This window comes from Pseudomonas sp. M1 (assembly GCF_022760135.1).
GTDB classification, from domain to species: Bacteria; Pseudomonadota; Gammaproteobacteria; order Pseudomonadales; family Pseudomonadaceae; genus Pseudomonas; species Pseudomonas citronellolis.
Map to the genome: position 1 here is coordinate 908,141 of NZ_CP094343.1, position 54,512 is coordinate 962,652.

The following is a 54,512-nucleotide window of genomic DNA, read 5'->3' on the forward strand; positions in this document are numbered from 1 at the left end:
GTGCTACCTGGTGCTGACCGGCGAGGTCGCCGACGTGGAGGCGGCGGTGCGGGTGGCCTGCGCCAGCGCCGGGGAAAAGGGGCTGCTGGTCCACGGCATGACCGTGCCCAGGCCGCACCTTGACCTGTGGCAACACCTGCTCTGAGCAATTCTCCACAGTGTGAGGTAGCCATAGAGCACCCACTTGACCGTGCCTTGCATGACGAAACCCGACCCGCTCGCGCGGGTCCCTGAAGTTATCGGGCAAGACGTCATGTCGGACAAGAAAAGCGCAATCGATCTGCATCACCTCTGGGCGTGCGACGACACGTCGGGCAGGCTGGACGAACCCCTGGGCCACTGCGACGGCGTGCGTCGGCGGCAGACCCGCGACGTCTACGCCCACGCCTGCAACATCACCGCCTGGCAGCAGCTCTACGACCAGCTCGACCCCGGGCCCTTCCGCGGCGAGCTGACCGAGGTCTGGCTCGACGGCCTGCAGTTCTTCCGCGAATACACCAGCCACGCGCTGCACCAGTCCTGCATGGTCTGGCCCGGCGCCTTCTGGTTCGGCATCCCCTACGGCGACAAGGACGTCGGCTACATCGGCCGCGACTGCATCGACGCCCAGGCCATCGCCGTGCGCCCGGGCGGCCGCGAGTTCGAGCTGAGCACCCCGGACGACTACAACATCCTCGGCCTGGTGGTGGAGCGCGAGGCGTTGCTGGAGCACCTGGAGCTGGAGGAACTGCGCCACCTCGGCCTGCTGCTGGATGAGTCGCGCCTGCTGCAGGTCGAGCCCGGCGCCCGGCGGCGCCTGTGCGACTTCATGCGCGCCGCGCTGGCGCTGGCCCAGGTCGAGCCGCTGAGCCTGCGCGAGCCCGCGGTGGCGCGGCAGCTGAACCACGACCTGCTGCTCTGCCTGCTGGACCTGTTGCAGGGCGCAGAACCTGCGCGCCACGCCTGCTCCCGCACCCTGCTGCGCAAGCACTGGGTGGTCGCCCGGGCGCGCGAATACGTGCTGGACAACCCCAGCCGGCCAGTGAGCGCGCTGGAGCTCTGCCGGCTCCTGCACGTCAGCCAGCGCACGCTGCGCAACTGCTTCCTGGACGTGCTCGGGCGCAGCCCCATCCACTACCTCAAGGCCGTGCGCCTGAACGCCGTGCACCGCGAGCTGGGCAGCCCCCACTCGCCCTACGCGACCGTGCAGGACGCCGCCATGGCCTGGGGCTTCTGGCACATGGGGCAGTTCGGGCGCGACTACCAGCGACTCTTCGGCGAGCGGCCCTCGGCCACCCTGGCCAACCGCGAACGCCTGAGCGCGGCCTGGTAGGCCGCACCTCTTCTCCCCGGCGCGCCCGCGCCCGGCCCTTCGCGGTCCGGGGCGGCGTGGCGCGCCGGGCTCTCCCTTGTTTTGCAGGAAACCCTTCCATGTCCGACCGAAGCATCCTCGTCATCAACTGCGGCAGTTCGTCGATCAAGTTCGCCCTGGTCGACGAAAGCGCCCCCGAGTTCCGCGCCAGCGGCATCGTCGAATGCCTGGGCACGCCCCAGGCCAGCTTGCGCATCGTCGACGCCGGCGGCCGCGTCGACCTCGCCCTGCCGAACGCCGACCACCGCCAGGCCCTGGCGCGCCTGCTGCCGCTGGTGCAGGTAGCCGCCGAAGGGCGCCTGCAAGGCATCGGCCACCGCGTGGTGCATGGCGGCGAGCACTTCAGCCAGGCCTGCCGCATCGACCCGCAGGTCATGCAGAACATCCGCGACACCGTCGCCCTGGCGCCGCTGCACAACCCCGGCGCCCTGGCCGGCATCGAGGCGGCCCTGGCGCTGTACCCGCAGCTGCCGCAGGTGGCGGTGTTCGACACCGCCTTCCACCAGAGCCTGCCCGAGCACGCCTACCGCTACGCCCTGCCGGAAAGGCTGTACCGGCATTTCGGCGTGCGCCGCTACGGCTTCCACGGCACCAGCCACCGCTACGTCAGCCAGTGCGCCGCCACCCTGTGCGGCCTGCCGCCGGAGGACAGCTGCTGGCTGTCGGCGCACCTGGGCAACGGCTGCTCCACCTGCGCCATCGTCAACGGCCGCAGCCGCGACACCAGCATGGGCATGACGCCGCTGGAGGGTCTGGTGATGGGCACGCGCAGCGGCGACGTCGACCCCAACCTGCACGGCCACCTGATCCGCAGCCTGGGCTGGACCATCGAGGAAGTCGACAGGATGCTCAACGAAGACAGCGGCCTGCTCGGCCTGTCGGGCCTGTCCAACGACATGCGCACCCTGGAACAGGCGCGCGCCCGGGGCCACGCGGGCGCGGCCCTGGCCATCGAGGTGTTCTGCTACCGCCTGGCCAAGTCCCTGGCGGCGATGGGCTGCGCCATGCCGCGCATCGACGGCCTGGTGTTCACCGGCGGGATCGGCGAGAACTCGGTGCTGGTGCGCGCCAGGACCCTGGCCCACCTGGGGTTCCTCGGCTTCGCCGTCGACGAGGCGGCCAACGCGGCCTGCGTGGGCGGCCGCTGCCGGGAAATCCACCGGCCCGGCTCGCCGCGGGTGCTGGTGGTGCCCACCGCCGAGGAACGCATGATCGCCCTGGACACGCTGGCGCTGCTGGGCTGACGCCGCGCGCCGGGGCTCAGGCCTCGGGCGCGGGGGTGGCCAGCAGGGCCAGGCGCTCGGCGATGGCGCGCTCGATGCCGGCGGCGTCCAGGCCGCATTCGGCGAGCATCTGCGCCGGCTTGGCGTGCTCCACGTAGTAGTCCGGCAGGCCCAGGTGCAGCAGCGGCTGCTGGCGGTTCTCGCGGGCGAGGAACTCGCCGACCGCGGCGCCGGCGCCGCCCATCACGGCGTTTTCTTCGATTGTCACCAGCAGCTCGTGGCTGTCGGCCAGCTCACGCACCAGGGCTTCGTCCAGCGGTTTGACGAAGCGCATGTCGGCGACGGTCGCGTCGAAGCGCTCGGCCACCTGCAGGGCCTCGGCCAGTTGCACGCCGAAGGCCAGGATGGCGACCTTGCCGGCCTTGCCCTGGCGGCGCAGCACGCCCTTGCCGATCTCCACCGGCGCAAGCGTCGGGTCGATCGGGGTGTTCGGCCCGCTGCCGCGCGGATAGCGCACCGCCGCCGGGCCCTGGAACAGGTAGCCGGTGGTCAGCAGCTTGCGCAGTTCGTCCTCGTCGCTGGGGGTCATCACCAGCATGCCGGGGATGCAACGCAGGTAGGAAAGGTCGAAGCTGCCGGCGTGGGTCGGGCCGTCCTCGCCGACCAGGCCGGCGCGGTCGATGGCGAAGAGCACGTCGAGGTTCTGCACCGCGACGTCGTGGATCAGCTGGTCGTAGCCGCGCTGCAGGAAGGTGGAGTAGATCGCCACCACCGGCTTGATGCCGTCGCAGGCCATGCCGGCGGCGAGGGTCACGGCGTGCTGCTCGGCGATGGCGACGTCGAAGTAGCGCTCCGGGAAGCGCTCGGCGAAGGCCACCAGATCGGAGCCTTCCTTCATCGCCGGGGTGATGCCGACCAGGCGCGGGTCCTGCGACGCCATGTCGCACAGCCACTGGCCGAAGACGTTGGAGTATTTCGGCCCGCCGGCCTTCTTCGGCGCGGCGCCGGCCGGCTCCAGCTTGGTGATGGCGTGGTAGCCGATGGGGTCGGCCTCGGCCGGGGCGAAGCCCTTGCCCTTCTTGGTCACCACGTGGAGGAACTGCGGGCCCTTGAGGTCGCGCATGTTGCGCAGGGTGGCGATCAGCGTGGGCAGGTCGTGGCCGTCGATCGGGCCGATGTAGTTCCAGCCCAGCTCCTCGAAGAGGGTGCCGGGGACCAGCATGCCCTTGGCGTATTCCTCGGTGCGGCGGGCGATCTCCCAGGCGCCGGGCAGGCGCGAGAGCACCTTCTTGCTGCCTTCGCGCATGCTGCTGTAGGTGCGGCTGGAGAGGATCTTGGCCAGGTAGTTGGACAGGCCGCCGACGTTGTGCGAGATCGACATGTCGTTGTCGTTGAGGATCACCAGCATGTCGGCCTGCACGTCGGAGGCGTGGTTCAGCGCCTCGAAGGCCATGCCGGCGGTCAGTGCGCCGTCGCCGATCACCGCCACCGACTTGCGCCCCGAGCCCTGCATGCGCGCGGCGATGGCCATGCCCAGCGCGGCGCTGATGGAGGTGCTGGAATGGCCGACGCCGAAGGTGTCGTACTCGCTCTCCGAGCGCCGCGGGAAGGCGGCCAGGCCGTCCTTCTGGCGCAGGGTGCCCATGCGCTCGCGGCGGCCGGTGAGGATCTTGTGCGGGTAGGCCTGGTGGCCGACGTCCCACACCAGGCGGTCGTCCGGGGTGTCGAAGACGTAGTGCAGGGCGATGGTCAGCTCGATCACCCCCAGGCCGGCGCCGAAGTGGCCGCCGGTCTGGCCGACGCTGTAGAGCAGGTACTGGCGCAGTTCGTCGGCGAGGCTGACGAGCTCCGCCTCGCCCAGCCGGCGCAGCTCGACCGGCGTGTTGGCGCGGTCGAGCAGGGGGGTGGCGGGGCGCTCGCGGGGGATCTCGTGGAACGTCGTGGGCATCAGGCTGATCGTTATGAGAGGCAAAGATGCGGCAGTTTACCTGATGCTTCTGACAGGCCCAAGCAAGGTGGGGGTGCTGTTTGGTTGGGGGAGGGGGTGGTTTTCTTGCGGTCGTTCCTGTGGGGCGGGGCTGGTTTTGCCTGTGGGCCTTGGGCCAGAGCGCTTGGCCTTCTATGCACGCGGATGTTTCTCTGGAAATCCGTGCGGCGTTATGCGCCGAATCGCGGACGGAGTCCGCTCCTACGTTCGTGCTTCCCTGAACCGTAGGAGCAACTGTCTTGCGCCGAGGTGCTCTTCGTAGGATGGGTTGAGCTTGCGAAACCCATGCGGTTGCGCTGATGGGTATCGCTTCGCTCAACGCCATCCTACGAAAAGCCGTGCTTCCTGGAACCATAGGAGCGGACTCACCGGCCACACCGGGCGTCCCGGTACAATTGGCCTACGGCGCATAACCGCGGAACCTGCCGGCTGACGCTGTGTTATCCACCCACGCCGAACGGCCCCTTCTCCCTCTGGGAGAGGGCTGGGGTGAGGGTTGCGGACTTCGCCGACACCTCGCCGCCTGGCCCGTACCGCCGACTCCTCAGCTACGCCGCTCGACGATATAGCGAGCCAGCTCCCGCAGCGGCTCGGCGCCCTCGCCAAAGCCTTCCAGGGCCGCCAGGGCCTGGTCGCGCAGGGCCAGGGCGTAGGTCTTGGCGGCTTCCAGGCCAAGCAGGGCGGGGTAGGTGGGTTTGTCGTGGGCCTGGTCCTTGCCCTGGGTCTTGCCCAGGGTGGCCGTGTCGCTTTCCACGTCGAGGATGTCGTCCTGCACCTGGAACGCCAGGCCGATGGCCCCGGCGTAGCGGGCCAGGGCTTCCAGGCGCTCGGCGTCGGCTTGGCCGCTGGCCAGGGCGCCGAGGCGCACGCTGGCTTCGATCAGCGCGCCGGTCTTGTGCCGGTGCATGGTTTCCAGGGCCGCCTGGTCGATCCTGCGGCCCACCGCCTCGAGGTCGATGGCCTGGCCGCCGACCATGCCGGCGGAACCGGCGGCGCGGGCCAGGGCGGTGACCATGGCCAGGCGCGTCTCGGCGTCCTGCGGGTTCAGCCGAGCCTCGGCCAGCACTTCGAAGGCCAGCGCCTGCAGGCCGTCGCCGGCGAGGATGGCGCAGGCCTCGTCGAAGGCGATGTGGGTGGTCGGCTGGCCGCGGCGCAGGTCGTCGTCGTCCATCGCCGGCAGGTCGTCGTGGACCAGTGAGTAGGCGTGGATCAGCTCCACCGCGCAGGCCGCACCGTCGGCCCGGGCGGGGTCGCCGCCGAGGGCTTCGCAGGCGGCGTAGGCCAGCAGCGGGCGCACGCGCTTGCCGCCGTTGACCACGCTGTAGCGCATGGCCCGGTAGAGGCGCTGGAGGTCTTCGCGGGGCGGGGTGAACAGGGTTTCCAGGGCGGCGTCTACGCGCGCCTGGCAGCGCGCCTGGTAGGCGGCGATCATGCGTCTTCGCCTTCGCTGTCGAACGGCGCCTCGCTCAGCTCGCCGTCGCGCTCCAGCAGCACCTGCACCTTCTGCTCGGCTTGGCTCAGCGCCGCCTGGCATTCGCGGGTCAGGCGGATGCCCTGCTCGAAGGCGCCGAGCGAGTCCTCCAGGGACAGTTCACCGCTCTCCAGGCGTTCCACCAGGGTTTGCAGTTCGGCGAGGGACTGTTCGAAATCGACGGCTTTCTTGCGGGCCATGGGGACATCTCGGCGGGGTATTCGGAACCCGGCGACACTAGCAGAGACGGGCCTTGCGGGCAAATCCGCGGGCCTTGCCCGGCATCCCGGCGGCCGAGGTTTCGCGCTAAGCTTGGGCCATGAACTACCTCGCCCATCTCCACCTCGGCGGTTCGCAGCCGGCGCAGTTGCTCGGCAGCCTCTACGGCGATTTCGTCAAGGGGCCGCTGGCCGGACGCTGGCCGGCGGACATCGAGGCGGCCATCCGCCTGCACCGGCGCATCGATGCCTTCACCGACAGCCATCCGCTGGTGCATGCGGCGAAGTTGCGCTTTCCCGCCGAGCGGCGGCGCCTGGCGGGAGTACTGCTGGACGTGTTCTTCGACCATTGCCTGGCGCGGGACTGGGACACATTCAGCAACGAGCCGCTCAGCGAATTCACCCGCCGCGTCTATGGTGTACTGAACACCACCCCGCAGTTGCCCGAGCGCCTGGCGCGCATCGCCCCGCGCATGGCGGCGCAGGACTGGCTGGGCAGCTACCGCGAGTTCACGGTGCTGCAGGACGTGCTCGCCGGCATGGCCCGCCGGCTGTCGCGCCCGGGCCTGCTGGACGGCGCCTGGGAGGAACTGGCCGAGCGCTACCAGCCGCTGAGCGACGACTTCCGCGCGTTCTACCCGCAACTGCTGGCGCTGGCCGGGCGGCGCGACAATCTGCCTGGGGATCGCCCCCGGCTTGATATGCATCAAACGTAGGAAAGCCATGAAAGGATGCAATAGAACCCACGACGGAGAGGGAGGTGCAGCATGCTCAAATCATTGATGATCGCCACGGATTTGTCTTCGCGCTCGGAGAAGGCCCTGCAACGCGCCGGTGCCCTGGCCAAGCGCTTCGGCTGCCCGTGGACGGTGCTCTGCGTGGTGGACGAGGACCAGCCGGTGGCGCTGGTCGAACAGGAGGCGACGCAGGTCCGGCTGCTGCTGGAGGCGCGCCTGGTCGAACTCACCGCCCTGGGCGGCGGTTGCCCGCGCATCCGCGTCGAGGTCGGCGACCCGAACCAGAAGATCGTCAGTTGCGCGCTGGAGGAGGACGTCGACCTGCTGGTGATGGGCTCGCACCGCAAGAGCGTGCTGCGCGACATCTTCGTCGGCACCACGGTGGAACGCGTGGTGCGCGCCGGCAAGCTGCCGGTGCTGATGGTCAACCAGCCGGCGGTCGGCGAATACCGCGACCTGCTGCTGGCGCTGGACACCTCGCCGGCCTCGGCCAACGCGGTGCGCGTCGCCGAGCGCCTGGGCCTGCTGCAGGGCGCGGTGCGCCGCGCCATCTATGCCTTCAGCCCGCTGGCCAAGGGCATGATGCAGTACTCCGGGGTCAGCGAGGAGCGCATCGACGAGTTCGTCGGCACCGAGACGCGCCAGGCGGTGGACGAGTTCAAGGCGTTCCTGCGCGACCAGCAACTGGAACCCTGGATCGACGAACAGCTGGTCGCCGTCGGCCTGCCGGGCAACGTGCTGGAGCGCATGTCCGAAAAGCACCGGCCGGACCTGCTGGTGATGGGTACCCGGGGCATGGGAGGGATCAAGCGTGCCCTGATCGGCAGTGTCGCCGACTACGCCCTGCGCGAACTGGATTGCGACATCCTGGTCGTGCCGCCGGAAACCGGCGTGTAGGACGGCGCGGCGCAGGCCCGCGCGCCAAGGGAACGACGGCGCCCGCCAATGGCGGGCGCCGGTCTTTCCGGTTGGAGTTCAAGCCTGCGCCGCCGTCCGGGACGGAACCTGCCAGCCGTGGCGCCCGGCAGGTTCGACTTTCTCTTTCAGGCTCTTTCAGGCGGCCAGCGCCTGCTCCCGAGCGACTTCCCCGTAGATCACCGTGCCGATGGCGGCATGGGCCTGCTGCGCCAGCTGGGCGCGGTCGCGGCCCTGGCTGGGCAGCGGCGCGAGCAGGTGGATTTCCACGCAGCCGCGCTCGTTGCGCAGCAGCCGCAGCAGGTGGCTGAGCAGATCGTCGTCGCCGATGAAGGGCGCCAGGTGGTCCGGCTCGCCGTCGCGCAGGTAGCGCAGGGCCACCGGCTGCAGCGGCACCCCGGCCTGGATGGCGCCGGCCAGCAGGCGCCCGTGGAAGTTGCGCAGGCCGCGGCCGTCGGTGGTGGTGCCTTCCGGGAAGATCAGCGTCGAGCGGCCCAGCTGCAGGGCCCCGGCGATCTGCTCGCCGAGGCGGCTGCCGTCGCCCGAGCCGCGGCGGATGAACAGGGTGCCGGCCTTTTCCGCCAGCCAGCCGGCCAGCGGCCACTGGCGCACCTCGGCCTTGGACAGGAAGGTCAGCGGGGCCAGGGCGCCGAGCAGCGGGATGTCGAGCCAGGACACGTGGTTGCTGACCCACAGCGCCGGCTGCCGGGGCAGCTCGCCATAGACCTTCACCCGCAGCGGCAGGGCGCGGCTCAGGCGCGCCAGCCACCAGCGCGTCAGGCTCTGGCGCAGCGCGGTCCAGTCGTAGCCGGGCAGGCGTTCGAGCAGCGCCACCCCGGCGGCCAGCGCCAGGCCCAGGCCGATCACCGCCAGCAGGCGGGCGATGCGCCAGGCGCCGCGCATCACACGGCCGCCTTGAAGTGGCGGGCGTAGCGCGGGCACAGCTCGTCGCGCTTGAGCAGGATGAACACGTCGGCGACCTGGAAGTCCGGGTCCCAGCAGGGCTCGCCGCAGATCTTCGCGCCCAGGCGCATGTAGGCCTTGAGCAGCGGCGGCAGCTCGGCGGTGAGGTTGTCCGGCAGTTCCTGCGCCGGCAGCGGCGTCTTCGGCTCGGCACGCAGGTTCTCGCGGCACAGGTAGCGCTCGCGCAGGCGCTGCATCACCGCCAGGGCCTGGATGCCGCCGTCGCGCATGGGGATGCTGGCGCAGCCCATCAGGTAGCGGTAGCCGCCCTCGTTGAGCACCTCGGCCAGCTCGCCCCAGAGCACGGCGATGGTGGCGCCGTTGCGGTAGTCCGGGTCGACGCAGGTGCGGCCGATCTCCAGCACCGGGCCCTGCAGCTCGGCCAGGCCGTCGAGGTGGAATTCCTCTTCGCTGTAGAAGCGTCCCAGGCGCTCGGCGGCGCGGTGGTCGAGCAGGCGGGTGGTGGCCACCAGGGCGCCGCTGGCCAGGTCGCGCACGCCGATGTGCAGGCAGTGGCTGTCGTAGTCGTCCAGGTCCAGGCCGAGCTCGGCGCCTTTGAGGCGTGCCTCGAATTCGCTGCTGAACACGCTGAAGCGCAGGGCCTGGGCTTCGCGCAGGGCGCGGGCGCCGCGCAGGCGCACGGCCTTCAGGCGGCGTTCTTCGCGCGGGGTGTCGCAGGCGTGGGCGGTCTGACTCATGCGGAGGCCTCCATGGGCCGGCCAGGCGGGTTGCGGCCGGTCGCCTTTGTTGTGCAAGCTCAGGCTAGGAAGCGGCGGTGTCACGCTTGTGACCCTGGCGTGATGCTTGTATGACAACACCACCCCCCGATGAGGATCGCCCCATGCCCTGGAACCGCCTGCTCGGCCCGCTGGAGCCACTGCCCGCCGGCCTGGCCCTGGAGGACTGGTACGCCGAACTGCTGGCCTGCGCCGCAGGCGCCGGGCCGCTGGAGCTGGCGGTGCTCGCCGGGCGCCTGGCGGCCACCCCCGGCCTGGCCTTCCTCGGCGGCTACCAGGCGGCCCTGCGCGCCCTGTGGCCGGCGGCTCCGGCCGGGCTGGGCGCGCTCTGCGTCAGCGAGGGCAAGAGCCTGCGCCCGGCGGACCTGGCCACCCGCCTGGACGGCCTGACCCTGCATGGCCGCAAGGACTTCGCCACCGCCGCCGACAGCGCCGCCTGGTACCTGGTGGCCGCGCGCGACGAGCCGGACGGCGAGGCCCCGCGCCTGGCCATGACCGTGGTGCTGGCCGGCGCCCCCGGCGCGCGCCTGGAGCCGATGCCGGCCATGCCGCTGATCCCCGACATCCCCCACGCCCGGCTGATCCTCGAGGGCGCCCACTGCGAGCGCCTGCCGGGCGACGGCTGGGACGCCTACAGCAAGCCGTTCCGCGGCCTGGAAGACCTGCACGTGATGGCCGCGCTGCTGGCCTGGCTGTACGGCGTGGGCCTGGCCAGCCGCTGGCCGCGCGAGTTGCCCCTGCGCCTAGCCGGGCTGCTGGCCGGCTGCGCCGAAGTGGCGCGGCACCCGGTGGGCGACACGGCGACGCACCTGCTGCTGGGCGGCCTGTTCGCCCAGTTCGACGCCCTGACCCCGGCGCTGGACGCCGCCATCGGCCAGGGCCCGGAGCATTGGGCGCAGCTGTGGAAGCGCGACCGCGCGGTGCTCGCCCTTGGCGGCAGCGCCCGCGCCAGGCGCCTGGACAAGGCCTGGGCGGCGCTGGGGCTTGACCCAGGTCAGTGAGGCCGGCGCGCGCGCCTGGGTACCCTGCGCGACATTCCGCCGCCCCACCGGCATGACCCGCAGGAAGCTCCATGCGTCGCGAACCCATAGTGCTGTTCGACAACGGCACCCACCAATGCCTGTGCTTCGACGACCTCGTCAGTGGCGACGGGGTGCAGTCCAACCAGTTCCTCATCGTCGACCACGGCCAGTACCTGCTGCTCGACCCGGGCGGCGACCTGACCTACACGCCGCTGTCGCTGGAACTGTCGAAGCTGATGCCGTTGCAGGAGCTGGACTACATCTTCGCCTCGCACCAGGACCCGGACATCATCGCCGCGCTGGACAAGTGGCTGCTGCACACCCGCGCCAAGGTCGTCTGCTCCAAGCTCTGGGCGCGCTTCCTGCCGCACCTGACGGCCAGCTACCTGGCGGTCAGCCACGGCATCTCCACCTACGACCGCGTCATCGCCGTGCCCGACCGCGGCCAGTCGCTGAACCTCGGGCGCTGCCAGCTGAAGGTGCTGCCGGCGCACTTCCTGCACTCGGTGGGCAACTTCCAGATCTACGACCCGGTCAGCCGCATCCTCTTCTCCGGCGACATGGGCGCCTCCCTGGTGGACGACGCCAGCCCGGTGCAGGACTTCGCCGAGCACCTGCCGCACATGCTCGGCTTCCACCGCCGCTACATGGCCAGCAACAAGGTGTGCCGGCTGTGGGCGGACATGGTGCGCGGCCTGGACGTGCAGATGATGGTGCCGCAGCACGGCCGGCCCTTCGTCGGGCGGCCGATGATCGACGCCTTCCTGGACTGGATCAGCGGCCTGGAATGCGGCATGGACCTGCTCGGCCCGGCCGACTACCAGGTGCCGCGCTGAATCCGTCCGCCATTCCGGCGTGATCGGCGCTTATAGCCGTCATGGCAGCGTGCTAGGGTTCCGCCGGAGCTGACGACAAGAGGCCCGCCGATGCCCATGCCCTCCCTGCGCCCGCTGCTGCGTGGCCTCACCCTGGCCGCCGGCCTGTGCCTGCTGGCGCCGGCCCATGCGGAAACCTGGCCGGACGCCGACTGGCAGCCCGGCCCCGCGCCCAGTGGCCCGGCGTTGCAGGCCTTCGAAGCCTATGCCTTCCCGGCGCGCGACGACGCCACCCGCCAGGGTGTGCGCAGCGACGCCGTGGTGGTGATCCGCGACGGCCAACTGGTCTACGAACGCTATGCCGGGCCGACCCGGGCGCAGACCCCGCACCTGGCCTGGTCGATGAGCAAGAGCATCATGGCCTGCGTGCTCGGCGTGGCCTATGGCGAGGGCCGCTTCCAGCTGGACGACGCGGTGGCGCAGCACTTCGCGCCCTTCGCCGCGCACCCGCAGGTGAAGATGCGCCACCTGCTCAACTGGGCCTCGGGCCTGGCCTGGGAAGAAGACTACGAATACGCCCCGCTGAAATCCTCGGTGGTGGCCATGCTCTACACCCGCGGCCGCGACGACATGGCCGGCTTCGTCGCCGGTTTCCCCGCCGACGCCGAGCCGGGGCAGCGCTTCCGCTACTCCAGCGGCGACAGCAACGTGCTCGCCGCCAGCCTCAAGCAGATGGTCGGCGACGCCTACGCGGACTACCCCTGGACCGCGCTGTTCGAGCCCCTGGGCATCCGCTCGGCGGTGTGGGAGCGCGACGCCAGCGGCACTTTCGTCGGCTCCTCCTACGCCTACATGACCGCCCGCGACCTGGCGCGCATCGGCCTGCTGATGCAGCGCGGCGGGCGCTGGAAGGAGCGCCAGCTGCTGCCGCCGGCCTGGATGCAGTTCGCCCTCACGCCGTTCGCCAACTACCGCCCGAGCGCGGAAGACGCCAGCGACGGCGTGCCCGGCGGCCAGTGGTGGCTCAACCGCGCCCCGGCCGGCGCCGGCCTGCCCTGGCCGAACGCCCCGGAAACCGCCTTCGCCGCCCTCGGCCACTGGGGCCAGGCGCTCTACGTGCTGCCCGACCAGAAGCTGGTGATAGTGCGCTACGCCGACGACCGCGACGGCAGCTACCGCCACGACGACTTCCTCAAGCGGGCCCTCGCGGCCTTCGCCCAGCCGGAGGCCAAGCCATGATCCGCCGCCACCCGCTGCTCAGCCTGCTGCTCCTGCTGCTCGTCGCCCTGGCCGGCTGGGCCTGGGCCAACCGCGTGCACCTGGAATCCTTCCCGCCGATCATCGGCGCCTACACGGCCAAGGAGTACTGCTCCTGCCGCTACGTCATGGGCAACAGCGCCGAGTACTGCCAGGGCTACACCAAGCAGTACGTGCCTACCAGCGCCTTCCTCGACGACGCCGAGCACAAGCGCGTGACCGCCAGCGGCCTGGGCAGCACCCAGACCGCCGCCTGGCTCGGCCCGCGCGAGGGCTGCCGGCTGCTGCCGCAGCCGTAGGGCGCATAACGCCTACGGCGTTATCCGCCGCTTGGCCTTGGTTCCCGGCGGCGCCTGGGTTGACCTGGGCATTGGCTGCGGTCTCGGTGTATCGGCGGATAACCGCGAACGGTTATTCGCCCTACGTCTGAACCAATGGCGCTGCCGCCTGCCCAACGGGCTCGCCGGCCGGTTTGCAAGCCGACGGCGGGCGGCTATCGTTGGCCGTTGATCCAGCCGTTTTCCATGTAAGGGATTTCATGCGCTCGCTGTTCGCCTTCCTCTTCGCGGCCTGCTTCGCCGCCTCCGCCCAGGCGGCCTGGTACCTCGACTACGAGTCCTCGCGGCTGAACTTCGTCACCGGCCGCGGCGCCGCCGGCGCCGACAACAACCGCTTCCTGGTCATGCACGGCAGCGTCGACGACCACGGCAAGGCCAGCCTGCGCATCGAGCTGGACTCGGTGCTCAGCGGCGTGCCGCTGCGCGACGAGCGCATCCGCGAGCTGCTGTTCGAGACCGAACGCTACCCCGAGGCCAGCGTGGACGCGCAGCTGGACCTGGGGCCGATCCTCGGCCTGGCCAACGGCGCGCAGCTGGAAATGCCGCTGCCGTTGCGCCTGGACCTGCACGGCGCCAGCCGCGCCTACCGCGCCGAGGTGTTGGTGACGCGCCTGGACGAACGGCGCTTCCAGGTGGTGACGCTGTCGCCGCTGATCCTCGACGCCGCCGACTTCGGCCTGACGCCGGGCGTGGAGCAACTGCGCAAGCTCGCCGGCCTGCAGACCATCAACCTGGCGGTGCCGGTGGGCGCCGTGCTGATCTTCGCCCAGCGGTGAGCGGGCCGGTCTTCCCCTGGCGCAGCGGCAACCGCTTCGCCCTGCTGGTGGACGGGGAGGACTTCTTCCCGAGCATGCTCACGGCCATCGCCCGGGCGCAGCGCCAGGTGGACCTGGAGCTGTACCTGGTGGAGGGCGGCACCTGTTCCGAGCTGCTGCTGGAAACCCTGATCGACGCCCTGCGCCGCGGCGTGGCCGTGCGCTGCCTGTTCGACGGCTTCGGCGCCCTGCGCCTGGGCAGCGCCTGGGGCCGCCGGCTGCGCGAGGCCGGCGGCGAGCTGCGCCTGTACAACCCGCTGCGCTGGCGCGGCGGCTGGCGCAACCTGTTCCGCGACCACCGCAAGCTGCTGCTGGTGGACCAGGACCTGGGCTACGTCGGCGGCGCCGGCGCCACCGACGAGTTCTGGTCGGTGCCGGAGAACACCAGCGCCTGGCACGAGGTGATGGTGGAAATGCAGGGCCCGGTGCTGGCCGACTGGCTGGTGCTGTTCGAACGCCAGTGGCATGCCTGCCTGCAGGCCAAGGCCTGGCGCCCGCAGCAGATGCTGCCGCCGGCGCGCCTGCCGCCCACGCCCGTGGGCGGTAGCGGCCTGGGCCGGGTGGCCTACGCCGACGCCCGCCAGCACCGCGACATCCTGCAGTCGCTGGTGCGCAGCCTGAACGGCGCGCAGCAGCGCATCTGGCTGGCCACGCCGTATTTCCTGCCCACCTGGAAGGTCCGCCGGGCCCTGCGCAAGGCCGCTCGGCGTGGGGTGGAGGTGCGCCTGCTGCTGACCGGCCGGCTCACCGACCACGCCCCCGTGCGCTATGCTGGGCAGCGTTATTACCCGCGCCTGCTGCGCGCCGGCATCCGCATCTTCGAGTACCAGCCGCGCTTCCTGCACATGAAGGTGGTGCTGGTGGACGATTGGACGAGCGTCGGTTCGTGCAACTTCGACCATTGGAACTTGCGGTTCAATCTGGATGCCAATATCGAGATACTGGACGCCGACTTCACGGCGGCGGTGGCCGATTGCCTGATCGCCGACTTCGCCGCCAGCCGGGAGATCGATTTCACGCTGTGGCACGGCCGCTCCCTGTGGATGCGCCTGCACCAGCGGTTGTGGGGCTGGCTCGACCGGGTGGTGGTCAACTTCCTTGACCGCCGCCGTTGAACAGTCCGCCGGGGCAGGCACCCCGGGGAGAACGGGAGCAAGATCGTGAACAAGATCCGCAAGGAAAGGTTCATCGGGCTGGAGTGGTTGCGCTTCCTGCTCGGGATGTACGTGGTGGTCTACCACACCCTGCATGTCTACCCGGCGGAGCAGAAGTTCCGCGGGCTGGACGAGCTGACCAGCCTGGGCTTCTTCGCCACCAGCACCTTCTTCGTGCTCTCCGGCTTCCTCCTGGCCCACGTCTACGTCACCGACGGCCAGCTGCGCGAGAGCCCGCGCAGCTTCCTCACCAAGCGCTTCTCCAACCTCTACCCGATCCACATCTTCTCGATCCTGCTGACCATCGGCGTGCTGCTGCTGATCAGCCAGCTGGGCATCGGCCCGGACCTGGACCAGGCCACCCCGCGCTTCGTGGTCTACGACACCCACGACACCCTCGGCCAGACCCACCCGGAGCTGTTCCGCCACTGGATGAGCGACCGCGAGCTGCTGCTCAACAGCATCCTCCAGCTGACCATGCTGCAGGCCTGGAACCCGCTGTACCTGACCTTCAACGCGCCGCTCTGGTCGCTGTCCACGCTGTTCTTCTTCTACCTCTGCTTCCCGGCGCTGGCGCCGCGGCTGATGCGCATCGGCAACAAGCGGCGGGCGCTGCTGGCACTCTGGCTGCTGTACCTGGTGCCGCCGCTGCTGCTGGCGCTGCACCAGCAGTACGGCATGCCCTGGACCGGCCTGCTGCACCGCAACCCGATCCTGCGCCTGCCGGAATTCCTCGGCGGCATCCTCGCCTACGGCCTGTTCCGCGAGCACAAGGACAGCGGCCGCCTGCCCGGCACCGGCGCGGTGCTGGCGCTGGGCGCCTTCGTGGTGGCCAACTTCCTCGCCGCCGACTACCTCTATACCCAGGGCGCGCGGCACTGGTACTTCCTGCTGCACAACGGCCTGCTGCTGCCGGCGCAGTTGGTGCTGGTGTACATCAGCGCCTTGCCGCGCGACCCGCACAGCCCGGCGATCCGCCACTGGTCGCCGCGCCTGGGGGCGGCCTCGCTGTCGCTGTTCGCCCTGCACGTGCCGCTGTTCACCCTGTTCTCCCGCGCCGAGAAGCTGATCCGCGCGCCCGGCGACTGCCTGGCCGACTGGGCCTACTGCATCACCGCGGCCACCGAGCAGCAGCTGTCGCTGTGGCTGTACCCGCTGTTCCTGCTGTTCATGGTGGTCAGCTGCGTGCTGTTCCAAGAGCGCTTGGTGGTACCCACTCGGAAGTGGCTGGTGCGTCACCTGTTACCGCAGGCGGCGCAGAGGCGCCCGGCCACGCTGCCCTGAGGCGCCGCCACCCGGACTTTCGGCGGGTGGCTAGGCGGCCGGCGCTGGTTATGCTCGCGGCATGACCACAAGAAGGGACTGACGCATGTTGCGATCGCTGCTGGGCCTGGTTCTCCTGCTGCTGGCCGGTTGCAGTTCCCCCGGCGCCTTCTTCGGCGCCACCGACGGCCAGGCCTTCGCGCCGCTGCGACCCGGCGACGCGCAGCACGCCCTGGTCTACCTCTATCGCCCGCAGAACCAGTGGGCCGACGAGGAGCTGGAAGCCCCCGGCCTGTTCCTCAACAACGAGCTGATCGGCAGCCTGCCGAGCAACGGCTACCTGGCCCTGGAGTTCGAACCGGGCAGCTTCAAGCTGGAAATGCGCCGGCCGCTGTTCGGCAGCTTCTGGACCTTCTTCGCCGACGGCCCGCTGGATTTCACCCGTATTTCCAGCTTCATGCTCGAAGCCAGGGCCGGCGGCGTCTACTACCTGCGCTACGACGAGGACCGCGTGCCCGCCAAGCGCAGCCACAGCGAGGGCGATGGCCCGCTGCAACTGATCGAGGCGCGCCTGGCCGAACCGGAGATCGCCCGCACCCGCCTGGTCCAGGAACCGGCGCAGATCGCCGCCAGCGGCTACGAGGTGCGGCGCCAACGGCGCTTCTGGGAAGGTGTCGGCAAGGCCCTGGACAAGGTCGGCATCTGAACCCCTCCAGGTTATGAGTTGAACTCATAGCTCCTTGAGTTTTTATGCTTACCGGCCCGCAACGGGCCGGTGCTAAAAAATCGCGCAACGGCTCCCGACAACAACAACGAGCGATTGCGCCATGCCTTCATTCCTCCCGCTGCTTTCCCGCTTCCCGCTCGTTCCTCCTCCAATTCCGTCGCGAACCGCCTACTGAACCCGGCTGCCCCGCAGCCCTGCGCACGGACCTTCGCGGTCCGCGCCCCCGCTCGCCCTGACGATCCCACGAGGTACCCATGAAACAGCTCGATCTCTACATCGGTGAAGGCTTCGAAGGCCCCGGCGTCAACGCCGCGCACATCAACATCCTGCTCGGCCCGCGCAACGGCCCCGCCGGCCAGGCCTTCGCCGGCAGCCTGGCCTCGCCCAGCCAGGGCCACTGCCCGTTCATGGTGATCGCCCAGCCGAACCTCCCGGTCAAGCCGATGACCCTCTACGTGAACAAGGCCCCTATCGGCGGCGACCTGCACGCCAACGCCACCTGGGGCGCGTCCCAGGCCGGCATCGCCAAGGCCGTCACCGAGGCCCTGCTGGACGGCACCCTGCCGGCCGAAGCCGAGGACGAGTGGGCCATCGTCACCGCCAACTGGGTCAACCCGGCCTGCGACGACCTGGATGCCGTCTACCTGAACAACTACAACGCCTGCCGCACCGCCATCCGCGCGGCGCTGGCCTGCAAGCCCGAGCGCGCGCAGCTGGCCGACGTGGTCGGGCAGATCGCCAACCCCTTCTACACCCCCAAAGCCTGAGGTCGCCGCCATGCAATACATCCGTCTCGGCAACTCCGGCCTGCAGGTCTCCAAGCTGTGCCTGGGCACCATGAACATGGGCACCCCGGACTGGAAGCCGTGGATCTTCGACGAACAGCGCAGCGAACCGATCGTGAAGCACGCGCTGGACGCCGGGGTGAACTTCATCGACCTGGCCGACTTCTACTCCGCCGGCGTCGGCGAGGAAGTGGTGGGGCGCATCCTCAAGCGCCTGGTGCGCCGCGAGGACATCGTGGTCACTACCAAGGTCGGCTACGGCACCCGACAGGGCATCAACGCCAGCGGCCATTCGCGCAAGCACATCATGGACAGCATCGACGCCTCCCTGGCGCGCCTGGGCATGGACTACGTCGACATCTACATGCTGCATTTCTATGACCTGAACACCCCCGTGGAAGAGGCGATGGGCGCGCTGAACGACATCGTCCGCGCCGGCAAGGCCCGCTACATAGGCGTATCCACCATGCTCACCGGGCAACTGGCGAAAATCCTCATGGCCTGCGAGCGCAACGGCTGGGTCAAGCCGATCAACATGCAGCTGCAGCTCAACTGCGCCTACCGCGAGGAAGAGCGCGAGATGATCCCCTTCTGCCGCGACCAGGGCCTCGGCGTCTCGGTGTTCAGCCCGCTGGCCCGCGGCCTGCTGACCGGCGATGCGCAATCCACGCGCAACCAGACCGACTTCTTCACCCAGCAGATGTACGCCGACGAAGCCTCCTTCGAGATTGCCCGCTCGGTGCAGCGCGTGGCCCAGCGCCGCGGCGTGAGCAACGCGCAGGTCGCCCAGGCCTGGGTGCTCAATCACCCCGGCGTGGACTGCATGCTGGTCGGCGCCGACACCACGGCGCAGTTCGACAGCGCCCTGGCCGCCCTGGAAACGCGCCTGGACGAGGAAGAACTCTACGAACTGGAGCGCAACTACACGCCTTGCGACCTGATCAACGACTACACCGCCGGCAAGCGCATCCTCCGCGTGGCCCGGCCGATGCGCGAGACCTTTTCGCTGACGGAGGCCGTGGCATGAGCGCACTGCTGAAAGCCGGCCACTACATCGACGGACAGTGGCACAGCGGCGGCCCGACCTACGCGGTCCGCAACCCGGCCACCGGCGAGGTGATCATTGAGGTGCCGCGCGGCGGCGCCGAGGAAACCAACGCCGCCATCGCCGCCGCCGAGCGCGCCCTGCCGGCCTGGCGCGCTCTGCTGGCCAAGGAGCGCGCGGCGCGCCTGCGCCGCTGGGCCGAACTGATGCTGGCCAGCCAGGACGAACTGGCGCGCCTGCTCAGCCGCGAACAGGGCAAGCCGCTGGCCGAGGCGAAAGGCGAGGTGGCCTACGCTGCCAGCTTCCTCGAATGGTTCGCCGAGGAAGCCAAGCGCGTATACGGCGACGTGATCCCTTCGCCCAAGGCCGACGCGCGCATCGTCGTCACCAAGCAGCCGGTCGGCGTAGTGGCCGCCATCACCCCGTGGAACTTCCCCCTGGCCATGGTCACCCGCAAGGTCGGCCCGGCCCTGGCGGCGGGCTGCACACTTATCCTCAAGCCCTCGGAAGAGACGCCGCTGTCGGCCTTCGCCCTGGCCGTGCTGGCCGAACAGGCGGGCATCCCCGCCGGGGTGTTCAACATCGTCTCCGGCGACGGCCCGGCCATCGGCGGCGCGCTGCAGGCCTCCGGCGTGGTGCGCAAGCTGTCGTTCACCGGCTCCACCCGCACCGGCAAGCTGCTGATGCGCCAGGCTGCGGACACCCTGAAGAAGGTCTCCCTGGAACTGGGCGGCAACGCGCCCTTCATCGTCTTCGCCGATGCCGACCTGGACGCCGCGGTGCGCGGCGCCATGGCCTCGAAGTTCCGCAACACCGGGCAAACCTGCGTGTGCGTCAACCGCTTCTACGTGCAGGACGAGGTGTACGAAGCCTTCACCGCCAAGCTCGCCGAAGCGGTGCGCGCGCTGCGCGTGGGCAACGCCCTGGAGGGCGAGACCGAGCAGGGCCCGTTGATCAACGAAGCGGCCCTGGCCAAGGTCGAGCAGCACGTCGGCGACGCCCTGGAGAAGGGCGCCCGGCTGCTCTGCGGCGGCCAGCGCCATGCCCTGGGCGGCACCTTCTACGAGCCTACGGTGCTGGCCGAGGCGAACGCCGGGATGCTGATCGCCGGCGAGGAAACCTTTGGCCCGGTGGCCGCCTGCTTCCGCTTCCGCGACGAAGCCGAGGCGCTGCGCCTGGCCAACGACACGCCCTACGGCCTGTCCGCCTACTTCTACAGCCGCGACATCGGCCGCGTCTGGCGCATGGCCGAGGGCCTGGAGGCGGGCATGGTCGGCATCAACGAAGGGATCATCTCCACCGAGGTGGCGCCCTTCGGCGGCATCAAGGAATCCGGCCTGGGCCGCGAGGGCTCCAAGTACGGCCTCGACGACTACCTGGAGATCAAGTACCTGCTGCTCGGCGGCCTGTCCGACTGACGCCGCCCCGCATGCAGCCGCGGCCACGCCGCTAAGGAGTTCCGCCAACCGCCGCCGCCCCGACCGGTGCGGCGGTCACCCTTCCGTTCAGACAACAAGAAAAAAACTCGGAGACGATCATGTCGGGTAACACAGTCAGAATCGATGACCTGCCCATCGGCAGGTTCCACATCAAGATCGCCGGCCTCACCTTCGGCGCCCACTTCACCGACGGCTACATCCTCGGGCTGATCGGCATCGCCTTCACCCTGATCAACCCGCAACTGAACCTCGACCCCTTCTGGCAGGGCCTGATCGGCAGCTCGGCGCTGCTCGGGCTGTTCTTCGGCAGCCTGTTCTTCGGCTGGATTTCCGACCACCTGGGGCGGCAGAAAATCTTCCTCATCAGCTTCGTGCTGATCACCCTGGCCTCGCTGCTGCAGTTCTTCGCCGAGACGGCGCTGCAACTGTTCCTCTGCCGGGTGCTGATCGGCATCGGCCTGGGCGGCGACTTCAGCGTCGGCCACGCCATGCTCGCCGAGTTCTCGCCGAAGAAGCACCGCGGCGTGCTGCTGGGCTCCTTCAGCGTGATCTGGACCTTCGGCTACGTCGCCGCCACCTTCGTCGGCACCGCCATGCTCGGCCTGGGCGACGACGCCTGGCGCTGGATGCTGGCGTCCTCGGCGATCCCCGCGGCCATGATCCTGATCGCCCGCATCGGCACCCCGGAATCGCCGCGCTGGCTGGTGCACAAGGGCCGTGTGGAAGAAGCGCGGGCCATAGTGCGCAAGCACCTGGGCGCGCACGTGGTGCTCGACGACGAGATCGCCGAGGAGCACAAGGGCGGCTTCCGCCAGCTGTTCAGCGCGCAGTACCGCAAGCGCACCGCGTTCAACTGCCTGTTCTTCATCTGCATCGTCATGCCGTACTTCGCCATCTACACCTTCCTGCCGTCGATCCTGCAGAAGATGGGCCTGGCCGAGGGTTTCGGCACCGAGATGCTGCTCAACGCGCTGCTGGTGGTGGGCGCACTGCTGGGCATCTGGTGCACGGTTAAATTCACCCGCCGCGGCTTCCTCATCGGCGCCTTCCTGATCCTCTCCGCCGCGCTCTTCCTGCTGGTGCTGCTGCCCGGCAGCCTGGCCTGGCTGATGGTGGCTACCTTCGGCCTGTTCACCCTGGTGCTCTCGGCGGTGAGCAATCTGGTCGGCGTCTACCCGGCGGAAAGCTTCCCCACCGAAGTGCGCGCCGGCGGCATCGGCCTGGCCACCGCCGCCAGCCGCCTGGGTTCGGCGCTGAGCACCTTCCTGCTGCCGGTCAGCGTGGCCGGCATCGGCCTCAACCCGACCATGGCCATCCTCGCCGGCATCCTCCTGTTCGGCGCGCTGATCTCCATGGCCTGGGCGCCGGAGACCAAGTACCTGACGCTGACCGACGCCGGCAAGGGCGAAGGCGAGACGGGGCCGGCGCAGCCGGCGGCGAAGGTGATGGCGGTGCTCTAGCCGGCCGTGTCAGGGAGCCTGCGGTGAAGGGGCTCCCTGTTCAGGTTGGGAGGCGAAATGGCTTTTCTCCCATTCCCGATCGGGACGTTTCGGACATGGAGCGGGGATGCATGCGCTGTATGAGCTTGTGCAATAATTGAGCACTGCACGAGGTGCTCATGACTGCAAAAGCGAAGACAGGGAAGGAAAGAAAGGCTATCCAGCCCGGAGCTGTTCCCATTGAAGTGCCTGTTACCGATCCTGAAGAGACCGGACGCTACCTGCATGTCCATCTGGACGACGAGGAAGAGCAGAAGAATCTCTATGCCGCCATCATTCGTGCCGCGGACATGAAAAGCCCGGAAATCGTGGCGGAACATATCGAGCCATACAATCATGCCATGCGGAGTTTCCAATACAGCAGCAGTCGGATTGCGAGCGCCTTGTCCGAAGCGGTGAGAGGTCATGAGCCGATGCACGTGGCGTCGCTCCAGGCGAGGGATGCGTCACGGGATACCGATCGATTCGCAGCTTGTGGTGAGACGGTTCTGAATGTCCGACGGGCACTGGACATGCTGGAGAACCCACCGAAGGCTAACAAGGCCTTGAAGAAGATCCTCTCGCTGCGCTGACTGCTGGCGCCAAGAAGAATGAATGGATTTCATCACTGTCGACTTCGACAAGTCGGTGAACCGCAGGACGTTTGACTGCGTCTCTCCAGACCTCAACGACTACATCGTCAAATACGCCTCCCAGGATCAGAAGCGCCATCTGTCCAGGACATTCCTGGCGCTGGGAAGGGAGCGAACGCTCCTCGGGTACTACACGCTGGCGAGTACGTCGGTTCGCCTCGAGGACGTGGCCGAGCAGGAGCGGAAACGGCTCCCGCGCTATCCGCTTCCGGCAGTGCTGCTGAGTCGTCTGGCAGTGGATAGGTCGTGCCAACGGCAGGGGTTGGGGCAACGACTACTCGCTGATGTATTTCGCCGCCTCTATGCAATGTCGAAGCATGCCGGTATCGCTTTCCTGGCAGTCGACGCCAAGGATGAGGCGGCGGCAAGGTACTACAAGTCGCTGGGTTTCGAATCTTCCGATATGGACCGGTTACGCCTGGTGTATCCGACAGCGCCTCTTTTTGAAGAGCTTGCCCATCAGGATTCGAGCGGGCGGCCCCCAGCTACCGGCATCCGCAAGTAGATACCGCTAGGCACCTCAGGCTGTTCTGGAGGTGCCATCCGGCAACGGCGGATAACGCTTCGCGTTATGCGCCCTACGGTCGGGGGATGTCCTGCTCCGGGCGCCCGGTCGAAGAGGGCCACGCCGAGTGTGCCCTCCAGGGCTGCCAGGCGCCGGGAGACGGACGCGTGGCTTCAGGGGCTCATCAGCCCGCGAATGCGCCGGGTGAGGTCGTCCAGCTGGCGCAGGGTGCCGACGTCGTGGGCGCGTTCGTCGTCCGCCTGCGACAGGCCCAGGGCGACGTTGGCCAGGGCGTGGACCCGCGCGGGTTCCACGCCCAGCACGTGGGCGACGCGCTTGGCGGTGGCGGTGTCGTTCAGGGCTTCCTGGGCTGCGTCGAGCAACTCCTTCAGCAGTCGCTCGTCCAGCAGGTTCAGTGTGTGCTTGATAGACATGATCGGGTCCTTGCGGTGGCGATTTCCGGCGTCCGTGAGCGGGGGCGGACTCCAGCGCATGATCTTGGACCGCCATGCCTTTGGGAGGAGCGGCAAGGTCTGTGCAATTCCTCCGAGTCGGACGGGGGAGATTTCCACGCTAGGGGCGAAGCTGTCGGCAAATCCTCAAAACGGCTAGGGGTTGCTCATCAGTTCCAGCCAGTCCTGAAAGCGCTGCACCTTGGACAGGCCGCGCTTGTCGGCGGGGATGTCGAGCCAGTAGCCGTAGGGGCCGAGCACTTCCACCGGGGTGATCGGCAGCAGGCTGCCGGCGGCCAGTTCGCGTTCGATCATCTGCCGGTCGATCACCGCCAGGCCGCCGCCGGCCAGGGCGGTGTGGATGACCTGGTCGAGGGTGCTGAACTCGATGCCGCTGCCGGCGTCGACGTCGTTGCGGCCCACGGCTTCCAGCCAGTTCTCCCAGACCTTCAGGCGTTTGCCCTCGTGAAGGATGTGCAGCAGCGGGTGGGCGTGCAGCTCCGGCGGGCGCTCGCCGTCGAACAGTTCCGGGCTGGCCACGGCGATGTGCCGTTCCATCACCAGCAACTGGCTGTGGCAGTGGGCGGCGGCCTCCAGGCCGAAGCGGATGCGGCAGTCCAGTTCGCCGGGGTTGTCCGCGTCCTGGGCGTTGGTCACGCTCAGGCTGATGTCCGGGTAGCGCTGCAGGAAGCTGCGCAGCCGCGGCGACAGCCAGCGCGTGCCCCAGGTCGGCGGCGCGAGGATGCGCAGGCGCTGGCGCAGGTTGGGCACGCGCACCGCCTGCAGGGCGCGCTCGATGCGGTCGAAGGCCTCGCCCAGGTGCGGCGCCAGGGCGCTGCCGGTCTCGGTGAGGGTCAGGCCGCGCGGCGTGCGCACGAACAGGCTGACGCCCAGGTAGTCCTCCAGTTGCTTGATCTGCCGGCTGACCGCGCCCTGGGTGACGTTGAGCGCCTCGGCAGCGCGGTTGAAGCTGCGGTGGTGGGCGACTTCCTCGAAGACCCGGAGCATGTTCAGGGGCGGCAGGCTGCGCATGGGGCGGCTTCCGAAAGGGCGCGCGGGGTGGCGCGCGCGGGCTGGTCGTGGTGCGCCGATTCTAGCGCCGGGGCCGGTCCTGCAAACATGCGTTTTTCTCCGGTTCGCCCGGCGATTTAGTCGTTTGTGCGCGGCTCGCGCCAGGGGCTAGTTTCGGCCGCGCACAAGGTGTGGGGGGAGTGTCCGCGCCGGTGCGCCGAATAACGACAAGAACTTCGCCGAGGCTTTCCATTGTGGCCAGATTTCCCCTGCCGCGCCGCTGTGCGCACCTGCTGTTTCCCGTCCTGCTGACTTGCAGCGCCGCCGCCCTGGCGGTGCCGGTGACGGACGAACTCGACGTCGGCGGCGCCATCCGCGCGCGCTTCGACCACGACCCGGACCGCGACATCGACAAGGCCGGCTTCGACACCCTGATGCTGCGCGCCACCTATACCTCCGACAGCTGGATAGGTGCGGCGCGCTACCGCTTCTATGGCAAGCAGTACCCCTACCAGTACACCGACCACATCGGCGACGTCGCCTTCGCCGAGTATGCCTGGGTCGGCTACCGCTTCGACGCCGAGCGCCAGGTGCAGGTCGGCCTCAACCAGATTCCCTTCGGCCTGCAGCCGTTCTTCGGCAGCACCTTCTACGAGACCCTCGGCAACGTGGTGGGCCTGGAGGACGTCTCGGCGGTGGGCGCCAAGTACATCCAGCAGCAGGGCGACTGGAACCTGCAGGCGGGCCTGTACGGCCGCCCGGCCTGGCCGGGGCGCGGCACCAGCAACGGCAGCACCTACTCCACGGTGGTGACCTCGGCCGACGACTACGTGCCCGAGGGCACCCGCAACCAGGAACGGCAGATCGTGGTCGCGCGCCTGGCGCGCTCGCTGCAGCTGGGCGACTGGAAGTCCGAGGTGGGCGTGTCGGCCCTGACTTCGCGCCTGGAGAACAAGGACACCCACGACGCCGGCCGGCGCAACGCCTACGCCCTGCACTACCTGGGGCAGAACGGCCCCTGGGGCGTGCAGCTGCAGGCCGGGCGCCAGCAGATGTCGCCGCGCAACCCGGGCAGCGACGAGGTGGTCAGCTTCGGCGGCTACGACGGCACCTTCAACGTCGCCAGCCGCGGCAACCTCTACGTCGGCGACCTCAGCTACAGCTTCCCCGGCACCTTCGTCGGCGGCTGGGTGAGCGGCATGAAGGTGTACGGCAACTACAGCCGCTTCGACAAGTCGGCCAGCGGCTTCGACGCCTCCGAGCGCTTCATCCTCGGCACCTCGTTCTCGGTGCGTTCCTTCTACATCGCCGTGGAATGGCTCAACGGCCGCAACGACCCCTACATCGGCGGCAGCAGCTACACCGACAGCCTGGCCCAGGGCGGCACCGACCACTGGGAGAACCAGCTGTACGCCAACGTCGGTTATTACTTCTGAGTGAGCCTCGGCGGCGGCCCTGGTGACTCTAGGGCCGCTGCCATACTCCAATGCGCATGCCGCGTCCAACGGGGGCGCGAGGGGAGGGCCAGCGATGAAGCGCAAGATTCCGGCGCTCAATGCACTCAAGGCGTTCGAGGTGGCCGGCAGCACCGGCAGCTTCACCCGCGCCGCCGAACTGCTCAACGTCACCCAGAGCGCGGTCAGCCGCCAGGTGCGCCAGCTGGAGGAGCAGCTCGGCGAGCCGCTGCTGCAGCGCCGCCACCACCACCTGCAACTGACCGACGCCGGGCGCATGCTGCTGCGCGCGTTGCAGCAGTCGTTCGACCGTATCGAGCTGACGGTGCGCGGCATCCAGCAGCGCCAGCACCTCAACCGCCTGCGCCTGAACGCCCCGCCGACCTTCGCCAGCCGCTGGCTGCTGCCGCGCCTGGGGCGCCTGCGCGAGGCCCATCCGGGGCTGGAGGTGACCCTCACCACGCACCTGCAGGACAGCCTGGCCGAGACCGGCACCCTGGACTGCGCCATCCGCTTCGGCAACGGCGAGTGGGAGGGCCTGGACAGCTCGCTGCTGATGCACGAGAAGCACATCGCCGTATGCGCGCCGAGCCTGCTGGCGCAGCGCGAGGAAACGGAGCAGGGGATGCCGCTCAATGGCATGACCCTGCTGCACGTGCTGGCCCGCGACGACCAGCGCTACCTGACCTGGCGCCACTGGCTGGATGCGGCGAAGATCCAGGGCGTCGACCTGCAGGGCGGCTACGAGTTCGACCTGCTGGACATGGCCATCCGCGCCGCCATTGACGGCCTGGGCGTGACCATGGCCGACCGCCAGATGGTGGCCCGCGAGCTGGTGGCCGGGCAGTTGGTGCAGCTGCTCGACGTACAGGTGGACGGCCACCAGTCCTACTGGTGGGTGAGCCGCCCGGGGCAGGAACTGCCGGAGCACGTGGAGCGCTTCCGCGACTGGCTGCTGGAAGAGGTGCGCCTGGCCGAGCGCAGCCTGGACAACGCCGCGCACATCGTCAGCCCGCGCTGAAACGCCGCCGGGTAACATGCGAAAAACGCAGGTTGCCCGGCGCTATTAATCGTTTGTCCGGCCTGCCGCGCCTGTCGAAACTTGGCCATCCAAGAACGACAAGAGTGTTTCCCATGCCTGCCCGCACCCGCCTGCCGGCGCGGCCTAGCGCCCGCCCCGCGTCGCTCCTGTCGTTCCTCCGCCACCGCGCTGCTTGAACCACAGGAATACCCATGCGTACTGACCAGAACTTCATCGACGGCCGTTTCCGCGACGGCTCCGTGGCCGCCCGCATCGCCGTGTCCGACCCGGCCACCGGGGCCTGCATCGCCGAGGTGCCGGCCGCCAGCGAGGCCGAGGTGCGCCAGGCCGTGGAAGCCGCGCAACGCGCCCAGCGCGACTGGGCGAAACTGCCGGCCATCGAGCGCGGCGAATACCTGCGGCGCTTCGCCGAGGCCATCGAGCGCAACGCCGCTCGCATCGGCGAGGCGCTGGCCCGCGAGTCCGGCAAGAGCCTGCAGGACGCCACCAACGAGGCCGTCTACGCCGCGCAGATCACCCGCTACCACGCCGAATGGGCGCGGCGCATCGAGGGCGAGGTGATCCCCAGCGATTCCCGCGACGAGACCATCCTGCTGCAACGCGAGCCGATCGGCGTGGTGGCCTGCCTGATCCCCTTCAACTACCCGGTCTACACCCTGCTGCGCAAGGTCGCCCCGGCGCTGATCACCGGCAACACGGTGGTGGTGCGGCCGAGCAACAACACCCCGACCTCGGCCTTCGAGATCGCCCGCGCCGCCGCCGAGGCCGAGCTGCCGGCCGGCGTGTTCAACGTGCTGACCATGGTCCACGAGGTCGCCGCCACGCTCTGCCAGCACCCGGCGGTGGGCATGATCACCCTGACCGGCAGCGTCGGCGCCGGGCGCACCGTGCTCGACTACTGCAAGGCCAACATCGCCAAGCCGTCGCTGGAACTGGGCGGCAAGACCCCGGCGATCATCGAGGCCGACGCCGACCTGGAGCAGGCCGCCAGCGCCATCGCCGCGTCCAAGACCACCCATTGCGGCCAGCTGTGCACCGCCATCGAGCGCGTGTACGTGCAGGCCAGCGTGCACGACCGCTTCCTCGCCCTGCTGCGCGACAAGCTCGCCGCGGTGCGCAGCGGCGACCGCAGCGAGGACCCGAGCCGCATGGGCCCGCTGGTCAACGAACGTTCGCGCCAGGAAATCCATGCCAAGGTGCAACGCGCCCTGGCCGAAGGCGCCCGGCTGGAATGCGGCGGTGTGCTGCCGGAAGGGCCGGGGCACTTTTACCCGGCGACCCTGCTGAGCAACTGCCGCCAGGACATGGAGATCGTCCAGGAGGAAATCTTCGGCCCGGTGCTGCCGGTGCTGCGCTACGAGACCCTCGACGAAGCCCTGGCCATGGCCAACGACCATCAGTTCGGCCTGTCCTCGGTGCTCTACAGCGAGAACTACCGCACGGCGATGAAGGTGGCCAACGCCATCGAGGCCGGCGAGCTGTACGTCAACCGCACCCCCGCCGACCCCTACCAGGGCTTCCACGCCGGCTGGAAGCGCTCGGGCCTGGGCGGCGACGACGGCAAGCACGGGATGCTGGAGTTCACCCAGACCCGCCTGGTGGTCCTGAAGTACTGACGAGCCGCGCCGGGCGCCTGCCTGCGCCCGGCGCGCGCCGCGCTTTTCCGACAACCCGCCGGTGCCAGCGCCGGCCACGAGACGCATGATGAAAAAAACAATAAGTGCAGAGGCCATGCCCATGGCCGTTCCGTCCAGCGCCAACCTGTCGCGCTACCTGCAACTGGCGTTGCTGGTGCTCGCCGCCGGCGCCATCTACCCCATGCTCTACCTGCGCCAGGTGTACCAGAGCACCATGCTCGAGGCCCTGGCCATCAGCAACAGCGAGCTGGGCTACCTGTATTCCATCCTCGGCAGCGCCTTCCTGGTCAGCTACCTGCCCAGCGGCTGGCTGGCCGACCGCATCTCGCCGCGCTACCTGATCAGCTTCTCGCTGCTGGGCACCGGCGTGCTGGGCCTGTGGTACGCGCAGCTGCCCGGCTTCCAGGCGCTGCTGGCGATCTTCTGCGGCTTCGGCATCACCACCGGGCTGACCTTCTGGGCCTCGCTGATCAAGCGGGTGAACATGCTCGCCGGCGAGGCCGAGCAGGGCCGCTTCTTCGGCGTGCTCGACGGCGGCCGCGGGCTGGTGGAAGCGCTGCTGGCCACCGTGGCCATCGCGCTGTTCGCCTACGTCACCGAGACCCACGGCGAGCGCAACGCCGAGGGCCTGCAACTGGTCATCCACCTCTACGCCGCCTGCTGCATCGTCCTCGGCGTGGTGCTGATGATGCTGCGTGACCCCCAGGGCGTGCGCGGCGAGCGCGCCGCTTCGGGCAAGGGCAACCTGCTGGAAGATCTGCGCACCCTGGCGCGCATCCCCGAGCTGTGGCTGGTGACCGCCATCGTCTTCTGTGGCTACCACTTCTTCTGGGCCACCTACAGCTTCTCGGCCTACCTGCAGGAAGGCGGCTTCGGCCTCAGCGCGACCATGGCCGGGCTGATCACCACCATCAAGCTGTGGATGCGCCCGGTCGGCGGCATCGGCGGCGGCTGGCTGGGCGACCGCTTCTCCAAGACCGGGGTGCTGACCTGGGCCATGCTGCTCTCGGCCCTGGGCATGCTCGGTCTGGTGCTGCTGCCGAGCCTGCACGTGCTGAGTGTGCTGGTGTTCCTGGTGATCTTCATCGGCCTGATGACCTACGCCATCCGCGGCCTGTACTGGGCCATCCTCGACGACTGCCACATCCCGCTGCGCGTCACCGGCCTGGCCATCGGCATCATTTCCCTGGTCGGCTATTCGCCGGACGTCTTCCTGCCGCTGCTCAACGGCTGGATCACCGACCGCTTCCCCGGCTTCGTCGGCTACCAGATCTATTTCTCCTACGTCGTGGCGGTGGGCCTGCTGGGCGTGGTCGCCACCCTGATCCTGAAGAAACGCATCGACAAGAGAGCGCGCCAAGCATGAAAGTCGTCTCCCTGCAGACCCACGTGGTCGCCGTCCCGCCGCCGCACATCGGCGGCATGTACTGGCTGTTCGTGACCCTCAAGACCGACTGCGGCATCGAAGGCGTCGGCGAGATCTACGCCGCCACCTTCCACCCCAGGGCGATGGTCCCGGTGATCGAGGACGTGTTCCAGCGCTACCTGCTGGACCAGGACCCGCACCACATCGAGCGCTTCTTCCGCCGCGCCTACTCCAGCGGCTTCACCCAGCGCCCCGACCTGACCATGATGGGCGTGGTCAGCGGCCTGGAGATGGCCTGCTGGGACATCGTCGGCAAGGCGGCGAACAAGCCGGTGTACGAGCTGCTCGGCGGCAAGGTCCATGAGCGCCTGCGCTCCTACACCTACCTGTACCCGAAGAACGCCCAGGGCGAGTACGACTACTCCGACCCGGACCTGGCCGCCGAGTGCGCGGTACACAACATGAACCTCGGTTTCAGCGCGCTGAAGTTCGACCCGGCCGGGCCCTACACCGCGTTCTCCGGCCACCAGCTGTCGCTGGAAGTGCTGGAGCGCTGCGAGACCTTCTGCCGCAAGATCCGCGAAGCGGTGGGCAACAAGTGCGACCTGCTGTTCGGCACCCACGGGCAGATGGTGCCGTCCTCGGCCATCCGCCTCGCCCGGCGCCTGGAGAAGTACGACCCGCTGTGGTTCGAGGAGCCCATTCCGCCGGGCCAGGAAGAGGCCATGGGCCAGGTCGCGGCCAAGACCAGCATCCCCATCGCCACCGGCGAGCGGCTGACCACCAAGTACGAGTTCTTCCGCCTGCTGCAGGCCGGCGGCGCGTCGATCCTACAGATGAACGTGGGGCGCTGCGGCGGCCTGCTCGAAGGCAAGAAGATCGCCTCCATGGCCGAGGCCTTCTACGCGCAGATCGCCCCGCACCTGTACAACGGCCCCATTGGCGCGGCGGCCAGCTTCCAGCTGGCGACCTGCACGCCGAACTTCCTGATCCAGGAAAGCATCGGCACCTGGGACGGTTTCCACGCGGAAATCCTCAAGAAGCCGCTGCACTGGGAAGACGGCTACATCATCCCTTCCAGCGAGCCCGGCCTGGGCGTGGAACTGGACATGGACGTGGTGCGCCGCCATTCCCCCTACACCGGCGAGCGCCTGCACCTGCAGATGGGCCCGGAGCCGGTCGACGTCAAGGACAACGCCCCGGCCAAGGGCTGACACCCGCGCCCGCGCCGGCCGGCGCGGGCCCCCTTACTTGCGGTACGAGATTCATGACTTACGACTACATCATCGTCGGCGCCGGCTCGGCCGGCTGCATCCTGGCCAGCCGCCTGAGCGAGTCCGGCGAGTACAACGTCCTGCTGCTGGAGGCCGGCGGCAAGGATTCCTCGCCCTGGTTCAAGGTGCCGGTGGGCTTCGCCAAGCTCTACTACAACCCGACCTTCAACTGGATGTACTACAGCCAGCCGCAGCAGCAGCTCGCCGGCCGCCAGCTGTATGCGCCGCGCGGGAAGGTGCAGGGCGGCTCCGGCTCGATCAACGCGATGATCTACGTGCGTGGCCAGGCCCACGACTTCGACGACTGGGCGGCCAATGGCAACGACGGCTGGTCGTTCAAGGAAGTGCTGCCGTACTTCCGCAAGCTGGAATCGCACCCGCTGGGCGACAGCGAGTACCACGGCGGCAGTGGGCCGATCCGCATCAGCCCGATGAAGGGCCACACCCACCCGATCTGCGACGCCTTCCTCAAGGGCTGCGAGGAACTCGGCTACCCGCGCAGCGAGGACTTCAACGGCGCGCACTTCGAAGGCGCCGGCATCTACGACGTCAACACCCGCGACGGCCAGCGCTGCTCCAGCAGCTTCGCCTACCTGCACCCGGCGCTGGGCCGGCCGAACCTGAACATCGAGCGCCACGCCCAGGTGGAGCGCGTGCTGTTCGACGAGAACAGGCGCGCCGTCGGCGTGAGCCTCAGCCAGCATGGCGTGCAGCGCGAATTCCGTGCGCGCCGCGAAGTGATACTGGCGGCCGGCGCGGTGGATTCGCCGAAGCTGCTGCAACTCTCCGGCGTGGCCGACCGCGAACTGCTGCGCCAGCATCACATCCCGGAAGTGCTGCACCTGCCGGCGGTGGGCAAGAACCTCCAGGACCACCTGTGCGTCAGCTACTACTACAAGGCCAACGTGCGCACCCTCAACGACGACTTCGGCTCGCTGCTGGGCCAGGCCAGGCTGGGCCTGGAGTACCTGTTCACCCGCAAGGGCCCGCTGTCGATGAGCGTCAACCAGAGCGGCGGTTTCTTCCGCAGCGACGACGAGCAGGCGCATCCGAACCTGCAGCTGTACTTCAACCCGCTGTCCTACCAGATTCCCAAGAGCAGCAAGGCCAGCCTCAAGCCGGAGCCGTACTCGGGCTTCCTGCTGTGCTTCAACCCGTGCCGGCCGACCAGCCGCGGCGAAGTGCGCATCGCCTCGAAGAACCCGGCCGACGCGGCTCTGATCGACCCCAACTACCTGAGCACGCAGAAGGACATAGACGAAGCCATCCAGGGCAGCCGGCTGATCCGCAGGATCATGAACGCCCCGGCGCTCAAGGCGGTGACCGTGGAGGAGGTGCTGCCGGGCCCGGCGGTGCAGTCCGACGAGGCCATGCTGCAGTACTTCCGCGAGAACTGCGGCTCCATCTACCACCTGTGCGGCAGCTGCGCCATGGGCGCCGACCCGCAGTCCAGCGTGGTCGACAAGCGCCTGCGGGTGCACGGCATCGAGGGCCTGCGCGTGGTGGATGCGTCGATCTTCCCCAACGTCACCTCCGGCAACACCAACGCGGCGGTGATGATGGTGGCGGAGAAGGGCGCCGAGCTGATCCTGGAGGATGCCCGCCAGGTCCGGGCCGAAGTGCCGCAGCGCCTGGCGGTGTAGTAGCGGCCTATTACCCGCCGCGGCGGGGAGTGGCTAACCTGTCTGGCATGCCCGGCCGCCCATGGCCGGGCCTCTGCCCGGAGGAATGCTGCGATGGCCGCGAAGAAGATTCTGATGCTGGTCGGCGACTACGCCGAGGACTACGAAACCATGGTGCCGTTCCAGGCGCTGCAGATGGTCGGCCACGTCGTCCACGCGGCGTGCCCGGACAAGAAGGCCGGACAGAGCGTGCGCACCGCCATCCACGACTTCGAGGGCGACCAGACCTACAGCGAGAAGCCGGGGCACAACTTCGCCCTCAACGCCGACTTCGCCACTGTTCGCGCTGAAGACTACGACGCGCTGCTGATCCCCGGCGGCCGCGCCCCGGAATACCTGCGCCTGAACGCCAGGGTGATCGAACTGGTGAAGGCCTTCGACGCCGCCAAGAAACCCATCGCCGCCGTCTGCCACGGCGCCCAGCTGCTGGCCGCGGCCGGCGTGCTCAAGGGCCGCTCCTGCAGCGCCTACCCGGCCTGCGGCCCGGAAGTGAAGCTGGCCGGCGGCGAATACGTGGACATCCCGGTGGACGCCGCCCACGTCGACGGCAACCTGGTCAGTGCCCCGGCCTGGCCGGCGCATCCTGCGTGGCTGGCGAAGTTCCTCGAAGTGCTCGGCACGAAGATCAGCCTGTAGACTGGCGAGCGCGCCTAAAGAAGGAGGCAGAGCATGTGCGAACTCTACGTGAAGGCCGACCCGATCCTCTACGAGTCGCGCTCCCGGTCCCTGCGCATCCGCGGCGTGGTCACCACCCTGCGCCTGGAGAACCAGTTCTGGGACATCCTGCGGGAGATCGCCGAAGTGGACGGCATGACCACCAACCAGCTGATCGCCAAGCTCTACGACGAGGTGATGGACTACCGCGGCGAAGTGGTCAACTTCGCCTCCTTCCTGCGCGTGAGCTGCACCCGCTACCTGGCCCAGCGCCGCGACAACATAGTGGAGCTGAACCGGGTGCCGCGCAGCGCCTGATCCCCGCTCCTGTAGCGGGCCCTGCCCGCGATTTCGCGCGCAGGGCGCGCTCCTACATTGGAATGCCGCAGGTGGCGCTTTTCGTAGGATGGCGTTGAGCGAAGCGATACCCATCAGCGCAACTGAGCCGGGTGCCGCGCAGCGCCTGATCCCCGACCCTGTAGGAGCGGGCCCTGCCCGCGATTTCGCGCGCAGGGCGCGCTCCTACATGGGAATGCCGCGGGTGGCGCTTTTCGTAGGATGGTGTTGAGCGAAGCGATACCCATCAGCGCAACTGAGCCGGGTGCCGCGCAGCGCCTGATCCCCGGCCCTGTAGGAGCGGGCCCTGCCCGCGATTTCGCGCGCAGGGCGCGCTCCTACATGGGAATGCCGCGGGTGGCGCTTTTCGTAGGATGGCGTTGAGCGAAGCGATACCCATCGCCATGACCGCATGGGGTTCGCAAGCTCAACCCATCCTACGAAGAGCGCCTTGGCGCAATCGCGGAGGAATCCGCGCCGGGGGAATACGCGGCCAAGTCGCGCCAGCTCACGTATAATGGAATTTCAGCCCCTGAAACGAGGCATCGACTGGTGAAAACCCCCAGCCTGGAAGCCAAGAAAGCCTACTGCGCCAAGACCCGTCGTTCCAACTACGCGGCCAGCCTGCGTCTGGAAGGCTACGAAGTTACTGAGAGCGACGCCGCCCGCGAATTGCCCAGCCGCGAAGCGGTCCTGCGCGCCTACCGCAAGCAGGCCTGAGCCTGGACAAGTACGGCGCCGGCCAGGACCCGTACTGCTATCCGGGTACGAGCGTCCTGCGCAATCGCCTCGATCTTCACAGCGATGACCTGCTGTCCCGCGCCGAGCGCGACCTTTCCGAAATCGCCGCCAGCCATCTCGATTTCGAACCGCCGCCTTACGACCTGGCATACCTGAAACGCATCCACCATGCCCTGTTCCAGGACCTCTACGACTGGGCCGGGCAGATTCGCAGCGTGGATATCTCCAAGCGCGACACCCATTTCTGCAACGTCAATCGCATCGAACCGGAGGCCGACAAGATCTTCCGCGCCATGGCGCGAGCCAACTGGTTCGAGGGCCATGAGCGTGAGCGACTGATAGTGGCCGTGGCCGAGCATTACGGCGACCTCAACATGATCCACCCGTTCCGCGAGGGCAATGGCCGGGCCCAGCGCATCCTGTTCGAGCACCTGATCGTCAACGTCGGCTTCGAGGTCAGTTGGTGGGCGGTGGAAGAGAACGAGTGGATTGGCGCCAATATCGACGCAGTGCTCTGCGACTACAGGGCGCTGGAACGCATCTTCGCGCGCTGCATCGGCCAACCCATCGGAACGTAGGGCGGATGACCGTTCGCGGTTATCCGCCGTTGGCGTTGGCGCGGTGGCGGATAACGCCTGGGGCGTTATGCGCCCTACGGTTTCCGCAGATATGAAAAAGCCCGGCGCATGGCCGGGCTTTTTCATGGAGCGAAGGTGAAGGCTTACTTCACTTCCACCGCCAGGCTGTGGGCGATCTTGTCTTTCCAGATCGCCGGGCCGGTGATGTGCACCGACTCGCCGTTGGTGTCGACCGCCACGGTCACCGGCATGTCCTTCACGTCGAACTCGTAGATCGCTTCCATGCCCAGTTCGGCGAAGGCCAGGACCCTGCACTTCTTGATCGCCTGGGCCACCAGGTAGGCGGCGCCGCCGACGGCCATCAGGTACACGGCCTTGTTGTCCTTGATCGCCTCGATGGCGATCGGGCCGCGCTCGGACTTGCCGATCATGCCCAAGAGGCCTGTGCTTTCCAGGATCTGGCGGGTGAACTTGTCCATGCGGGTGGCGGTGGTCGGGCCGGCCGGGCCGACCACTTCGTCGCCTACCGGGTCGACTGGGCCGACGTAGTAGATGAAGCGGCCCTTCAGGTCCACCGGCAGCTCTTCGCCCTTGTTCAGCATGTCGACCATGCGCTTGTGCGCGGCGTCGCGGCCGGTGAGCATCTTGCCGTTGAGCAGCAGGGTCTCGCCCGGCTTCCAGCTCTGCACTTCTTCCGGGGTGATCTTGTCCAGGTCGACGCGGCGCGCGGAGGGGCCGGCTTCCCAGACGATTTCCGGGTAGGCGTCCAGAGGCGGGGCTTCCAGCTCGGCCGGGCCGGAGCCGTCGAGCACGAAGTGGGCGTGACGGGTGGCGGCGCAGTTGGGGATCATGCACACCGGCAGCGAGGCGGCGTGGGTCGGGTAGTCCATGATCTTCACGTCGAGCACGGTGGTCAGGCCGCCCAGGCCCTGGGCGCCGATGCCCAGCTGGTTGACCTTGTCGAACAGCTCCAGGCGCAGTTCCTCGATGCGGTTCTGCGGGCCACGGGCCTTCAGCTCGTGGATGTCGATCGGGTCCATCAGGACTTCCTTCGCCATCACCGCGGCCTTCTCGGCGGTGCCGCCGATGCCGATGCCGAGCATGCCCGGCGGGCACCAGCCGGCGCCCATGGTCGGGACGGTCTTGAGCACCCAGTCGACGATGGAGTCGGACGGGTTGAGCATGGCCATCTTCGACTTGTTCTCGGAGCCGCCGCCCTTGGCCGCGACGTCCACTTCCACGGTGTTGCCCGGGACGATGGAGTAGTGGATCACCGCCGGGGTGTTGTCCTTGGTGTTCTTACGCGCGCCGGCCGGGTCGGCCAGGATGGAGGCGCGCAGGACGTTCTCCGGCAGGTTGTAGGCGCGGCGCACGCCTTCGTTGATCATGTCGTCGACGCTCATGGTGGCGCCGTCCCAGCGCACGTCCATGCCGACGCGGACGAACACGGTGACGATACCGGTGTCCTGGCAGATCGGGCGGTGGCCGGTGGCGCACATGCGCGAGTTGATGAGGATCTGCGCCATGGAATCGCGGGCGGCCGGCGACTCTTCGCGCAGGTAGGCCTCATGCATGGCCTGGATGAAATCGACCGGGTGGTAGTAGGAGATGAACTGCAGGGCATCGGCGACGCTCTGGATGAGGTCGTCTTGCTTGATCACGGCCATGGAGCACGGTCCTCTTCAGGCGGGTATGTCAGGCGGGAATCTCAGGCGGCTAAGCCACGTACACCGAACGCGTCCGGTCAGGCACCGGCGCAAAAAGGGCGCCGTAGTATAGCGCCGTGCCAGGGCCGGGCGCACGCGCCGGCGATCCGACCTTGGTCGGCAGGGGCGGCAAGCGCCCACTTTCCGGTCGGCTAGGCATGCTGTGGCTTTGATAGTAGAGTGAGGGCCAAGTGCCATTACGGGATGGAGCCCCCATGAGCACACCGAGTTCCCCGCTGAAGCAGCGCGCCCTCCAAAAACTATTGTTCAGGCGGTTCGGCATGGCCCTCGGCACCTACGCGATGGCCCTGCTGCTGCTCTGGCTGACCGTGATCGGCGACTTCTACCATGGCTCCCCGGCGTTGGCGCTGGCCGCCACCCTGTGCGCCGTGGCCAGCCAGGCGGTGTTCTTCTGGCTATTCGCCAGCGGCCGCAACCAGCGCTTCGTCGACGCCAGCCTGACCGAGCCGCAGGTGCTGGTGGCGCTGGTCTGGACCACCTTCTTCCTGGCCCATGTCGACAGCGTGCGCGGCACCCTGATGGTGCTTTACGTGCTGATCCTGCTGTTCGGCGTGTTCCAGTTGCAGCCGCGGGTGTTCGCCCGTTGCGCGGGCCTGGCCTTCATCGCCTTCGCCGGCCTCAATCTCTGGGAGGCCTTCCGCCAGCGCCTGCAATTGCCCGGGCAGGCCGTGCTGCAACTGCTGGTGTTGTTCATCGTGCTGGTCTGGCTGACGCTGTTCGCCGGCTACGTGCAGGCCCTGCGCCAGCGCATGCGCCAACGCCGCTACGCGCTGCAGGCGCACCAGGACACCCTGCGCGGGATGATGCGCCAACTGGAAGACCTGGTGGCCACCGACGAACTCACCGGGTTGTTCAACCGCCGGCACTTCCTGCGCCTGGCCGGGCGCGCGCTGGACGATCTGGACGAGGGGCAGCGCCATGGCCTGGCGCTGATCGACCTGGACCACTTCAAGCGCATCAACGACGTCCACGGCCATTCCGCCGGCGACCGTGTGCTGCAGACCTTCGCCGCGGTGGCGCGGGCCTGCCTGCGCGAGGGCGACGTGCTGGCGCGCTACGGCGGCGAGGAGTTCGTGCTGCTGCTGCCCGAGGCCGACAGCGACCGCCTCGCCGCCTGCTGCGAGCGCCTGCGCCAGGCCTATGCGGCGGCCGAGCCGATGGGCGTGGAAGTGCCGGTGCTGAGCCTTTCCGCCGGCATGACGCTGCTGCACAGCGGCGACGATCTCGACGAGGCCTTGCAGCGGGCCGACCAGGCGCTCTACCGTGCCAAACGCAGCGGACGCAATCGCTGCGAGGCGGCATGGGAGGAGAGCGATGCCTGAACTGCGTGCCGGCGGCCGACACTGGGAAGTGGCCACCGGAAGCAACCTGCTGGATGCCCTGCGCGCCGAGGGGATCGCCATTCCCTACAGCTGCCGCGCGGGCAGTTGCCATGCCTGCCTGGTGCGCTGCAGCGGCGGCGAGCTGCTCGACGATCGCCCCGAGGCGCTGGACGCCGCGCGCCGCGCCGAGGGCTGGCGCCTGGCCTGCCAGTGCCGGGTGGTAGCGGACTGCGTCGTCGAGGTCTTCGACCCCCAACGTGACGGCCTGCCGGCGACGGTCGCCGAACTGCACTGGCCGGCGGCGGACATCCTGCGCCTGCGCCTACAGCCGCAACGGCCCTTGCGCTATCGAGCCGGCCAGCACCTGGTGCTGTGGCTGGGCGAGGTGGCGCGGCCCTATTCCCTGGCCAGCCTGCCGGGCGCCGAGCCCTGGCTGGAATTCCACATCGCCTGCCAGGCCCCCGGCGCCTTCTGCGACGCGGCGCGCCAGCTGCGGGTGGGCGACGAACTGCGCCTGGGCGAACTGCGCGGCGGCGCGTTGCATTACGACGCCGAATGGCAGGAGCGACCGCTGCTGCTGATGGCCAGCGGCACCGGCCTGGCACCGCTGTGGGGCATCCTGCGCCAGGCCCTGGCCGAAGGGCACCAGGGGCCGATCCGCCTGCTGCACCTGGCGCGCACGCCGGCCGAGCACTACCTGGCGGCGGAACTGGCGGCGCTGGCCGCGGCCCATCCCGACCTGCAGGTGGCGCTGGCGCTGCCGGCTGATCTGGACGCGCATCTGGCGCAATTCCGCCTTGTCTCGCGGCGAAGCATCGCCTTACTCTGCGGCCAGCCCGCCAGCGTCGAGCGCTTCGCCCGCCACCTGTACCTGGCCGGGGTGCCGCGCGGCCAGACCCTGGCCGACCTGTTCCTCTCCCACGCCTGAGCCGGGCCGCAGAGCCCGGCCGCCACAGCCTGCTGCCAAGGAGTTGCCATGAGCCAACAGATTCTCGTCGAGCGCGAGCAGGGCCTGCTGACCCTGCGCCTGAACCGCGCGGACAAGATGAACGCGCTGACCCGGGAAATGTACGCGGCCCTGGCCGACGCCCTGGAGGCCGCCGAGCACGATCGCGGCGTGCGCGTGGTGCTGATCGCCGGCAACGCCGAGTGCTTCACCGCCGGCAACGACATCCACGATTTCCTCCAGTACCCGCCCAGCGGCCAGGACAGCCCGGTGTTCCGCTTCATGCGCGCGCTGATGGAGTTCAGCAAGCCGGTGCTGGCGGCGGTGGCCGGCCCGGCGGTGGGCATCGGCACCACCCTGCTGCTGCACTGCGACCAGGTCTTCGTGGCCCGCGGCGCCAAGCTGAAGATGCCCTTCGTCAACCTCGGCCTGTGCCCGGAATTCGGCTCCAGCTTCCTGGTGCCGCGCCTGCTCGGCCACGTCCGCGCCGCCAGCCTGCTGATGCGCGGCGACGGCTTCAGCGGTGAACAGGCGGTGGCCTTCGGCATAGCCAACGAGGCCCTGGCCGACGGCGCCGCCGCCCTCGAACATGCCCGCGAAGTGGCCCAGAGCCTGCAGGCCCTGCCGCCGGCGGCCCTGGCGCTGAGCAAGCGTCTGCTCAAGGCGCCGTACATGGACGAGCTGCGCAAGGTGGTGGCGGAAGAGGGCGAACTGTTCGTCCAGCGCCTGAGTTCGCCGGAAGCCCTGGAGGCCCTGAGCGCCTTCACCCAGCGCCGCCAGCCGGACTTCTCGCGCCTCGCCTGAGCTGGCCAGCTGCCCACAGAAACTGTGGGCAGAGCTGTGCATAACCTTGGGGCCAACTGCCCGGGCGCCCGCCGGGCCTGGGTTGGGCGATGTTGTGCGGTATTTGATCCATCGCCCGTTCCGCTGCTGGCCAGGGCCTTCGTAAGTGCCTGATTTGCTGGGATTGTCCTACAGCTGGCCGGTGGGTCGGGTTGTGCGATCAGCGCACGCGGCTTGCCCACAATAACTGTGGGAAGGCCTGTGGATAAGCTTGGGGCGGAAGGGCCGGGGGCGCGTGGTTGCTGGGGTTGGGTGGCGCTGGCGGGGTTTTGACCAACTGACTTGAAGGTGGCCGTGGCGATGGGGGCGCACGCCGGTTGGTCTTGGATGGTGGCTTGGCCGCTGCCCTCTCCCTAACCCTCTCCCTGAAGGGAGAGGGGACTGTTGGGCAGGCGCTGATGTTCTGGAGTCAGCCGGCGACGCCAAAGGTTTCCGGTTGAAACCATTCCTTCTCTCGGCACGGACAAGCCCCCTCTCCCTTCAGGGAGAGGGTTGGGGAGAGGGAGCGGGGCTGGGCGAAAGTAATGAACTACAGGTGACTCCCTCCCCAAAAAACAAAGGCCGCCCAAAGGGCGGCCTCCATCACTCACCATCCCACTCAGACCAACAGGTCCCCCACGTGCAGCACCTTCATGGTGTTGGTGCCGCCCTGGGTGGTGTAGCTGTCGCCCTTGGTCAGGATCACCCAGTCGCCCTTGGTCACCACGCCGCGTTGCAGCAGCGCGTCCACGGCTTCCTGGCTGACGCGCTCCGGCGGCAGCGCGGCGGGGTCGAAGGGGATGGTCTCGACGCCGCGGAACAGCGCCACGCGGGCCTGGGTCTCGCGGTGCGGGGAGTAGGCGAAGATCGGCACCGAGGAGCGGATGCGCGACATGATCAGCGGGGTGTAGCCGCTTTCGGTGAGGCAGATGATCGCCTTGATGCCCGGGAAATGGTTGGCGGTGTACATGGCCGCCAGGGCGATGCTCTCGTCGCAGCGCTCGAAGGTCTGGCCCAGGCGGTGGCTGGATTTCTTGGTGGTCGGGTGCTTTTCCGCGCCCTGGCAGATGCGCGCCATGGCCTGGACAGCTTCGACCGGGTACTCGCCGGCGGCGCTCTCGGCCGAGAGCATCACGGCGTCGGTGTAGTCGAGCACGGCGTTGGCCACGTCCGAGACTTCCGCGCGGGTCGGCATCGGGTTGTGGATCATCGACTCCATCATCTGCGTCGCGGTGATCACCGCCTTGTTGTAGCGGCGGGCGTGCAGGATGATTTTCTTCTGGATGCCGACCAGCTCGGCGTCGCCGATTTCCACGCCGAGGTCGCCGCGGGCCACCATCACCGCGTCGCTGGCGCGGATCAGGTCGTCCAGCGCCTCGTCGTCGGCCACCGCTTCGGCGCGTTCGATCTTGGCCACCAGCCAGGCCTTGCCGCCAGCTTCGGTGAGCAGGCTGCGGGCGTATTCCATGTCCTTGGCGTCACGCGGGAAGGACACGGCGACGTAGTCCAGGTCCATGCTCGCGGCCAGCTTGATGTCGGCCTTGTCCTTTTCGGTCAGGGCCGGCGCGGTCAGGCCGCCGCCGCGGCGGTTGATGCCCTTGTGGTCGGACAGCGGGCCGCCGATCAGCACTTCGCAGACCAGTTCGTCGGCCTTCACCTGCTTCACCACCATGACCACGCGGCCGTCGTCCAGCAGCAGCTCGTCGCCCACGCCGCAGTCCTTGACCAGGTCCGGGTAGTCGATGCCCACGACTTCCTGGGTGCCGGCGTCGCGCGGGTGGCTGGTGGAGAAGCGGAAGCTGTCGCCCACGGCCAGTTCGATGCGCTTGTTGGCGAACTTGGCGATGCGGATCTTCGGCCCTTGCAGGTCGCCGAGCAGGGCGACGAAGCGGCCATGCTTGGCGGCCAGGTCGCGCACCAGTTGGGCGCGGGCACGGTGCTCGTCGGGGGTGCCGTGGGAGAAGTTCAGGCGGGCCACGTCGATCCCGGCGAGGATCAGCTGCTCGAGGACTTTGGGGGACTGGCTGGCTGGGCCGAGGGTGGCGACTATCTTGGTGCGGCGGACGGACATGCGGGACTCCTTGGAAGACGAGCGTGCGGGCCGGCGGCGGGAGCCGGGCCGGCCCGGCGGCCATCTTACCCCTTTTCCGATGACGGTTCGCCTGCCGGCTTGAGCACCAGCAGGTCGCACTCGACTTCTTCCAGCACGCGCTCGGCGGTGTGGCCGATCAGCGCGCTCTCCAGCTGGCCACGGGCCACCGCGCCCATCAGCAGCAGGTCGATGCCCTGGTTGCGGACGAACTCGGGGATCACCTCCTCGGGGAAGCCCTGCAGCAGGTGGGTGTCACCGGCGGCCATGGCCGGATGGGCGGCCATCAGCATGTGCAGGGCCTGGCGGTGGTGCGCTTCGGTGGCCTTCAGGTGTTCGTCGTAGCTGCCCAGCAGCTGGGCGTCGAAGGCCAGGGTCTGCGGCAGCGCCACGTAGGCGTGCAGGTAGCTCGCGTGCAGGCCCAGGCGGCGGTTCAGCTCCAGCGCCGTGGCGATCAGCCGGCGGTCCAGCTTCGCCGGCTTGTCGCCCTCGTGCAGCGGGTCGAGGGCGGCGCACAGCTTGCGCCCTTCCCAGGTGCCGTGGTGGACCAGCCACAGCGGCGTCTCGCAATGGCGGATCAGCTGCCAGTCGGTGTTGGTCAGGAACAGGCGCTTGAGCAGGCCGTGGCGGCTGCTGGACTTGAGCACCAGGTCGGGCTGGTGCTCGGCCACCGTGGCGAGTATCTCGCGGTACAGCGGCTTGCCCCAGCGGGTGTGGCAGCGCACGTCCAGGCCGGCCTGGCGCAGCGGCGCGGCCAGCTTGTCGAGCCAGTCCAGGCGCTCGGCCTGCTGCAGGATGCGCACCCGCTCCAGTTCGTGCTGCGGGACCAGCAGGCCGTTGTCCAGCGCCGGGTTGTAGTCGCACACCAGCAGCGCCACGCCGGCGCCGCTGCGCTCGGCGATCCACTGGGCGCGGGTCAGGGCTGGCTGGTCGTCGCGGGTGGGGTCGATGACCACCAGCAGGTGCTGCAGTTTCATGGTCGGCTCCTCGCTTGGCTGCTGCCATTGCAGTGCAAGCGTAGCCGGCCCGGCTTGACCTGCGTCAGTCGCCGCCCTGGTTCAGCGCCTGGTCCAGGTGGCGCGCGGCCTTGTTCGCCAGCTCGCCGTCGGGGTAGTCCACCAGCAGGTGGCGCAGGTAGCCGATGGCCTTGGCGCGGCTGGGGTGCGGGTTGTCCGGCGCCATGTACATCAGGCCCAGCTGGTACAGCGCCTTCTGCTTGATGTCGGCGGGGATGGCCGGGTCGTTGACCGCCAGCAGGTACAGCTGCTCGGCCTCGGCGACGCGGTCCTTGAGCACCGCGCGGCGCGACAGCAGGGTCATGTCCGTATCCAGGCTGGTCTTGTTCAGGTCGAGGTTCTGCTGCGGTTTCCAGGTGGCCAGCAGCTCGCGGGCGTTCTTCTGCACCGGCTCCTTCGCCCGCTGGCGGATCATCAGGATGCGCGCGTCGGCGTGGCTGGCCGCGGCGGTGCCGGGGAACTCGCGGTCGATGCGCTGGAAGTAGTCCAGGGCCTTGGCGTCGTCGCGCTGGTCGTTGTAGCGGCTCATGTAGATCAGGCCGATCTGGTACAGGGCGATGGCGCGCACGTCCGGGCTGTAGCGGCTATTGTCGTAGCCGCTGAGGTAGAGCCGCTCGGCCTCGGCGCTCTGGTTGTCGCGGATGGCCTGGGCGCTGTAGGTGAGCAGGTCGCCTTCCTCTTCCACCGCGGCGGTCATGCGGTCGCTCTTGAGCTTCTTGTACTCGGCGACTTCGCCGGTGGTGACCTGGGCGACGAACAGCGGGGTGGTCGGCGAGCAGGCGGCCAGCAGGCCCAGCAGGACGGCGAGGGGCAGGGCGGGGTGCAAGCGCATGGCATCTCCTTGGCGCCGGGGCGGGTTCCCTGCGCAGTCTAGTGATGCCCTTCAGCGCGGCCAAGGCGCGCCGATACAGTTCCCAACGGAGGATATGCCCCATGCGAACCCTGTGCATCCTGGCCCTGGCGGCGAGTGTTACCGGCTGCAACAGCTGGTCGACCAACAAGAATCTGGACAACGCCTATCGCGCCTACGAGCGCGGCGATTGCGAGCAGGTGATGCTCGACCTCTCGCGCGCCGAACGCAAGAGCCGCGCGCGGCCCTGGCTGCAGCCGGAGATCTCGATGCTCCGCGGCCTGTGCCTGGAGCGCCAGAAGTACTACGTCGACGCGGCGCAGACCTACGATTTCATCATCGCCCGCTACCCGAGCAGCGAATATGCCTACCGCGCCAAGGCGCGCCTGGAGACGCTGCGCCAGAATGGGCGCCTGGCGGGCGAGGCCGCCCAACCGTTGCCGGTGCGTCCCTGACCGCCGGTCGTTGCCGCCTTGAGCGGGCCCGGGTGCTCGCTAAGCTCAAGAGGCTGCCTTCAAGGAGGAGGTTGCGATGCGTGCGTTGCTGTGCCTGTGCATGGCCCTGGCTCCCTTGCTGGCAGCGGCCGACATCTATCGCTGGACCGATGCCCAGGGCAAGGTGCATTTCAGCGAAACCCCGCCGCCCGGCGCGCAGCGCGTCGAGGTCCGGCCGCAGGTGGTCGAGCGCGATGCCGCCACGCGCGAGCGCGAGGAGCGTACCCGCCAGTTCTACCAGGCGCGCAGCGAGGAGCAGGCCGCGGCGCGCAGCCGTGCCGCCGAGCAGCAGGCCAAGGCGGGCGCCGAGTGCGACCGCCTGCGCGACCAGTTGGCGACCTTGCAGCGCGGAGGTCGCTACTACTCCACAGATACCAAGGGTGAACGCCTCTACTATAGCGACGAGCAGATCGATGCCGCTCGTCGCTCGCTGGCCGAGCGGGTGGCCGAAGGTTGCCGTTAGTGCTGGCCGCAGGGCGGTCGCGCCGTCATACTGGGTAAAACTCATAGCGAATAGCCATTATGCGTCATCAACGACACATAGAGCGCCATCAGCTGCCGTACTACCTGAAGGTGTTCAATAGCATCACCGACAAGCCCATGGGTTACCTGGGCAACGTATCGCTGGACGGCATGCTGCTGATCAGCCAGCTGCCGATGCTGGTGGGCGGGCGATTCGACATGCGCCTGAAGATTCCCGGGCAGGACGGCAAGCTCCAGCACATCGACTTCAGCGGCACCTGCCAGTGGTGCCACGAAGACGTCACGCCGGGCAGCTTCGACTCCGGCTTCAGCCTGGTGGCGCCGCCGGCGGAATACGTCGAGCTGGTCGAAGCGTTGCGCCGTTATTTCAGTTTTCGCCGCCAGGTGGAGTCGGTCTGAGCCGCGGGATGCGCTGAACCGACCTGGGCGGTAGTGAAGGAAAGGGAAACATCGGCAGTACGCGAATGATACGTGTAGGAGCGGGCCCTGCCCGCGATTCGCGCGCAGGGCGCGCTCCTACATGGGCGTGGCGTGTGGGGCGACCCGTAGGAGCGGATCTCATCCGCGAATCGCGCCGATACGCCAGGCTATCGCGGACAAGGTCCGCTCCTACGAGTGCGGGAGAAACGCCGTCGTAGGATGGTGTTGAGCGAAGCGATACCCATCGCCACCGTCGGCCGTGCCACCGGGACGTCCGGCGGGGCCGGTGAATCCAATCGCGGACGGAGTCCGCTCCTACATCCGTGCTTCCCTGGAACCTACGCGCAATGCAGGCGCCGGTCACAGCGTCCCGGCGCGCTTCCAGCCCAGGTAGCGACTGACCAGTTCCGGGCCCAGCTGGCTGGGCCTGGCGTCCAGCACCGGCACGCCGTTGGCCAGCAGTTTCTCGTGCAGGCCGGCGCGGGCGTTCAGGTAGTCCAGGGCGCCGCAGTAGGTCAGCGCTTCCTCGTAGCCCTGCACCGGCGTCTGCCGCAACTGGTCGAGCACTTCCTCGCGCAGGCTGGCGACCAGCACGCGGTGCTGGCGGCCGAGGCGACGCACCGCGCCCAGCAGTTCCTCGTCGTCCTCGTCGCGCAGGTTGGTCACCAGCACCACCAGGGCGCGGCGGCGCTGGCGCGTGAGCAGGGCCTGCACGGCGGCCGCGTAGTCCGCCGGGCGCTGGCTGCTGTCCAGGTCGTAGACGGCGTTGAGCAGCGCGCCCAGCTGGGCGTTGCCCTTGGCCGGCGGCAGGTGGCGCGGCCGCTCGCCGGCGAAGGTCTGCAGGCCCACGGCATCGCCCTGGCGCAGGGCCACGTAGGCCAGCAGCAGGCTGGCGTTGAGGGCGTGGTCGAAGTGCGAGAGGTCGCCGTCTTTGCTGCGCATGTGGCGGCCGCAGTCGAGCAGGAAGAGAATCTGCTGGTCGCGTTCGTCCTGGTATTCGCGGGCGATGGGCGTGCGTTTGCGCGCGGTGGCCTTCCAGTCGATCTGGCGCAGGGTGTCGCCGTCGCGGAATTCGCGCAGCTGGTGGAATTCCAGGCCCAGGCCGCGGCGCTGGCCGGGGCGCACGCCGATGCGGCTGAGCCAGTGGTCCACGGCCATCAGCTCGGCGCCATAGATGCGCGCGAAGTCGGGGTAGACGCGGGTTTCGTCGCGCACCTCGAGGAAGCGCCGGCCGCGCCATAGGCGCAGCGGGCTGGGCAGTTCCAGCTCGCAGCGGGGGAAGACGAAGTGGCCGCGCTGCAGCGGCCGCACGCGGTAGCCGAGCTGGGTGGTCTCGCCCGGGTGCAGTTCTGCGGCCAGGGGCAGGTGCTCGAAGTCCATGCCCGAAGGCAGGTGGTCGAACAGCGTCACCCGCAGGCGCTGATCGAAGTCATGCTGCAGTTGCAGGCGCACCTCGCTCCAGCGCCCCAGCGGCAGGTTGCCGGCCAGTTGGCGTTGCAGGCGCGGGCTGGGCAGGCGGCGCAGCCACAGGGCGTCGCCCAGGGCCAGGCCGAGCAGGGCCAGCAGCAGGCCCCACCACAGCTGTTGCAGCCAGGCCGGCGCCGGGCTGCCCAGGGCCGTGGCGCTGCCCAGGCCGATGGCGGCCAGGGCCAGCGCGGCGAGCAGCGCGAGCAGGACGCGCGATGGCTTCATAGGCGCGGCGCCGGTACCTGGTCGAGCAGCTGTTGCAGCACCTGGTCCACCGACAGGCCTTCGATGTCCAGCTCCGGCGACAGCCGCACGCGGTGGCGCAGCACGGCCAGGGCGCAGCCTTTCACGTCGTCCGGAATCACGAAGTCGCCGCCGCGCAGCAGCGCGCGGGCGCGGGCGCAGCGCACCAGGGCGATGGAGGCGCGGGGCCCCGCGCCCAGGGCCAGGCCTGGCCAGCTGCGGGTGGTGCGGGCGATGCGCACGGCGTAGTCGAGCACCTGGTCGTCGATGGCCAGGTCGGCGGCGATCTTCTGCAGCGCCAGCACGTCCTTGTCCTTGAGCAGCGGGCGCAGCGGCGCCACGTCGAGCATGTCGCTGCGCGCCGAGCGCGTCACCTGGCGCACCAGGGTCTGTTCCTCGGCCTCCTGCGGGTAGTCCATGCGCAGCTTGAGCATGAAGCGGTCCAGCTCGGCCTCGGGCAGCGGGTAGGTGCCTTCCTGCTCGATGGGGTTCTGCGTGGCCAGCACCATGAACGGCTGCGGCACCGGCAGGGCGCGGCCTTCCAGAGTGACCTGGCGTTCCTGCATCACTTCCAGCAGCGCCGCCTGGGTCTTGGCCGGGGCGCGGTTGATCTCGTCGGCCAGCAGCAGGTTGGTGAAGGCCGGGCCCTTGCGCAGCTTGAACTGCTCGCTGGCCAGGTCGTACACGGCGTGGCCGGTGACGTCGCTGGGCATCAGGTCGGGGGTGAACTGGATGCGCGCGAAGGCGCCGTCGAAGCAACGGGCCAGGGCGCGCACCAGGAGCGTCTTGCCCAGCCCCGGCACGCCCTCGACCAGGATGTGGCCGCCGGCGAGCAGGGCGGTGAGCACGTCGTCGATCACCCCGACCTGGCCGATCAGGGCCTTCTGCAGTTCGTGGCGCAGGGCCTGGGCCAGCTGGCTGGCGCGCTGGCGCTGGGCCGCCGGGTTGGCGGACGGGGTGGCGCTGGGTTCGGGCGTCTGTTCGCTCATAGGGCATTCCTGAGGCTTTGCAGGTGGGCGACCTGGCGGGTGAATTCGGCGGCGCTCATGCGCGGCGCCGGGTAGGGCCGCATGGCCTGGCTGATGGCGCTGACCGGCAGGCGCGTCATGCGCCCGAGCAGTTGCCACTGTTCGGCGATCGGCAGGCGTTCGAAGCCCGGCTGGCGCTGCCGCGCGCGGCGCAGCACGTCGCGCTGCAGGCCTTGCACCAGGGCCACGTGGCCGCGCTGGCGGAGCAGGAAGTCGGCGCCGGCGCGCAGGTGTTCCACCAGTTGCCGGCGGGCGCGGCTGGGCACCGGTTGCAGCGGGCCCTGGCGCTGGCCGGCGCGCCACAGCAGCAGCGCCAGCAGCAGGGCGAGGGCGACCAGCGCCTGCGGGTAGTTGCGCAGCAGCAGGTTGAGCAGGCTGTCGCCGTCGGCGCGGTAGACCAGGGTGACGGCGCTGTCCTGGGTCAGGTACCAGAGCAGCCAGGCGTTGTCGTAGGCGTCGAGGTTGGCGGTCTGCCAGATCCAGTTGTCGGTCAGCACCGTGACCAGGCCGTCGCCCAGCTGCAGTTGCAGCAGGTGGGTGGCGTCGTGGCTGTTGGCCCAGGCGTAGGCGAGGTTCTTCGAGTCGTAGAGGTGGTACTCGGTGTCGAAGCCGATGTAGGCCGGGGCCTGCTCGTTCTCCAGGTAGAGCTTGGTCAGGTCCGGGTAGGCGTCGGCGTCCTCTTCTTCGCCGGCCTTGGCCGGGTCCGCCGCGGGGGACGCTGGCTGCTCGACGCCCTTGGGCGGCGGCACCTTGGCCGGCGCCGTGGCCTCGCCATCGGCCTCGGGCTTGTCGGCGCTGGCGCCCTTGTCCAGGTCCTCGGTCAGGTATTGCTGGATGCCCAGTGGGTCGAGCAGCAGGTCGCCGCTCTTGCCATCCTTCTCGTCCCACAGGCGCTCGGCGGTGACGATCAGGTGGCCGCCGCGGCGCGCCCAGTCGAGCAGGGCGCGGTTCTGCGCGGGGGTGACGTTCTCGCGGCCGCCGAGCAGGATCAGGGTGTGGCCCTGGCTGGGGAGGTTGTCGAGCACTTCCAGGCCCTTGGCGCTGTCGACCCGCAGGCCGCGGCCGCGGAGGAAGCGTTCGGCGGCCAGGTAGGGATTGGCCCGCACCTCGGGGGAGGGGCCGTGTTCGATCTTCTCCGGGTAGGGCCGCAGGTTCTGGTACAGGTACCAGGCCACGGCGGCGCCGACCAGCAGCACCAGCACGCCGAGCAGCCAGCGGGTGGAGCGGCTCATGCCGGCGCTCCCGGGCCGAACAGCCGGCGCCAGCCGTCGCACAGCGCCTGGCGCAGCTCGCCGGGCGGCGGGCGGTGGCCGTAGGCGAGGGCCTGCCAGTGGCCGGTCAGCTCCCGCGCGTAGCTGTCCAGCTCGGGCTGCTGCAGGCCTTCAACCTGGCTCAGCACTTCGCCTTCGGTGCTGGAGTCGCGCAGCGGCACCCGGTAGTCGTGCAGCAGGCGGCTGAGCAGGGCGCGGTAGAGCAGGCCCAGCGCCGCGCGGGGCTGCTCGTCCCAGAGCCGCTCGGCGGCGCTGGCGACGTCCTCGGGCAGGCTTTCCGGCGCCAGTTCCAGGCCGAACAGCACCGCCGGCGCCTCGCGCGGGGCCTTCTGCGGCAGGCCCAGGCGGGAGGCGAACAGGCGCAGCCATTCGCGGTAGCGCCACAGCAGCAGGACCACGGCGGCGATCAGCGCGGCCCACAGCAGCGTCTGCAGCGATTGCAGGATCAGGCCCAGCGGCCGCCAGTGGGCCAGGGCGTCGAAGAAGGCCTTGAGGTCGTCCTCGTTGCCCTTGCCGGCCTTCTCCTTGGGCGGTTCGCCCAGGCGCCAGCGGGTGACCGTCTCGCTGTTGCGGAAGGGCGGGGCGTCGAGCAGGGCGTCGACGGCCTGGCGCGACTGCTCGCTGGTCAGCTTCTGGTGCAGCAGGCGCGCGGCTTCGGGGCCGTTCGGGTCCTGGTTGGGCAGCGGGCAGCTGGTGGCGCTTTCCGCGGCCCAGGGCGCGCTGCCGGGCAGCATCGCCAGGGCGCCGGCGCACACCAGCAGCAGGGCGTAGGCGCTGCCGACCAGGCGCTGGCGCAGGCGGCGGAACACCAGTTCGATGTCCCAGGCCTCCAGCTCGGTGCGGCGGTTGAGGTAGAGGGTGAAGCCGCAGGCCACGTAGACCGGCTCCCAGACCACCAGGACCAGCGCGTAGAGCAGGTTGGACAGGTGCTCCAGCCATTGCCAGTCGCCTTGCAGGGCATCCAGCAGGGCCTGCCATTTCCAGTCCGACAGCCATTGCTGCGGCAGCATCAGGTAGAGCAGCGCCATCAGCCCCAGGTACAGGGCCAGCTCGAAGTGCATGCCGACCACCGTCAGCCAGGTGGCGCCGCCGGCGTTGCGCTGGCCCAGCACCACCAGGCGCTGGCTGCGCGCCTGGCCGGCCAGGCCCTCCAGTTGCAGCACCGGCAGGTCGAAGCTGCGCGTCGGGCTGAAGCGCCGCCACAGCAGGCTGGGCAGCAGCTGGCGCCACAGCAGGCCGGGGAAGGCGCGCAGGGCTTCGCGCAGCGTCGGGGTGTCGGCGAACAGGGCGCGGGAGAGGATGTACAGCGGCAGGCGCTCGAAGGCCGGCTTCAGCCACCAGAAGATCAGGATGGCCAGGCTGGAGTAGTCCCACAGCAGCAGGCTGAGCACGGCGAACACCGGCAGCGTGACCATCGCCCAGCTGGCCATCAGCAGCCCGGCATGCCGTCGCGCCAGGAGCACGCCGAGGTCCAGCGCCTCCCAGGCGCTGCGCGGGCGGATCGCCACGCTGGCGTCAGTCAGGCGCATGGCGTTGGCGTCCGGCGAACAGGAAGTAGCTGCCGACCAGCAGCCAGAGCGCGGCGCCGACGCCGTACTTGACCGTGGCCGGGAAGCGCGTGAGCGAGGACCAGTAGCCCTCGACGAAGGCGGCGACGAGCAGCAGCAGGATCACCCCGGCGACCAGCTGGATGGCCTTGGCCGCGGCCTGGCGCAACGCCTCGCCGCGGCTCAGGCGCCCCGGGGCGAGCAGCGCCCAGCCGAGCTTGAGCCCGGCGGCGCCGGCGAAGGTGACGGCGGTCAGCTCGAAGGCGCCGTGACCGATGACGAAGGACCAGAAGGTCTGCACGTAGCCGATCTGCGTCAGGTGGCCGGCCACCGCGCCTATCATCAGGCCGTTGAAGAACAGGAAGAACAGGCTGCCCAGGCCGAACAGCAGGCCGCTGGCGAAGGTCTGGAAGGCGATGCCGATGTTGTTCATCACGTAGAAGGCGAACATCTGCCAGTTGTCCCCGGCGCCGCGCTCGCCCAGCGGGCCCAGGCGCGCGGCGTCGGGGGCGTACATGCTTTCCATCTCCGCCACCCGTTCGGCGCTGAGCACGCTGTAGACCAGGTCGGGGAAGCAGTACACCAGCACGCCCATGAGCAGCAGGGTGCCGTAGAACAGCAGGCTGGCGACGGCGATGGCGCGCCACTCTTCGCGCACCAGGCGCGGGAAGCCGGCCAGCAGGAAGCCGATCAGCCGCGAGCCGAGGTGGCTGCGGTGGCGGTAGAACTGCTGGTGGCCGCGCATGGCCAGCTGCTGCAGGTGGTCGATCAGGTGGCTGCTGTAGCCGCGGTCCTGGGCCAGGGCCAGTTGCTGGCAGAGGCTGCGGTAGTCGCTGGCGAAGTCGCCGTCGCGGGTGGATTCCTCGCGCTTGCCGCTCTCCAACTGCTCCAGGCGCTTGGCGAAGCGTTTCCAGTCGTTGCGGTGGCGCTGCTCGAACAGGCTCTGCTTCATGGCGCCAGGCCTCCGCCGAGCAGGCCGCTGGCGATGCCGGCCAGGCGCGCCTCGGCCTGTTCCGCGGGCACGCCCAGGGGCTCGGCGAGAATCCCCGCCAGCTCCTCGCGGCGCGCCGCCGACAGGCCCGTGGCGCGCTCGCTGAAGCCGGTGACGGCGCGCTGCTCGGCCAGGCTCAGCGGGCACGGCGGCAGTTGCGGCGGCACCTGGGGAACCGGCGGCCGGCTCGGTGGCGGGTCGCGGTAGATCACCAGGGTGCCGGCGGCCAGGTCGCCCAGGCGCTTGAACGCCGGGTTGGACAGGCAGGCCAGCAGGCCCAGGGTGTAGCCGAAGGGCAGGATGTCGGCGAAGCGCAGCAGGTTGCGCAGCAGCGAGGCGGACCAGCCGACCGGCGTGCCGTCGTCGTGGACCACGCGCAGGCCCATGACCTGCTTGCCGGGCGAACGCCCCTGGTTGAGCACTTCGAACAGGACCATGTACCACCAGGTGACGAGGAAGGTGAGCAACAGGCCAAGGCCGGTGCCCAGTTGGCCGAGGAAGGCCAGCAGGATGTACATCACCAGCATCAGCAGCACGCGGATGCCCAGGTCGATCAGGTAGGCCAGGGCGCGGGCCACCGGCCCGGCCGGGCGCAGCAGCAGGTCGATGCCTTCCGGGGTTTCCACCTGGTAGCGGGTGTCCAGCGGTGGGCTGGCGGGGCGTGGTGGCGCGGCGGCGATCAAGGGCGTTGGCAGTCGCTAGAGGGAAAGTCCGATGCTAGCCAGCGCCGCCCTGCTAGGCAACCAGGGCGGCGGGCAATTCCGGGCTGTTTCTCAGTTGGCCGGCGGCAAGACGCCGAAGATGGTGCGGTAGAGCACGCCGATGGCGATGAAGGCCAGCGGCAGCGTCCAGACCAGGCCGATGCCCAGGGGGATGGCGCTGAGCAGGAGCATGAGGCCGAGGGTGAAGAACAGCCCGAAGACCTTGAACCAGTGCTGGCTGATGGCCTTGCGCGAGGCCTCCATGGCTTGCCAGGGCGATAGACCGCGCTCGGCCACCAGGGGAACCGCCAGGGCGTAGGCGACCCCCAGGTAGATGCCCGGCAGCAACAGCAGCAGGATGCCCAGATAGAACAGTGCGCTCACCGCCAGGGCGGTCAGGAAGATCGGTGTGAAGCGGCTGAAGTAGACGAAGATTTCGTTGATGGTCGTGGGCTGGCCGGCGGCGCGGCGGATGCCGATCATGTTCAGCCCGACCAGTAGCGGGGAACAGAGGGCACTGGAGATGACACCGACGCTGACCTCCAGCGCCTCGTTGCCGAGCGGCGCCGCACCGCCCATGGCGAGGTGGGCGAAAGACAGGATGAAGCCCAGGACGAAGCCGGTCAGGTTGACCGCCACAAAGTAGACGATGGCGCCGGCGATCAGGGTGCCCTTGCTGCCTTTGACGAGGCGCCAGGCCTCGTTGATCAGCCCGTCGACGCTGAAGTTATAGCCGCGTGCCAGGGCCTCCTCGATGCCGGGGGCGCTCGGCCCCGAGGCTGGCTGCTGCAACTGGCTGGCCGGTGTCGCGTAGGGGTTCTGTTCGAATTCCTGGTTCATATGAGCCAATCCCTGGTGATGTGAAAGAAACCGCGCCTACACCATAACCCATACCGAGGTTCCGGGCAGCCCGCAGGGGGATGGTAGACTGCCCGGCCAGGCCAAGGGAGAGCGTCATGACCGCCAGCATCTTCTGGTACGACTACGAGACCACCGGCATCGACCCACGCCGCGACCGCCCGTTGCAGGTCGCCGGCATCCGCACCGACGAGGCGCTCAACGAGATCGAGGCGCCGCTGAATTTCTATTGCCGCCCCAGCGACGACATCCTGCCGCACCCGGCAGCCTGTCTGATCACCGGCATCACCCCGCAGCGCCTGGAAGAGCAGGGCCTGGGCGAAGCCGAGTTCATGACCCGCCTGCACGCCGAGCTGTCGCGCCCGGGCACCTGCGTGGCCGGCTACAACACCCTGCGCTTCGACGACGAAGTCACGCGCTACAGCCTCTACCGCAACTTCTTCGACCCCTATGCCCGCGAATGGCAGGGCGGCAACAGTCGCTGGGACCTCATCGACCTGGTGCGCACCGCCTACGCGCTGCGCCCGGAAGGCATCCAGTGGCCGCTGAACGACGAGGGCGTGGTCACCCTGAAGCTGGAGCGCCTGACCGAGGCCAACGGCCTGGAGCACGGCCAGGCCCACGACGCCCTGTCCGACGTGCGCGCGACCATCGCCATGGCCCGGCTGCTCCGCCAGCGCCAGCCCAAGCTCTACGACTTCCTCTACCGCCTGCGCGGCAAGCACGCGGTGCTCGACCAGGTGCAGCTGCTCAAGCCGCTGGTGCACGTGTCCGGGCGTTTCTCGGCGGCGCGCAGCTTCCTGTCGCTGGTGCTGCCGCTGGCCTGGCACCCGCGCAACCGCAACGCCCTGATCGTCTGCGACCTGGGGCTGGACCCGGCGCCGTTGCTGGAACTGGACGCCGAGACCCTGCGCCAGCGCCTGTACACCCGCCGCGAGGAGCTGGGCGAGGGCGAGTTGCCGGTGCCGCTGAAGCTGGTGCACGTCAACCGCTGCCCGGTGCTGGCGCCGCTGGCGGTGTTGCGCGAGCAGGACCAGGCGCGCCTGGGCATCGACCTGGCGGTCTGGCAGGCGCGCGCGCAGGTGCTGGTCGAGGGCAAGCCGCAGTGGCAG

The 54,512-nt window shown here is 69.1% G+C and carries 54 protein-coding genes (2 of these 54 running past the window's edge); 36 read left to right on the forward strand and 18 right to left on the reverse strand.

All coding sequences use genetic code 11. The annotated features are described in order from the left end of the window. The 3 genes from PM1_RS31285 to PM1_RS04015 all read left to right on the forward strand — a co-directional run. On the forward strand, positions 1-145 hold the 3' portion of the coding sequence (locus PM1_RS31285) for a BMC domain-containing protein (protein WP_009615720.1). It extends 404 nt beyond the left edge of the window; the window shows 145 of its 549 coding nt (coding positions 405-549); its start codon lies beyond the left edge, outside the window; it ends in the stop codon at positions 143-145. A gap of 108 nt (positions 146-253) precedes the next feature. Continuing rightward, entirely contained in the window at positions 254-1,312 is a 1,059-nt protein-coding gene (eutR, locus tag PM1_RS04010; protein WP_009615722.1) for an HTH-type transcriptional regulator EutR, read from the forward strand. A 98-nt stretch (positions 1,313-1,410) separates the two neighbouring features. Then, positions 1,411-2,595 carry an acetate/propionate family kinase gene (locus PM1_RS04015; RefSeq protein WP_009615723.1) on the forward strand — a complete coding sequence of 395 codons (1,185 nt, stop codon included), beginning with the start codon at positions 1,411-1,413 and terminating at the stop codon, positions 2,593-2,595. Positions 2,596-2,611: 16 nt separating this feature from the next. Here the strand turns inward: PM1_RS04015 and dxs are convergent, their stop codons facing one another. The 3 genes from dxs to PM1_RS04030 all read right to left on the reverse strand — a co-directional run bounded on the left by dxs (position 2,612) and on the right by PM1_RS04030 (position 6,232). Continuing rightward, on the reverse strand, positions 2,612-4,522 hold the full coding sequence (gene dxs, locus PM1_RS04020; RefSeq protein WP_009615724.1) for a 1-deoxy-D-xylulose-5-phosphate synthase: 1,911 nt from the start codon (positions 4,520-4,522) through the stop codon (positions 2,612-2,614). Between the two features lie 583 nt (positions 4,523-5,105). Beyond that, positions 5,106-5,993: a (2E,6E)-farnesyl diphosphate synthase gene (ispA, locus tag PM1_RS04025; RefSeq protein WP_009615725.1), complete on the reverse strand. Its 888-nt coding sequence runs from the start codon at positions 5,991-5,993 to the stop codon at positions 5,106-5,108. After that, positions 5,990-6,232 carry an exodeoxyribonuclease VII small subunit gene (locus tag PM1_RS04030; protein ID WP_009615726.1) on the reverse strand — a complete coding sequence of 81 codons (243 nt, stop codon included), beginning with the start codon at positions 6,230-6,232 and terminating at the stop codon, positions 5,990-5,992. Before PM1_RS04030 ends, ispA begins: the two co-directional genes overlap by 4 nt. A 119-nt stretch (positions 6,233-6,351) precedes the next feature. Between PM1_RS04030 and PM1_RS04035 the strand changes: the two genes are divergently transcribed. Continuing rightward, a complete protein-coding gene (locus PM1_RS04035) occupies positions 6,352-6,966 on the forward strand; it encodes an acyl carrier protein phosphodiesterase (RefSeq protein ID WP_009615727.1) in 615 nt (204 codons plus the stop codon). A gap of 51 nt (positions 6,967-7,017) precedes the next feature. Further along, positions 7,018-7,884 (forward strand): universal stress protein, encoded by an 867-nt coding sequence (locus PM1_RS04040; RefSeq protein WP_009615728.1) that lies wholly within the window; start codon positions 7,018-7,020, stop codon positions 7,882-7,884. 156 nt (positions 7,885-8,040) lie between these two features. Here PM1_RS04040 and PM1_RS04045 read toward each other — a convergent pair whose 3' ends face one another. Together PM1_RS04045 and olsB are read right to left on the reverse strand one after the other, a co-directional pair. Then, complete coding sequence (locus tag PM1_RS04045; RefSeq protein WP_009615729.1) at positions 8,041-8,805, reverse strand: lysophospholipid acyltransferase family protein; 765 nt, start codon at positions 8,803-8,805, stop codon at positions 8,041-8,043. After that, positions 8,805-9,563, reverse strand: a complete 759-nt coding sequence (olsB, locus tag PM1_RS04050) for an L-ornithine N(alpha)-acyltransferase (RefSeq protein ID WP_009615730.1) — start codon at positions 9,561-9,563, stop codon at positions 8,805-8,807. The genes PM1_RS04045 and olsB overlap by 1 nt, the downstream gene beginning before the upstream one ends. Before the next feature lie 143 nt (positions 9,564-9,706). On the opposite strand from olsB, the gene PM1_RS04055 reads away from it, so the two are divergent. The 14 genes from PM1_RS04055 (at position 9,707) to PM1_RS04120 (ending at position 22,898) form a co-directional block, all read left to right on the forward strand. Further along, complete coding sequence (locus PM1_RS04055) at positions 9,707-10,603, forward strand: acyl-CoA/acyl-ACP dehydrogenase (protein ID WP_009615738.1); 897 nt, start codon at positions 9,707-9,709, stop codon at positions 10,601-10,603. A 71-nt stretch (positions 10,604-10,674) separates the two neighbouring features. Then, the gene (locus tag PM1_RS04060; protein WP_009615740.1) at positions 10,675-11,460 is read left to right on the forward strand and encodes an MBL fold metallo-hydrolase; all 786 of its coding nucleotides are present in this window, start codon (positions 10,675-10,677) and stop codon (positions 11,458-11,460) included. A 90-nt stretch (positions 11,461-11,550) separates the two neighbouring features. After that, positions 11,551-12,678, forward strand: a complete 1,128-nt coding sequence (locus PM1_RS04065) for a serine hydrolase domain-containing protein (protein WP_009615742.1) — start codon at positions 11,551-11,553, stop codon at positions 12,676-12,678. After that, positions 12,675-12,995 (forward strand): hypothetical protein, encoded by a 321-nt coding sequence (locus tag PM1_RS04070; protein WP_009615744.1) that lies wholly within the window; start codon positions 12,675-12,677, stop codon positions 12,993-12,995. The genes PM1_RS04065 and PM1_RS04070 overlap by 4 nt, the downstream gene beginning before the upstream one ends. A gap of 239 nt (positions 12,996-13,234) precedes the next feature. After that, positions 13,235-13,810 carry a YceI family protein gene (locus tag PM1_RS04075; RefSeq protein ID WP_009615746.1) on the forward strand — a complete coding sequence of 192 codons (576 nt, stop codon included), beginning with the start codon at positions 13,235-13,237 and terminating at the stop codon, positions 13,808-13,810. Between the two features lie 74 nt (positions 13,811-13,884). Then, positions 13,885-14,964, forward strand: a complete 1,080-nt coding sequence (locus tag PM1_RS04080; protein ID WP_152604510.1) for a phospholipase D-like domain-containing protein — start codon at positions 13,885-13,887, stop codon at positions 14,962-14,964. Positions 14,965-15,009: 45 nt separating this feature from the next. Then, entirely contained in the window at positions 15,010-16,287 is a 1,278-nt protein-coding gene (locus tag PM1_RS04085; protein ID WP_009615750.1) for an acyltransferase family protein, read from the forward strand. Positions 16,288-16,372: 85 nt separating this feature from the next. Continuing rightward, positions 16,373-16,972 (forward strand): DUF2846 domain-containing protein, encoded by a 600-nt coding sequence (locus PM1_RS04090; RefSeq protein ID WP_009615751.1) that lies wholly within the window; start codon positions 16,373-16,375, stop codon positions 16,970-16,972. 275 nt (positions 16,973-17,247) lie between these two features. Continuing rightward, entirely contained in the window at positions 17,248-17,760 is a 513-nt protein-coding gene (gene fae, locus PM1_RS04095; protein WP_009615752.1) for a formaldehyde-activating enzyme, read from the forward strand. 10 nt (positions 17,761-17,770) lie between these two features. Continuing rightward, positions 17,771-18,805 carry an aldo/keto reductase gene (locus tag PM1_RS04100; RefSeq protein WP_009615753.1) on the forward strand — a complete coding sequence of 345 codons (1,035 nt, stop codon included), beginning with the start codon at positions 17,771-17,773 and terminating at the stop codon, positions 18,803-18,805. Further along, positions 18,802-20,241: an NAD-dependent succinate-semialdehyde dehydrogenase gene (locus PM1_RS04105; RefSeq protein WP_009615754.1), complete on the forward strand. Its 1,440-nt coding sequence runs from the start codon at positions 18,802-18,804 to the stop codon at positions 20,239-20,241. The genes PM1_RS04100 and PM1_RS04105 overlap by 4 nt, the downstream gene beginning before the upstream one ends. Before the next feature lie 119 nt (positions 20,242-20,360). Next, the gene (locus PM1_RS04110; protein ID WP_009615757.1) at positions 20,361-21,722 is read left to right on the forward strand and encodes an MFS transporter; all 1,362 of its coding nucleotides are present in this window, start codon (positions 20,361-20,363) and stop codon (positions 21,720-21,722) included. 158 nt (positions 21,723-21,880) lie between these two features. Then, positions 21,881-22,333, forward strand: a complete 453-nt coding sequence (locus PM1_RS04115; protein WP_009615760.1) for a hypothetical protein — start codon at positions 21,881-21,883, stop codon at positions 22,331-22,333. A 22-nt stretch (positions 22,334-22,355) separates the two neighbouring features. Continuing rightward, entirely contained in the window at positions 22,356-22,898 is a 543-nt protein-coding gene (locus PM1_RS04120; RefSeq protein ID WP_024128431.1) for a GNAT family N-acetyltransferase, read from the forward strand. A 173-nt stretch (positions 22,899-23,071) separates the two neighbouring features. Here PM1_RS04120 and PM1_RS04125 read toward each other — a convergent pair whose 3' ends face one another. Further along, complete coding sequence (locus PM1_RS04125) at positions 23,072-23,332, reverse strand: hypothetical protein (RefSeq protein ID WP_009615762.1); 261 nt, start codon at positions 23,330-23,332, stop codon at positions 23,072-23,074. Positions 23,333-23,506: 174 nt separating this feature from the next. After that, positions 23,507-24,382 carry a LysR substrate-binding domain-containing protein gene (locus PM1_RS04130; RefSeq protein WP_009615764.1) on the reverse strand — a complete coding sequence of 292 codons (876 nt, stop codon included), beginning with the start codon at positions 24,380-24,382 and terminating at the stop codon, positions 23,507-23,509. Positions 24,383-24,615: 233 nt separating this feature from the next. Here PM1_RS04130 and PM1_RS04135 point away from each other — a divergent pair, with 233 nt between their 5' ends. The 10 genes from PM1_RS04135 (at position 24,616) to PM1_RS04180 (ending at position 35,125) form a co-directional block, all read left to right on the forward strand. Continuing rightward, the gene (locus PM1_RS04135; RefSeq protein ID WP_009615766.1) at positions 24,616-25,797 is read left to right on the forward strand and encodes a hypothetical protein; all 1,182 of its coding nucleotides are present in this window, start codon (positions 24,616-24,618) and stop codon (positions 25,795-25,797) included. A gap of 94 nt (positions 25,798-25,891) precedes the next feature. Then, positions 25,892-26,836, forward strand: a complete 945-nt coding sequence (locus PM1_RS04140) for a LysR substrate-binding domain-containing protein (RefSeq protein WP_009615768.1) — start codon at positions 25,892-25,894, stop codon at positions 26,834-26,836. 212 nt (positions 26,837-27,048) lie between these two features. Next, the gene (aldA, locus tag PM1_RS04145) at positions 27,049-28,473 is read left to right on the forward strand and encodes an aldehyde dehydrogenase (protein WP_009615770.1); all 1,425 of its coding nucleotides are present in this window, start codon (positions 27,049-27,051) and stop codon (positions 28,471-28,473) included. A gap of 88 nt (positions 28,474-28,561) precedes the next feature. After that, the gene (locus tag PM1_RS04150) at positions 28,562-29,860 is read left to right on the forward strand and encodes an MFS transporter (RefSeq protein WP_256665733.1); all 1,299 of its coding nucleotides are present in this window, start codon (positions 28,562-28,564) and stop codon (positions 29,858-29,860) included. Beyond that, entirely contained in the window at positions 29,857-31,074 is a 1,218-nt protein-coding gene (locus PM1_RS04155; protein WP_009615774.1) for a mandelate racemase/muconate lactonizing enzyme family protein, read from the forward strand. Before PM1_RS04150 ends, PM1_RS04155 begins: the two co-directional genes overlap by 4 nt. 53 nt (positions 31,075-31,127) lie before the next feature. After that, positions 31,128-32,777: a GMC family oxidoreductase gene (locus tag PM1_RS04160; protein WP_009615776.1), complete on the forward strand. Its 1,650-nt coding sequence runs from the start codon at positions 31,128-31,130 to the stop codon at positions 32,775-32,777. A 93-nt stretch (positions 32,778-32,870) separates the two neighbouring features. After that, complete coding sequence (locus tag PM1_RS04165; protein ID WP_009615778.1) at positions 32,871-33,452, forward strand: DJ-1/PfpI family protein; 582 nt, start codon at positions 32,871-32,873, stop codon at positions 33,450-33,452. Positions 33,453-33,485: 33 nt separating this feature from the next. Next, the gene (locus tag PM1_RS04170) at positions 33,486-33,788 is read left to right on the forward strand and encodes a ribbon-helix-helix domain-containing protein (protein ID WP_024128433.1); all 303 of its coding nucleotides are present in this window, start codon (positions 33,486-33,488) and stop codon (positions 33,786-33,788) included. A 570-nt stretch (positions 33,789-34,358) separates the two neighbouring features. Beyond that, positions 34,359-34,526, forward strand: a complete 168-nt coding sequence (locus PM1_RS04175) for a YhfG family protein (RefSeq protein ID WP_009615782.1) — start codon at positions 34,359-34,361, stop codon at positions 34,524-34,526. Positions 34,527-34,528: 2 nt separating this feature from the next. Further along, positions 34,529-35,125 carry a putative adenosine monophosphate-protein transferase Fic gene (locus PM1_RS04180; protein ID WP_024128435.1) on the forward strand — a complete coding sequence of 199 codons (597 nt, stop codon included), beginning with the start codon at positions 34,529-34,531 and terminating at the stop codon, positions 35,123-35,125. A 143-nt stretch (positions 35,126-35,268) separates the two neighbouring features. On the opposite strand, the gene PM1_RS04185 is transcribed toward PM1_RS04180, so the two are convergent. After that, on the reverse strand, positions 35,269-36,792 hold the full coding sequence (locus tag PM1_RS04185; protein ID WP_009615786.1) for a fumarate hydratase: 1,524 nt from the start codon (positions 36,790-36,792) through the stop codon (positions 35,269-35,271). Between the two features lie 254 nt (positions 36,793-37,046). Between PM1_RS04185 and PM1_RS04190 the strand changes: the two genes are divergently transcribed. The 3 genes from PM1_RS04190 to PM1_RS04200 are packed head-to-tail and all read left to right on the forward strand — an operon-like array spanning position 37,047 to position 39,924. Beyond that, a complete protein-coding gene (locus PM1_RS04190; RefSeq protein WP_009615788.1) occupies positions 37,047-38,174 on the forward strand; it encodes a GGDEF domain-containing protein in 1,128 nt (375 codons plus the stop codon). Beyond that, entirely contained in the window at positions 38,167-39,102 is a 936-nt protein-coding gene (locus tag PM1_RS04195) for an iron-sulfur-binding ferredoxin reductase (RefSeq protein WP_009615790.1), read from the forward strand. The genes PM1_RS04190 and PM1_RS04195 overlap by 8 nt, the downstream gene beginning before the upstream one ends. Before the next feature lie 48 nt (positions 39,103-39,150). Further along, a complete protein-coding gene (locus PM1_RS04200) occupies positions 39,151-39,924 on the forward strand; it encodes an enoyl-CoA hydratase (RefSeq protein WP_009615792.1) in 774 nt (257 codons plus the stop codon). Positions 39,925-40,561: 637 nt separating this feature from the next. On the opposite strand, the gene pyk is transcribed toward PM1_RS04200, so the two are convergent. From pyk to PM1_RS04215, 3 genes are all read right to left on the reverse strand, one after another. Continuing rightward, complete coding sequence (pyk, locus tag PM1_RS04205; RefSeq protein ID WP_009615793.1) at positions 40,562-42,013, reverse strand: pyruvate kinase; 1,452 nt, start codon at positions 42,011-42,013, stop codon at positions 40,562-40,564. 65 nt (positions 42,014-42,078) lie between these two features. Continuing rightward, complete coding sequence (locus tag PM1_RS04210; RefSeq protein ID WP_009615795.1) at positions 42,079-43,008, reverse strand: universal stress protein; 930 nt, start codon at positions 43,006-43,008, stop codon at positions 42,079-42,081. A 64-nt stretch (positions 43,009-43,072) separates the two neighbouring features. Then, entirely contained in the window at positions 43,073-43,879 is an 807-nt protein-coding gene (locus tag PM1_RS04215) for a tetratricopeptide repeat protein (protein WP_009615797.1), read from the reverse strand. Between the two features lie 101 nt (positions 43,880-43,980). On the opposite strand from PM1_RS04215, the gene PM1_RS04220 reads away from it, so the two are divergent. From PM1_RS04220 to PM1_RS04230, 3 genes are all read left to right on the forward strand, one after another. Next, positions 43,981-44,352 carry a tetratricopeptide repeat protein gene (locus tag PM1_RS04220; RefSeq protein WP_009615799.1) on the forward strand — a complete coding sequence of 124 codons (372 nt, stop codon included), beginning with the start codon at positions 43,981-43,983 and terminating at the stop codon, positions 44,350-44,352. Positions 44,353-44,428: 76 nt separating this feature from the next. Then, positions 44,429-44,854, forward strand: coding sequence for a DUF4124 domain-containing protein (locus PM1_RS04225; protein WP_009615806.1), 426 nt, complete (start codon positions 44,429-44,431; stop codon positions 44,852-44,854). A 59-nt stretch (positions 44,855-44,913) separates the two neighbouring features. Beyond that, positions 44,914-45,273, forward strand: a complete 360-nt coding sequence (locus PM1_RS04230) for a PilZ domain-containing protein (protein WP_009615807.1) — start codon at positions 44,914-44,916, stop codon at positions 45,271-45,273. A 381-nt stretch (positions 45,274-45,654) separates the two neighbouring features. On the opposite strand, the gene PM1_RS04235 is transcribed toward PM1_RS04230, so the two are convergent. The 7 genes from PM1_RS04235 to PM1_RS04265 form a co-directional block, all read right to left on the reverse strand. After that, the gene (locus tag PM1_RS04235; protein ID WP_009615808.1) at positions 45,655-46,986 is read right to left on the reverse strand and encodes a DUF58 domain-containing protein; all 1,332 of its coding nucleotides are present in this window, start codon (positions 46,984-46,986) and stop codon (positions 45,655-45,657) included. Beyond that, positions 46,983-47,993, reverse strand: coding sequence for an AAA family ATPase (locus PM1_RS04240; RefSeq protein ID WP_009615810.1), 1,011 nt, complete (start codon positions 47,991-47,993; stop codon positions 46,983-46,985). The genes PM1_RS04235 and PM1_RS04240 overlap by 4 nt, the downstream gene beginning before the upstream one ends. Then, positions 47,990-49,264 carry a DUF4350 domain-containing protein gene (locus PM1_RS04245; RefSeq protein ID WP_009615813.1) on the reverse strand — a complete coding sequence of 425 codons (1,275 nt, stop codon included), beginning with the start codon at positions 49,262-49,264 and terminating at the stop codon, positions 47,990-47,992. Before PM1_RS04245 ends, PM1_RS04240 begins: the two co-directional genes overlap by 4 nt. Beyond that, complete coding sequence (locus PM1_RS04250) at positions 49,261-50,832, reverse strand: DUF4129 domain-containing protein (RefSeq protein WP_009615815.1); 1,572 nt, start codon at positions 50,830-50,832, stop codon at positions 49,261-49,263. The genes PM1_RS04245 and PM1_RS04250 overlap by 4 nt, the downstream gene beginning before the upstream one ends. After that, a complete protein-coding gene (locus PM1_RS04255; protein ID WP_009615817.1) occupies positions 50,819-51,802 on the reverse strand; it encodes a stage II sporulation protein M in 984 nt (327 codons plus the stop codon). The genes PM1_RS04250 and PM1_RS04255 overlap by 14 nt, the downstream gene beginning before the upstream one ends. Continuing rightward, on the reverse strand, positions 51,799-52,524 hold the full coding sequence (locus tag PM1_RS04260) for an RDD family protein (RefSeq protein WP_009615824.1): 726 nt from the start codon (positions 52,522-52,524) through the stop codon (positions 51,799-51,801). Before PM1_RS04260 ends, PM1_RS04255 begins: the two co-directional genes overlap by 4 nt. Positions 52,525-52,614: 90 nt before the next feature. Then, positions 52,615-53,382: a hypothetical protein gene (locus tag PM1_RS04265; protein WP_009615825.1), complete on the reverse strand. Its 768-nt coding sequence runs from the start codon at positions 53,380-53,382 to the stop codon at positions 52,615-52,617. Between the two features lie 116 nt (positions 53,383-53,498). On the opposite strand from PM1_RS04265, the gene sbcB reads away from it, so the two are divergent. Further along, a protein-coding gene (gene sbcB / locus PM1_RS04270) for an exodeoxyribonuclease I (protein WP_009615826.1) crosses the window boundary here: on the forward strand, positions 53,499-54,512 show its 5' portion. It continues 420 nt past the right edge of the window; only the first 1,014 of its 1,434 coding nucleotides appear in the window; its start codon is at positions 53,499-53,501; its stop codon lies off the right edge, out of view.

Excerpts from the sequence above, each read along its gene's own strand:
- PM1_RS04110 (WP_009615757.1), top strand. The coding sequence starts at position 20,361 with ATGTCGGGTAACACAGTCAGAATCGATGACCTGCCCATCGGCAGGTTC.
- PM1_RS04240 (WP_009615810.1), bottom strand. The coding sequence starts at position 47,993 with ATGAGCGAACAGACGCCCGAACCCAGCGCCACCCCGTCCGCCAACCCG.
- PM1_RS04250 (WP_009615815.1), bottom strand. The coding sequence starts at position 50,832 with ATGCGCCTGACTGACGCCAGCGTGGCGATCCGCCCGCGCAGCGCCTGG.
- PM1_RS04255 (WP_009615817.1), bottom strand. The coding sequence starts at position 51,802 with ATGAAGCAGAGCCTGTTCGAGCAGCGCCACCGCAACGACTGGAAACGC.
- PM1_RS04120 (WP_024128431.1), top strand. The coding sequence starts at position 22,356 with ATGGATTTCATCACTGTCGACTTCGACAAGTCGGTGAACCGCAGGACG.
- PM1_RS04130 (WP_009615764.1), bottom strand. The coding sequence starts at position 24,382 with ATGCGCAGCCTGCCGCCCCTGAACATGCTCCGGGTCTTCGAGGAAGTC.
- PM1_RS04160 (WP_009615776.1), top strand. The coding sequence starts at position 31,128 with ATGACTTACGACTACATCATCGTCGGCGCCGGCTCGGCCGGCTGCATC.
- ispA (WP_009615725.1), bottom strand. The coding sequence starts at position 5,993 with ATGATCGCCGCCTACCAGGCGCGCTGCCAGGCGCGCGTAGACGCCGCC.
- eutR (WP_009615722.1), top strand. The coding sequence starts at position 254 with ATGTCGGACAAGAAAAGCGCAATCGATCTGCATCACCTCTGGGCGTGC.
- PM1_RS04070 (WP_009615744.1), top strand. The coding sequence starts at position 12,675 with ATGATCCGCCGCCACCCGCTGCTCAGCCTGCTGCTCCTGCTGCTCGTC.
- PM1_RS04235 (WP_009615808.1), bottom strand. The coding sequence starts at position 46,986 with ATGAAGCCATCGCGCGTCCTGCTCGCGCTGCTCGCCGCGCTGGCCCTG.
- fae (WP_009615752.1), top strand. The coding sequence starts at position 17,248 with ATGAAACAGCTCGATCTCTACATCGGTGAAGGCTTCGAAGGCCCCGGC.
- PM1_RS04170 (WP_024128433.1), top strand. The coding sequence starts at position 33,486 with ATGTGCGAACTCTACGTGAAGGCCGACCCGATCCTCTACGAGTCGCGC.
- PM1_RS04080 (WP_152604510.1), top strand. The coding sequence starts at position 13,885 with ATGCTCACGGCCATCGCCCGGGCGCAGCGCCAGGTGGACCTGGAGCTG.
- PM1_RS04100 (WP_009615753.1), top strand. The coding sequence starts at position 17,771 with ATGCAATACATCCGTCTCGGCAACTCCGGCCTGCAGGTCTCCAAGCTG.
- PM1_RS04115 (WP_009615760.1), top strand. The coding sequence starts at position 21,881 with ATGACTGCAAAAGCGAAGACAGGGAAGGAAAGAAAGGCTATCCAGCCC.
- PM1_RS04065 (WP_009615742.1), top strand. The coding sequence starts at position 11,551 with ATGCCCATGCCCTCCCTGCGCCCGCTGCTGCGTGGCCTCACCCTGGCC.
- PM1_RS04200 (WP_009615792.1), top strand. The coding sequence starts at position 39,151 with ATGAGCCAACAGATTCTCGTCGAGCGCGAGCAGGGCCTGCTGACCCTG.
- PM1_RS04155 (WP_009615774.1), top strand. The coding sequence starts at position 29,857 with ATGAAAGTCGTCTCCCTGCAGACCCACGTGGTCGCCGTCCCGCCGCCG.
- PM1_RS04190 (WP_009615788.1), top strand. The coding sequence starts at position 37,047 with ATGAGCACACCGAGTTCCCCGCTGAAGCAGCGCGCCCTCCAAAAACTA.
- olsB (WP_009615730.1), bottom strand. The coding sequence starts at position 9,563 with ATGAGTCAGACCGCCCACGCCTGCGACACCCCGCGCGAAGAACGCCGC.
- PM1_RS04090 (WP_009615751.1), top strand. The coding sequence starts at position 16,373 with ATGTTGCGATCGCTGCTGGGCCTGGTTCTCCTGCTGCTGGCCGGTTGC.
- PM1_RS04185 (WP_009615786.1), bottom strand. The coding sequence starts at position 36,792 with ATGGCCGTGATCAAGCAAGACGACCTCATCCAGAGCGTCGCCGATGCC.
- PM1_RS04265 (WP_009615825.1), bottom strand. The coding sequence starts at position 53,382 with ATGAACCAGGAATTCGAACAGAACCCCTACGCGACACCGGCCAGCCAG.
- PM1_RS04140 (WP_009615768.1), top strand. The coding sequence starts at position 25,892 with ATGAAGCGCAAGATTCCGGCGCTCAATGCACTCAAGGCGTTCGAGGTG.
- PM1_RS04225 (WP_009615806.1), top strand. The coding sequence starts at position 44,429 with ATGCGTGCGTTGCTGTGCCTGTGCATGGCCCTGGCTCCCTTGCTGGCA.
- PM1_RS04245 (WP_009615813.1), bottom strand. The coding sequence starts at position 49,264 with ATGAGCCGCTCCACCCGCTGGCTGCTCGGCGTGCTGGTGCTGCTGGTC.
- PM1_RS04215 (WP_009615797.1), bottom strand. The coding sequence starts at position 43,879 with ATGCGCTTGCACCCCGCCCTGCCCCTCGCCGTCCTGCTGGGCCTGCTG.
- PM1_RS04150 (WP_256665733.1), top strand. The coding sequence starts at position 28,562 with ATGAAAAAAACAATAAGTGCAGAGGCCATGCCCATGGCCGTTCCGTCC.
- PM1_RS04060 (WP_009615740.1), top strand. The coding sequence starts at position 10,675 with ATGCGTCGCGAACCCATAGTGCTGTTCGACAACGGCACCCACCAATGC.
- PM1_RS04040 (WP_009615728.1), top strand. The coding sequence starts at position 7,018 with ATGCTCAAATCATTGATGATCGCCACGGATTTGTCTTCGCGCTCGGAG.
- PM1_RS04165 (WP_009615778.1), top strand. The coding sequence starts at position 32,871 with ATGGCCGCGAAGAAGATTCTGATGCTGGTCGGCGACTACGCCGAGGAC.
- PM1_RS04125 (WP_009615762.1), bottom strand. The coding sequence starts at position 23,332 with ATGTCTATCAAGCACACACTGAACCTGCTGGACGAGCGACTGCTGAAG.
- PM1_RS04210 (WP_009615795.1), bottom strand. The coding sequence starts at position 43,008 with ATGAAACTGCAGCACCTGCTGGTGGTCATCGACCCCACCCGCGACGAC.
- aldA (WP_009615770.1), top strand. The coding sequence starts at position 27,049 with ATGCGTACTGACCAGAACTTCATCGACGGCCGTTTCCGCGACGGCTCC.
- PM1_RS04105 (WP_009615754.1), top strand. The coding sequence starts at position 18,802 with ATGAGCGCACTGCTGAAAGCCGGCCACTACATCGACGGACAGTGGCAC.
- PM1_RS04230 (WP_009615807.1), top strand. The coding sequence starts at position 44,914 with ATGCGTCATCAACGACACATAGAGCGCCATCAGCTGCCGTACTACCTG.
- PM1_RS04030 (WP_009615726.1), bottom strand. The coding sequence starts at position 6,232 with ATGGCCCGCAAGAAAGCCGTCGATTTCGAACAGTCCCTCGCCGAACTG.
- PM1_RS04045 (WP_009615729.1), bottom strand. The coding sequence starts at position 8,805 with ATGCGCGGCGCCTGGCGCATCGCCCGCCTGCTGGCGGTGATCGGCCTG.
- PM1_RS04055 (WP_009615738.1), top strand. The coding sequence starts at position 9,707 with ATGCCCTGGAACCGCCTGCTCGGCCCGCTGGAGCCACTGCCCGCCGGC.
- PM1_RS04015 (WP_009615723.1), top strand. The coding sequence starts at position 1,411 with ATGTCCGACCGAAGCATCCTCGTCATCAACTGCGGCAGTTCGTCGATC.
- PM1_RS04035 (WP_009615727.1), top strand. The coding sequence starts at position 6,352 with ATGAACTACCTCGCCCATCTCCACCTCGGCGGTTCGCAGCCGGCGCAG.
- PM1_RS04075 (WP_009615746.1), top strand. The coding sequence starts at position 13,235 with ATGCGCTCGCTGTTCGCCTTCCTCTTCGCGGCCTGCTTCGCCGCCTCC.
- dxs (WP_009615724.1), bottom strand. The coding sequence starts at position 4,522 with ATGCCCACGACGTTCCACGAGATCCCCCGCGAGCGCCCCGCCACCCCC.
- pyk (WP_009615793.1), bottom strand. The coding sequence starts at position 42,013 with ATGTCCGTCCGCCGCACCAAGATAGTCGCCACCCTCGGCCCAGCCAGC.
- PM1_RS04220 (WP_009615799.1), top strand. The coding sequence starts at position 43,981 with ATGCGAACCCTGTGCATCCTGGCCCTGGCGGCGAGTGTTACCGGCTGC.
- PM1_RS04195 (WP_009615790.1), top strand. The coding sequence starts at position 38,167 with ATGCCTGAACTGCGTGCCGGCGGCCGACACTGGGAAGTGGCCACCGGA.